Source organism: Pseudoflavonifractor intestinihominis, from assembly GCF_040096055.1.
GTDB classification, from domain to species: Bacteria; Bacillota; Clostridia; order Oscillospirales; family Oscillospiraceae; genus Pseudoflavonifractor; species Pseudoflavonifractor intestinihominis.
The window spans coordinates 57,672-115,342 of the sequence record NZ_JBBMFK010000011.1; the positions used below are offsets into that span (position 1 = coordinate 57,672).

General features: G+C 64.2%; 44 protein-coding genes and 1 other annotated feature (1 of these 45 only partly in view). Of the genes, 32 read left to right on the plus strand and 12 right to left on the minus strand.

Annotated elements, in window-relative coordinates; all coding sequences use genetic code 11:
- The 6 genes from WMO64_RS08145 to WMO64_RS08170 all read left to right on the plus strand — a co-directional run.
- Nucleotides 1-848 carry the 3' portion of a gluconeogenesis factor YvcK family protein gene (locus tag WMO64_RS08145; protein ID WP_294517806.1) on the plus strand. It extends 172 nt beyond the left edge of the window, so 848 of the gene's 1,020 nt are visible here — the last part of the coding sequence; the start codon falls outside the window, past its left edge; its stop codon occupies nt 846-848.
- Between the two features lie 42 nt (nt 849-890).
- Nucleotides 891-1,799, plus strand: coding sequence for a DNA-binding protein WhiA (whiA, locus tag WMO64_RS08150; protein WP_349231659.1), 909 nt, complete (start codon nt 891-893; stop codon nt 1,797-1,799).
- 83 nt (nt 1,800-1,882) lie between these two features.
- Nucleotides 1,883-2,500 carry a hypothetical protein gene (locus WMO64_RS08155; RefSeq protein WP_349231660.1) on the plus strand — a complete coding sequence of 206 codons (618 nt, stop codon included), beginning with the start codon at nt 1,883-1,885 and terminating at the stop codon, nt 2,498-2,500.
- A 21-nt stretch (nt 2,501-2,521) separates the two neighbouring features.
- Nucleotides 2,522-6,034 carry a DNA polymerase III subunit alpha gene (locus WMO64_RS08160; RefSeq protein ID WP_294517800.1) on the plus strand — a complete coding sequence of 1,171 codons (3,513 nt, stop codon included), beginning with the start codon at nt 2,522-2,524 and terminating at the stop codon, nt 6,032-6,034.
- A 27-nt stretch (nt 6,035-6,061) separates the two neighbouring features.
- Complete coding sequence (cls, locus tag WMO64_RS08165) at nt 6,062-7,600, plus strand: cardiolipin synthase (protein WP_435412060.1); 1,539 nt, start codon at nt 6,062-6,064, stop codon at nt 7,598-7,600.
- A 71-nt stretch (nt 7,601-7,671) separates the two neighbouring features.
- Nucleotides 7,672-9,114: an aldehyde dehydrogenase family protein gene (locus WMO64_RS08170; protein ID WP_294517798.1), complete on the plus strand. Its 1,443-nt coding sequence runs from the start codon at nt 7,672-7,674 to the stop codon at nt 9,112-9,114.
- Nucleotides 9,115-9,172: 58 nt separating this feature from the next.
- On the opposite strand, the gene WMO64_RS08175 is transcribed toward WMO64_RS08170, so the two are convergent.
- Nucleotides 9,173-10,498, minus strand: coding sequence for a sodium-dependent transporter (locus WMO64_RS08175; protein ID WP_349231661.1), 1,326 nt, complete (start codon nt 10,496-10,498; stop codon nt 9,173-9,175).
- 297 nt (nt 10,499-10,795) lie between these two features.
- Between WMO64_RS08175 and WMO64_RS08180 the strand changes: the two genes are divergently transcribed.
- On the plus strand, nt 10,796-12,025 hold the full coding sequence (locus WMO64_RS08180) for a helix-turn-helix transcriptional regulator (protein WP_349231662.1): 1,230 nt from the start codon (nt 10,796-10,798) through the stop codon (nt 12,023-12,025).
- 120 nt (nt 12,026-12,145) lie between these two features.
- Nucleotides 12,146-14,599 (plus strand): ATP-dependent helicase, encoded by a 2,454-nt coding sequence (locus tag WMO64_RS08185; protein WP_349231663.1) that lies wholly within the window; start codon nt 12,146-12,148, stop codon nt 14,597-14,599.
- A gap of 86 nt (nt 14,600-14,685) precedes the next feature.
- Here WMO64_RS08185 and WMO64_RS08190 read toward each other — a convergent pair whose 3' ends face one another.
- Nucleotides 14,686-15,315, minus strand: coding sequence for an HAD family hydrolase (locus tag WMO64_RS08190; protein ID WP_294517787.1), 630 nt, complete (start codon nt 15,313-15,315; stop codon nt 14,686-14,688).
- Nucleotides 15,316-15,374: 59 nt separating this feature from the next.
- Between WMO64_RS08190 and WMO64_RS08195 the strand changes: the two genes are divergently transcribed.
- The 4 genes from WMO64_RS08195 to WMO64_RS08210 all read left to right on the plus strand — a co-directional run bounded on the left by WMO64_RS08195 (nt 15,375) and on the right by WMO64_RS08210 (nt 19,619).
- Nucleotides 15,375-16,298 carry a DMT family transporter gene (locus WMO64_RS08195; RefSeq protein ID WP_294517785.1) on the plus strand — a complete coding sequence of 308 codons (924 nt, stop codon included), beginning with the start codon at nt 15,375-15,377 and terminating at the stop codon, nt 16,296-16,298.
- Nucleotides 16,299-16,799: 501 nt separating this feature from the next.
- Nucleotides 16,800-17,831: an ABC transporter substrate-binding protein gene (locus WMO64_RS08200; protein ID WP_294517783.1), complete on the plus strand. Its 1,032-nt coding sequence runs from the start codon at nt 16,800-16,802 to the stop codon at nt 17,829-17,831.
- A gap of 41 nt (nt 17,832-17,872) precedes the next feature.
- Nucleotides 17,873-18,817: an ABC transporter permease gene (locus WMO64_RS08205; protein ID WP_294517781.1), complete on the plus strand. Its 945-nt coding sequence runs from the start codon at nt 17,873-17,875 to the stop codon at nt 18,815-18,817.
- Between the two features lies 1 nt (nt 18,818).
- Nucleotides 18,819-19,619: an ABC transporter ATP-binding protein gene (locus WMO64_RS08210; protein WP_349231664.1), complete on the plus strand. Its 801-nt coding sequence runs from the start codon at nt 18,819-18,821 to the stop codon at nt 19,617-19,619.
- Nucleotides 19,620-19,683: 64 nt separating this feature from the next.
- On the opposite strand, the gene WMO64_RS08215 is transcribed toward WMO64_RS08210, so the two are convergent.
- The 3 genes from WMO64_RS08215 to WMO64_RS08225 all read right to left on the minus strand — a co-directional run bounded on the left by WMO64_RS08215 (nt 19,684) and on the right by WMO64_RS08225 (nt 21,681).
- Entirely contained in the window at nt 19,684-20,799 is a 1,116-nt protein-coding gene (locus WMO64_RS08215; RefSeq protein ID WP_294517777.1) for an SLC13 family permease, read from the minus strand.
- Between the two features lie 78 nt (nt 20,800-20,877).
- Entirely contained in the window at nt 20,878-21,126 is a 249-nt protein-coding gene (locus WMO64_RS08220) for a TIGR03905 family TSCPD domain-containing protein (protein WP_349231665.1), read from the minus strand.
- Nucleotides 21,127-21,249: 123 nt separating this feature from the next.
- On the minus strand, nt 21,250-21,681 hold the full coding sequence (locus tag WMO64_RS08225) for a hypothetical protein (protein ID WP_349231666.1): 432 nt from the start codon (nt 21,679-21,681) through the stop codon (nt 21,250-21,252).
- 152 nt (nt 21,682-21,833) lie between these two features.
- Nucleotides 21,834-22,048: a binding site (T-box leader), on the plus strand.
- Between the two features lie 68 nt (nt 22,049-22,116).
- Here WMO64_RS08225 and WMO64_RS08230 point away from each other — a divergent pair.
- The 5 genes from WMO64_RS08230 (at nt 22,117) to WMO64_RS08250 (ending at nt 27,981) form a co-directional block, all read left to right on the plus strand.
- Nucleotides 22,117-24,750, plus strand: a complete 2,634-nt coding sequence (locus tag WMO64_RS08230) for a valine--tRNA ligase (protein ID WP_349231667.1) — start codon at nt 22,117-22,119, stop codon at nt 24,748-24,750.
- 323 nt (nt 24,751-25,073) lie between these two features.
- Nucleotides 25,074-26,324 (plus strand): hypothetical protein, encoded by a 1,251-nt coding sequence (locus tag WMO64_RS08235; RefSeq protein WP_349231668.1) that lies wholly within the window; start codon nt 25,074-25,076, stop codon nt 26,322-26,324.
- A gap of 127 nt (nt 26,325-26,451) precedes the next feature.
- Nucleotides 26,452-26,757, plus strand: coding sequence for an STAS domain-containing protein (locus WMO64_RS08240; protein WP_294517767.1), 306 nt, complete (start codon nt 26,452-26,454; stop codon nt 26,755-26,757).
- 70 nt (nt 26,758-26,827) lie between these two features.
- Nucleotides 26,828-27,274, plus strand: coding sequence for an anti-sigma F factor (spoIIAB, locus tag WMO64_RS08245; protein WP_294517765.1), 447 nt, complete (start codon nt 26,828-26,830; stop codon nt 27,272-27,274).
- Complete coding sequence (locus tag WMO64_RS08250; protein ID WP_349231669.1) at nt 27,274-27,981, plus strand: sigma-70 family RNA polymerase sigma factor; 708 nt, start codon at nt 27,274-27,276, stop codon at nt 27,979-27,981. The genes spoIIAB and WMO64_RS08250 overlap by 1 nt, the downstream gene beginning before the upstream one ends.
- Nucleotides 27,982-27,985: 4 nt before the next feature.
- Here the strand turns inward: WMO64_RS08250 and WMO64_RS08255 are convergent, their stop codons facing one another.
- On the minus strand, nt 27,986-28,258 hold the full coding sequence (locus WMO64_RS08255) for a DUF6809 family protein (protein WP_294517760.1): 273 nt from the start codon (nt 28,256-28,258) through the stop codon (nt 27,986-27,988).
- A gap of 109 nt (nt 28,259-28,367) precedes the next feature.
- Between WMO64_RS08255 and WMO64_RS08260 the strand changes: the two genes are divergently transcribed.
- The 7 genes from WMO64_RS08260 to WMO64_RS08290 all read left to right on the plus strand — a co-directional run bounded on the left by WMO64_RS08260 (nt 28,368) and on the right by WMO64_RS08290 (nt 38,870).
- Nucleotides 28,368-28,580 carry a helix-turn-helix domain-containing protein gene (locus tag WMO64_RS08260; protein ID WP_349231670.1) on the plus strand — a complete coding sequence of 71 codons (213 nt, stop codon included), beginning with the start codon at nt 28,368-28,370 and terminating at the stop codon, nt 28,578-28,580.
- A complete protein-coding gene (locus WMO64_RS08265) occupies nt 28,573-29,535 on the plus strand; it encodes a glycosyltransferase family 2 protein (RefSeq protein WP_294517753.1) in 963 nt (320 codons plus the stop codon). The genes WMO64_RS08260 and WMO64_RS08265 overlap by 8 nt, the downstream gene beginning before the upstream one ends.
- Before the next feature lie 87 nt (nt 29,536-29,622).
- A complete protein-coding gene (locus WMO64_RS08270) occupies nt 29,623-30,339 on the plus strand; it encodes a LytR/AlgR family response regulator transcription factor (protein WP_294517751.1) in 717 nt (238 codons plus the stop codon).
- A 2-nt stretch (nt 30,340-30,341) separates the two neighbouring features.
- Complete coding sequence (locus tag WMO64_RS08275) at nt 30,342-31,706, plus strand: ATP-binding protein (RefSeq protein ID WP_349231671.1); 1,365 nt, start codon at nt 30,342-30,344, stop codon at nt 31,704-31,706.
- A gap of 166 nt (nt 31,707-31,872) precedes the next feature.
- Nucleotides 31,873-32,769 (plus strand): glycoside hydrolase family 16 protein, encoded by an 897-nt coding sequence (locus tag WMO64_RS08280; RefSeq protein WP_294517747.1) that lies wholly within the window; start codon nt 31,873-31,875, stop codon nt 32,767-32,769.
- A gap of 111 nt (nt 32,770-32,880) precedes the next feature.
- Entirely contained in the window at nt 32,881-35,976 is a 3,096-nt protein-coding gene (locus tag WMO64_RS08285) for a beta-glucosidase (protein ID WP_294517745.1), read from the plus strand.
- A gap of 203 nt (nt 35,977-36,179) precedes the next feature.
- The gene (locus tag WMO64_RS08290; protein ID WP_349231672.1) at nt 36,180-38,870 is read left to right on the plus strand and encodes an NYN domain-containing protein; all 2,691 of its coding nucleotides are present in this window, start codon (nt 36,180-36,182) and stop codon (nt 38,868-38,870) included.
- A gap of 144 nt (nt 38,871-39,014) precedes the next feature.
- On the opposite strand, the gene WMO64_RS08295 is transcribed toward WMO64_RS08290, so the two are convergent.
- Nucleotides 39,015-39,674: a hypothetical protein gene (locus WMO64_RS08295; RefSeq protein WP_349231673.1), complete on the minus strand. Its 660-nt coding sequence runs from the start codon at nt 39,672-39,674 to the stop codon at nt 39,015-39,017.
- A 271-nt stretch (nt 39,675-39,945) separates the two neighbouring features.
- Here WMO64_RS08295 and WMO64_RS08300 point away from each other — a divergent pair, with 271 nt between their 5' ends.
- Nucleotides 39,946-40,314, plus strand: a complete 369-nt coding sequence (locus WMO64_RS08300; RefSeq protein WP_294517742.1) for a serine proteinase — start codon at nt 39,946-39,948, stop codon at nt 40,312-40,314.
- An 81-nt stretch (nt 40,315-40,395) separates the two neighbouring features.
- Here WMO64_RS08300 and WMO64_RS08305 read toward each other — a convergent pair whose 3' ends face one another.
- Together WMO64_RS08305 and WMO64_RS08310 are read right to left on the minus strand one after the other, a co-directional pair.
- On the minus strand, nt 40,396-41,307 hold the full coding sequence (locus WMO64_RS08305) for a C40 family peptidase (protein ID WP_349231674.1): 912 nt from the start codon (nt 41,305-41,307) through the stop codon (nt 40,396-40,398).
- Nucleotides 41,308-41,386: 79 nt separating this feature from the next.
- The gene (locus WMO64_RS08310) at nt 41,387-41,677 is read right to left on the minus strand and encodes a hypothetical protein (protein WP_294517737.1); all 291 of its coding nucleotides are present in this window, start codon (nt 41,675-41,677) and stop codon (nt 41,387-41,389) included.
- A gap of 223 nt (nt 41,678-41,900) precedes the next feature.
- On the opposite strand from WMO64_RS08310, the gene WMO64_RS08315 reads away from it, so the two are divergent.
- Nucleotides 41,901-42,335 carry a DUF3842 family protein gene (locus WMO64_RS08315; RefSeq protein ID WP_294517735.1) on the plus strand — a complete coding sequence of 145 codons (435 nt, stop codon included), beginning with the start codon at nt 41,901-41,903 and terminating at the stop codon, nt 42,333-42,335.
- A 3-nt stretch (nt 42,336-42,338) separates the two neighbouring features.
- Here WMO64_RS08315 and WMO64_RS08320 read toward each other — a convergent pair whose 3' ends face one another.
- The 3 genes from WMO64_RS08320 to WMO64_RS08330 all read right to left on the minus strand — a co-directional run bounded on the left by WMO64_RS08320 (nt 42,339) and on the right by WMO64_RS08330 (nt 45,780).
- Nucleotides 42,339-43,721 carry a putative hexosyltransferase gene (locus WMO64_RS08320; protein ID WP_349231675.1) on the minus strand — a complete coding sequence of 461 codons (1,383 nt, stop codon included), beginning with the start codon at nt 43,719-43,721 and terminating at the stop codon, nt 42,339-42,341.
- A 140-nt stretch (nt 43,722-43,861) separates the two neighbouring features.
- Nucleotides 43,862-45,259, minus strand: coding sequence for a hypothetical protein (locus WMO64_RS08325; protein WP_349231676.1), 1,398 nt, complete (start codon nt 45,257-45,259; stop codon nt 43,862-43,864).
- Nucleotides 45,256-45,780, minus strand: a complete 525-nt coding sequence (locus tag WMO64_RS08330; RefSeq protein ID WP_349231677.1) for an RNA polymerase sigma factor — start codon at nt 45,778-45,780, stop codon at nt 45,256-45,258. The genes WMO64_RS08325 and WMO64_RS08330 overlap by 4 nt, the downstream gene beginning before the upstream one ends.
- A gap of 466 nt (nt 45,781-46,246) precedes the next feature.
- Here WMO64_RS08330 and rpoB point away from each other — a divergent pair, with 466 nt between their 5' ends.
- The 6 genes from rpoB to fusA all read left to right on the plus strand — a co-directional run bounded on the left by rpoB (nt 46,247) and on the right by fusA (nt 57,586).
- Nucleotides 46,247-49,963 (plus strand): DNA-directed RNA polymerase subunit beta, encoded by a 3,717-nt coding sequence (gene rpoB, locus WMO64_RS08335; protein WP_349231682.1) that lies wholly within the window; start codon nt 46,247-46,249, stop codon nt 49,961-49,963.
- Between the two features lie 21 nt (nt 49,964-49,984).
- Nucleotides 49,985-53,734: a DNA-directed RNA polymerase subunit beta' gene (rpoC, locus tag WMO64_RS08340; protein ID WP_294517725.1), complete on the plus strand. Its 3,750-nt coding sequence runs from the start codon at nt 49,985-49,987 to the stop codon at nt 53,732-53,734.
- 310 nt (nt 53,735-54,044) lie between these two features.
- Nucleotides 54,045-54,287 carry a ribosomal L7Ae/L30e/S12e/Gadd45 family protein gene (locus tag WMO64_RS08345; RefSeq protein WP_277215823.1) on the plus strand — a complete coding sequence of 81 codons (243 nt, stop codon included), beginning with the start codon at nt 54,045-54,047 and terminating at the stop codon, nt 54,285-54,287.
- A gap of 71 nt (nt 54,288-54,358) precedes the next feature.
- Nucleotides 54,359-54,793, plus strand: a complete 435-nt coding sequence (rpsL, locus tag WMO64_RS08350) for a 30S ribosomal protein S12 (protein ID WP_294548340.1) — start codon at nt 54,359-54,361, stop codon at nt 54,791-54,793.
- 201 nt (nt 54,794-54,994) lie between these two features.
- Nucleotides 54,995-55,465, plus strand: coding sequence for a 30S ribosomal protein S7 (gene rpsG, locus WMO64_RS08355; RefSeq protein ID WP_294517717.1), 471 nt, complete (start codon nt 54,995-54,997; stop codon nt 55,463-55,465).
- A 12-nt stretch (nt 55,466-55,477) separates the two neighbouring features.
- Nucleotides 55,478-57,586, plus strand: coding sequence for an elongation factor G (fusA, locus tag WMO64_RS08360; RefSeq protein ID WP_294517715.1), 2,109 nt, complete (start codon nt 55,478-55,480; stop codon nt 57,584-57,586).
- Nucleotides 57,587-57,671: the final 85 nt, after the last annotated feature.

Below are 57,671 nucleotides of genomic sequence, written 5' to 3' on the forward strand. Positions count from 1 at the left end.
AGGACCTGGGCATGCCCCCGCCGGGGGATATCCGCCACTGCATGGAGGCCCTGGCCAACGTGGAGCCCGTGATGGGGGAGCTGCTGTCCTACCGCTTCCCCAAGGACTCGGGCAGCCTGGCGGGCCAGTCCTTCGGCAACCTGATCCTGGCCGCCCTCAACGGCATCTCCGGGTCCTTCGACCAGGCCGTGGCCCGGATGAGCCAGGTCCTGGCCATCACCGGCCGGGTGCTGCCCGTGACCAACGCCGACGTGCAGCTGGAGGCCACCTTTGAAAACGGCACCGCCGTGGTGGGGGAGTCCAAGATCAGCGCCTTCAAGAAGGAGCAGGACTGCCGCATCAAGCAGGTACGGCTGCTGCCCGAGCGGCCCGCCGCCCTGCCCGAGAGCCTGAAGGCCATCGGCGAGGCGGACATGATCCTGCTGGGCCCGGGCAGCCTGTACACCAGCGTCATCCCCAACCTGCTGGTGGAGGGCATTGCCGACGCGGTGTGCCGGTCCAAGGCCCTGAAGATGTATATCTGCAACATCATGACCCAGGACGGCGAGACCGAGGGCATGACGGCCTCCGACCACGTGAAGGCCCTGCTGGCCCACTCGGGCCCGGGGCTCATCGACCTGTGCCTGTGCAACTCTGCGCCCGTGCGGCCCCGCCTGGTGGAGCGGTACAAGGAGGAGGACGCGGCCCCCATCGTGGTGGACGCCCCCGCTATCGAGGCCATGGGGATCGAGGTCATCACCCGGCCCCTGGCCTCCGAGACCTCCAACTACGCCCGCCACTCCATCGCCCGGCTGGCCGCCGCCGTCATGGAGATCTACGAGGACCGGGCCCAGACCAAAGTGTTCTGAGCCGACGGGACGGATATCAAACAACAAGCGAGGGATTCTTTCATGTCCTTTTCCAGCCAGACCAAGGAGGAGCTGTGCCGCGCCCCCCTGGCCCGGAAGTGCTGCGCCCAGGCCGAGGCCTACGGTGTGCTTCTCTTCTGCAACGCCTTCTCCACCCGCGAGGTCCGCGTGATCACCGAGAGCGGCGCCTTTGCCGCCCGGCTGCCCCTGCTGTTCCGGAAAGCCTTTCAGCTGGACTTTGACAGCCTGCCCGAGGGAGAAGGGGGCAAGCGGGTGTTTTCCATCACCAATGGGGACAAGCTCCGGCGGATCTTCACCGCCTTCGGCTTTGACCCGGCGGACAGCCTGGCCCACCACATCAACTTCGCCGTCCTGGAGGAGGACCACTGCCGGACCGCCTTCTTCCGGGGCGCGTTTCTGGCGGGCGGCTCGGTTACCGACCCGGCCAAGCGCTACCATCTGGAGCTGGTCACCTCCCACTACAGCGTCAGCCGGGAGCTGACCGCCCTGCTGCTGGAGGCGGGGTTCTCCCCCAAGGAGACCACCCGCAAGTCCAACTACATGACATACTTCAAGCAGAGCGAGTACATCGCCGACTTTCTCACCGCCATCGGCGCGCCGGTGGCGGCCATGGAGCTGATGAACGCCAAGCTGGAGAAGAACCTGCGGGGCAGCGTGAACCGCCGGGTGAACTGCGACGCGGCCAACCTGGACAAGGCGGTGGACGCGGCCATGGAGCAGATCGAGGCCATCCGCCGCCTGGAGGAGCGGATGGACCTGACCGAGCTGGGGGACAAGCTGTACGAGACCGCCCGGCTGCGGCTGGAGAACCCGGAGCTGACCCTGTCCCAGCTGGCGGAGCTGTGCGACCCGCCGGTGACCAAGAGCTGCATGAACCACCGGCTGCGCAAGCTGCTGGCCCTGGCCCAGACGGGGGAAGAGGCGCAGTAAACGCCGCATCCGGCCAAAGATCAGGCGGGCGCCGCCTGAACCATCCGCTGTATAAGTACATAGAGCTGGTAGGGGAAATGGGGATGTCACGACTGTTTTGCTTTCACAGTCCCGATTCGCCGGAAGTCCTCAGAGAGAAGCTGGAGGAATGGATTGCCGCGGAGAACTGGAAAGGGACCCGGCAGACCCTCACAGATGGCCGCTGGAGCTGCCGTGTGCACTGGCGCAGGAAGGGACGCTTCATCTTAAAGGAAAAGCACTGGCGGGCTGAAAAGACAGGGGTATACACCTTTTCTGAGCCGCATGGGGGGTATGCTGACGCGCCCATTGAGAAGATACCCAGGCCCCTGGGCGAGCAGCGGGCGCACATAGTGGGCGGGTTCCACCTCGGCACATATGCAGAGGCGTATTTCCCCAGACCATTTTCCGGGCGTATCCTGCCGGACGGAGCGGGTGGAAGTATTCTGTCTGGACGATTTGTGGTATCCGGCTTCGTAAAGGCCGTTTATGCTGTGCTTTTTGCGGTCATTATGCTGTGGATCATCCAGACGAAGCGGTTGGAATTACTGCTGCTCCTGCTCCTTTTGCTTGGAGCGGTATTACGTCTCAAATTTGCGGATTACGGTGCGGAAGGCCGGGACCGGAGTATTCTGGCGCTGCTTCGCGCCCATATGGAGGAAATACAAGAAAATTCCATTTGATTTCTCGCGAGGAGGTTCTATATGTCTTTTGTCCACCTGCATGTCCATACTGAATTCAGCCTGCTGGACGGCGCCTGCCGTATCCCCGCCCTGGCCGCCCGGGTGAAGGAGCTGGGGCAGAGTGCGGTGGCCGTCACCGACCACGGGGTGATGTACGGCGCGGTGGACTTTTACCGGGCCTGCAAGGCCGAGGGGGTCAAGCCCATCATCGGCTGCGAGGTGTACGTGGCGCCCCGGGGCATGACCGACCGGGTCCACGAGCTGGACGCCGAGGCCCGCCACCTGGTGCTCCTGTGCAAGAACGAGACCGGCTACCGCAATCTGTGCTATCTGGTGTCCCGGGCCTTTCTGGACGGGTTCTATATCAAGCCCCGCATCGACAAGGAGCTCCTCTGGCAGCATACAGAGGGGCTCATTGCCATGTCCGCCTGTCTGGCGGGAGAGGTGCCCCGGCTCATCATGGGCAGCAACTACGAGGGGGCCAAGCGGGCCGCCCTGGAGATGAAGGAGCACTTCGGGGAGGACTACTACCTGGAGATCCAGGACCACGGCCTGCCTGTGGACGCCGAGGTGGTGCGGGGCATTGTGCGCATCCACCAGGAGACGGGCATCCCCCTGGTGGCCACCAACGACGCCCACTACACCCGGCGGGAGGACGCCGCCATGCAGGACACCCTCATGTGCATCCAGATGGGCAAGACGGTGGACGACCCGGGCCGCATGAAGTTTGAGACCGACGAGTTCTACATCAAGTCGGAGGAGGAGATGGCCCGGCTCTTCCCCGACTGGCCGGAGGCCATCGAGAACACCGCAAAAGTGGCGGAGAAGTGCAACCTGGAGTTTGAGTTCGGCAAGTACCACCTGCCCGAGTTCAAGCTGCCCGAGGGCTGGACCGACCCTGACGCCTACTTTGAACACCTGTGCTGGGAGGGCTTTGCCCGCCGCTACCCGGAGGGCAGCGAGAAGAACAAGGCCCAGCTGGAGTACGAGATGGGGGTCATCCGGCAGATGGGGTTTGTGGACTACTTCCTCATCGTGTCCGACTTCATCGGCTACGCCAAGGGCCACAATATCCCCGTGGGCCCTGGCCGCGGCTCGGCCGCCGGGTCCATGGTGTCCTACTGCATGGACATCACCGACGTGGACCCGGTGAAGTACGACCTGTTCTTCGAGCGGTTCCTCAACCCGGAGCGGGTCACCATGCCCGATATCGACATCGACTTCTGCATCCGCCGCCGCCAGGAGGTCATCGAGTACGTCCAGCGGAAGTACGGCGAGGACCACGTGGCCCAGATCGTCACCTTCGGCACCATGGCCGCCCGGGGCGCCATCCGGGACGTGGGCCGGGCGCTGAACATCCCCTACGCCGACGTGGACGCGGTGGCCAAGCAGGTGCCCAGCGGCCCCGGCGCGCTGCACATCACCCTGGACGAGTCCCTCAAGCTGTCCAAGCAGCTGCGGGAATCCTACGAGGGGGACGAGCGGATCCACAACCTGATCGACACCGCCAAGGCCATCGAGGGCATGCCCCGCCACGCCTCCACCCACGCCGCCGGCGTGGTCATCACCAAGCGGCCGGTGTACGAGTACGTGCCCCTGGCGAAAAACGACGAGTCCGTGGTGACCCAGTACGTCATGACCACTCTGGAGGAGCTGGGCCTTCTGAAGATGGACTTCCTGGGCCTGCGGAACCTGACCGTGCTGGACGACGCGGTGCAGCTGGTGCGCCGCCGCATCCCGGACTTTGACCTCCACGCCATCCCCGACCACGACCCGGCGGTGTTCAAGATGCTCTCCGACGGCAAGACCTCCGGCGTGTTCCAGATGGAGTCGGCGGGCATGACCGGCGTGTGCGTGGGCCTGAAGCCCCAGAACATCGAGGACATCACCGCCATCATCGCCCTCTACCGCCCCGGCCCCATGGAGTCCATCCCCCGGTTCATCGCCTGCAAGCAGAACCCGGACAAGGTCAAGTACAAGCACCCCCTGCTGGAGCCCATCCTGAAGGTCACCTACGGCTGCATCGTCTACCAGGAGCAGGTTATCCGCATTTTTCAGGAGCTGGGCGGCTACTCCCTGGGCCAGGCCGACATGGTGCGCCGGGCCATCTCCAAAAAGAAGAAGGCCCAGATCGAGAAGGAGCGGCAGACCTTCCTCTACGGCGACAGCGAGCGGGGCATTGAGGGCTGTATCGCCCGGGGCGTGCCCGAGCAGACCGGCATGGACATCTACGACGAGATCTACGACTTCGCCAACTACGCCTTCAACAAGGCCCACGCCGTGTCCTACGCCATCGTGGCCTACCAGACCGCGTATTTTAAGTGCCATTACACGAGAGAATATATGGCAGCTCTCCTCACCTCCGTGCTGGACTCCAGCGAGAAGGTGGCGGAGTACATCGCCGAGTGCAAGGAGTGCGGCATCGCCCTGCTGCCCCCGGACATCAACGAGTCGGGGGCCAGCTTCACCGTCACCGGGGAGAACATCCGCTTCGGCCTGGCGGCGGTGAAGGGGGTGGGCTGGGGCTTTATCCAGTCCGTCCTGGACGAGCGGGAGCGGGGCGGGAATTTCCGGTCCCTGTCCGACTTCTGCGCCCGCATGATGGACGCGGACCTGAACAAGCGGGTGCTGGAGAGCCTCATCAAGTGCGGCGCCTTTGACAGCACCGGCGCCCGCCGTTCCCAGCTGCTGAAGGTGTTCCCCCAGGTGGTGGACTCCATCGCCCAGACCAGGCGGAAGAACCTGGAGGGCCAGTTCGACCTGTTCGGCGGCGGCGGGGACCAGCCCCAGACCGCCCCGGAGGTGGCCCTGCCCGACATCCCCGAGTTCTCCCGCCGGGAGCTGATGACCATGGAGAAGGAGACCACCGGCCTCTACCTCACCGGCCACCCCATGGACGAGTACCGGGAGACCGCCCGGCGGTACCACGCCGCCCCCATCGGGGCCATTCTGTCCGACTTCGCCCAGGAGGAGGGCAATACCGACTTCCAGGACGGGCAGAAGGTGAACATCGCCGGCGTTATCTCCGCCGTCAAGACCAAGACCACCCGGAGCAACTCCCTCATGGCCTACGTCACCCTGGAGGACGACACCGGCTCCATGGAGCTGCTGGTGTTCTCCCGGGTGCTGGGGGAGAGCGGCAGCTATCTCAAGGAGAACATGCCCGTGCTGGCTGCCGGACGCATCTCGGTCCGGGACGAGAAGGCCCCCCAGCTGATGGTGGACTCGGTGCGGCCCCTGCTGCAGGATGGCGGCGAGCCGGCCAAGGAGCCGGAAGCCCCCAAGGGGAGACAGCGGCAGAAGATTTTTGTCCTTCTGCCCAGCGCCCGCGACCCCCGCTGGCGGAAGATCAAGCTGATCCTGGAGCTCTTCCCCGGGGACGAGCCCTTCAAGGCCAAATTCGCGGACACGGAGCAGTGGGCCGCCCCCATACCCTGCGTGGTCCATCCCGCCCTGGTGCGGGAGCTGACCGAGATGCTGGGGGAGGAGAACGTGGTGGTCCGGCAGCAGAAAACAGACAAAAGACAGGCATAGCGAACGGAGGAAAAAACTACGGGATTTCTGAAAAAAGCGGCCTCCATCCTCTTTCACCGCACCGCCCTGGTGGGCGTCCTTCTGGTGCTCCAGGTGGTGATCCTGGCGGTGGTGATGGTGGAGTTTGCCAACTACTTTGTCTACTTCTACTTCTTCTGCACGGCGGTCTCCATCCTGGTGGTGCTGTGGATCATCAACGCCCGCACCGACCCGGGGTATAAGATCGCCTGGATCGTGCCCATTCTTCTGGCACCGCTGTTCGGCGGGCTGGTGTACCTCCTCTCAGGCGGCAACCAGCTCTCTGCCCGGATGCGCCGGAAGATGGAGGGCATGGACCGCCGCCTGACCGAGGTGCTCAGCGACGAGTGCAAGGCGGACGTGCTGGAGGAGCGGTACGGCACGGACGCCGCCAACCAGGCCCGCTATCTGGAGCGGTTTGCCCACTGTCCGCTGTGCGCCAACACGGACGCCGAATACTACCCCCTGGGGGACGACGTGTTTGCCGACATGCTGGAGGCCCTGCGTGGGGCGAAACGGTATATCTTCCTGGAGTATTTCATCATCAGCCGGGGCCTGTTCTGGGACTCTATCCTGGAGATCCTGGAGGAGAAGGCCAGGGCCGGGGTGGACGTGCGGGTCATCTACGACGACGTGGGCTGTCTCTACACCCTGCCCAAGAACTACCCCCGTGAGCTGGAGGCCAGGGGCATCCGCTGCCGGGTGTTCAACCGGTTCATCCCGGTGCTGTCCGTGCGGCTGAACAACCGGGACCACCGGAAGTTCTGCATTGTGGACGGCCATACCGCCTTCACCGGCGGCATCAACCTGGCCGACGAGTATATCAACCAGCGCCGGCGGTACGGCCACTGGAAGGATAGCGCCATCCGGGTCACCGGCGAGGGGGCCTGGAGCATGACGGTCATGTTCCTCACCATGTGGGAGTATATCTGCGGCGGCGAGGAGGACTACAGCGCCTACCGTCCCGCAGCTCTGCCGCCCCTTCCCGCGGACCGGGACCTGGGGTACGTCCAGCCCTACACCGACAGCCCCCTGGACGGGGAGCCGGTGGGGGAGACGGTGTACCTCAACCTGATCAGCAAGGCCAGGCGCTACGTGTATATCACCACGCCCTATCTCATCATCAGCGACAGCGTCAACACCGCCCTGTGCAACGCCGCCAAGTCCGGCGTGGACGTGCGCATCATGACGCCCCATATCCCGGACAAGAAGATCATCTTTGAGGTCACCCGGGCCCACTACGAGCCCCTTCTGGAGGCGGGGGTGCGGATCTTTGAGTACACCCCCGGCTTTGTCCACGGCAAGAACTTCGCCGTGGACGACTGCTACGCCACCGTCGGCTCCATCAACATGGACTACCGCAGTATGTTCCTCCACTTTGAGGACGGCGTGTGGCTGTGCGGCGCGCCCGCCGTGCTGGACGTGAAGCGGGACTTCCTGGACACCCTGGCCGTCTGCCAGGAGATCACCCTGGCCCGGTGCCGGGAGCGGTCCATGCTCCGCCGTCTGCTGCGGGCGGTGCTGCGCGTGTTTGCCCCTCTGATGTAATAACCTGTGCGGGCGGCGGCCCGCTGGTCAAAACACAATGTACGGCGCTTATGCCGGGAAGGGGAGAGACGATGAGAGAATACCTGCTCTATATCGACGGGGCCTGGGTGCCCCAGACTGACGGCGAGGTGATGGAGGACCGGAACCCGGCCGACGGGTCGGTGATGGCCATGGTCCACATGGGCGGCCGTCAGGACGCGGAGAGGGCCCTGGCGGCGGCTTACGCAGCCCGGGGCAAGTGGGCCGCCACAGCCCCCGACGTCCGGGAGCGGCTGCTGCTCCGGGCCGCCGATGAGATGGAGGCCCGGGCCGCCGAGCTGACCGACCTGATGATCGCCGAGAGCGGCTCGGCCCGGTACAAGGCCCGGGGGGAGGTCATGGGCAGCGCGGGCATCCTGCGGGTGGCGGCGGGGGAGTGCCGCCGGCTCCACGGCGAGGTGCTCCAGCCCGGTGGGCCGGGGCAGATGTCCATGGCCGTCCGGTCGCCCCTGGGCGTGGTGCTGGGCATCACCCCCTTCAATTACCCCATGATTCTGGCCATCAAAAAGCTGGCCTACGCCCTGGCCGCCGGGGACACCTTTATCCTCAAGCCGTCCCCCATCACCCCGGCCACCGGCCTGGCCATCGCGGAGGTCTTTGACGCGGCAGGCCTGCCCGCCGGCGTGCTCAACGTGGTGCCCGGCCGCAGCGAGGTCATCGGCGACCTGCTGGTGGACGACCCCAGGGTGCGGATGGTCACCTTCACCGGCTCCAGCGCGGTGGGGCGGTCCATCGCCGTCCGGGCCGCCCGGGACCTGAAGAAGGTGGCCATGGAGCTGGGCGGCAAGAATCCCCTCATCGTCCTGAGGGACTTCGACCCGGTCCAGGCGGCGGACATCGCCGCCTACGGCGCCTTCTGCCACCAGGGACAGGTGTGCATGGCCACCTCCCGCATCATCGTGGAAGGGGAGGGGTATGAGCCCTTCTGCGACGCCCTGGTCCGCCGGGCCGAGGGCCTGAAGGTGGGCGACCCCAGGGAGGAGGACACCATCATCGGCCCCCTCATCCAGCCGGAGAAGTGGAAGTTCATCGACGGGCAGATCGAGGACGCCCTGTCCAAGGGGGCAAAGCTGCTCACCGGCGGCCGCCATGAGGGCCCCTGGTACTGGCCCACGGTGCTCGCCGGCGTGACCCCCGAGATGCGGATCTTCCACGAGGAGAGCTTCGGCCCGGTGACGTCGGTGGTGCGGGCGGGGGACCCGGAGGAGGCCCTGGCGCTGTGCAACGACAACGAGTACGGCCTGTCCGCCGCCCTGCTGACCCACAACCTGGAGCTGGCCTGGTCCCTGGGGCTGCGGATGGAGGCGGGCATGGTACATATCAACGACACCACCTTCCTCAGCGGCACCACCGCCCCCTCCGGCGGCGTGAAGTTCAGCGGCTTCGGCCGGGAGGGCGGCCGGTACTCCATGGAGGACTTCACCGAGCTCAAGTGGCTGACCATGCAGGTGGAACCCAAGAAGATGCCCTTCTGAGTATCAGAACATACAAAACGCGCCCCGCGGGAGTTCCCGCGGGGCGCGTTTTTGGTTGTCAGCCGATGCCGCCGTAAATGATGCCGAAGATGACCACGGCGCCGGAGAGGATGACGTAGACGTATTTTGCGATGAAGTCGAAGGCCTTGCCGATGGGCTTGTCCCGGCCCAGCATGAGCTCCTTTTTGATGGGGTCCAGGCCCAGCACCCAGTAGATGAACACGGCGCCCAGCACCGCGCCGAAGGGGGCCACATAGATGGTGATGAGGTCCAGCCAGCTGCCCATGCCGGACAGGGACTCCAGGAACACGGACACGCCGAACACCACCACGCCTACAATGGTGGTGGACAGCCACCGGGGCAGCTTCAGGTTGGACTCCAGGGCGGCACCGCAGGCCTCCAGCATGTTCATCAGGGAGGTGATGCCGGCGAAGAACACGGACACAAAGAACAGCAGGGCGAAGAGCTGTCCGCCGGGCATCAGCTGGAACACCTTGGGCAGGGTGACGAACATGAGGGAGGGGCCGGAGGCGGGCTCAATGCCGAAGGCGAACACCGCCGGGATGATGGCAAAGCCGGCCAGCAGGGCGGCCAGGGTGTCCAGCAGGGCAGTGACCACCGAGTGGTGGATGATGTCCTCCGACTTCTTCATGTAGCTGCCGTAGATGAGCATGCCCGCGCCGTTGATGGACAGGGAGAAGAAGGCCTGTCCCATGGCCATGATCCAGGTCTCCGGGTCGAGCAGATAGGTCCAGTCCGGCTTGAGCAGGTAGAGGTAGCCGTCCACCGCGCCGGGGAGGAAGGCCACCCGCACGGCGATGACCAGGAACAGGACAAAGAATGCGGGCATCATGAACTTGCTGATCTTCTCGATGCCGGCGGAGACGCCCAGAACCAGGATGAGCACCGTCAGGGCCACGGCGATCAGGTGCCAGGGCACCGAGCCGAAGTCCACCGCCAGGGTGTCGAAGAAGGCGGCGGAGTCCCCGGCCAGGACGGAGCCGGTCACCGACCCGGCGATGTACCGCAGCACCCAGCCCACCACCACCGAGTAGCCGATGGCGATGCCCAGCACGCCCAGCAGGGGCATGATGCCGATGATCTTTCCGCCCCGCCTGCCCCGGGCCTTGAGGGCGTAGTCGAAGGAGCCCATCGTGCCCGTGCCGGTGAGACGGCCCAGGGCGAACTCGCCGGACAGTCCGGCGTAGCTGAACAGAGCCACAAAGATGAAGTAGGGGATGAGAAACGCGCCGCCGCCGTACTGGCCCACCCGGTAGGGGAAGAGCCAGATGTTGCCCATGCCCACGGCGGAGCCAACCGCCGCGAGGATGAAGCCGGCGGAGCTGCGGAATGTTCCGCTGTGAGCGGAATGGTGATGCGCCATGCGTAGTACCTCCAGATAGATATACCGCCGGACAGGCATCTCGGTGGGCCTGCCGCGCCCGGCGGAGACGAATGCTCTTTAAAGTGCAAAAGTCAGCTCTAATAGTATACATGCTTTGGAGCAAAAACACAAGCAGAAGAAAAGAATGGCGCCCGCAGGCCGGGTGTGGTATGCTGGAAGCGGAAATTCCGGCGAAAAACACCGGATGGAAGCTCCGGTTGACAAAAGGGAAGGCATATTTGGTGGACGGCGGGGAAGAAAACCGGGTATGCTGGAGGCGGAAGGAGGGAGCGGACCATGACACTGGGACAGCGGATCGCCGCCCTGAGAAAAGAGAAGGGCCTCTCACAGGAGGGGCTGGGAGAGCTGGTAGGGGTGTCCCGCCAGGCCGTCAGCAAGTGGGAGGCGGACAAGACGGTGCCCGACGTGAACAACTGCATCGCCATGAGCCGGGTCTTCGGCATCTCCCTGGCCGGCCTGCTGGAGGTGGAGGAGCCCCTGGGGGATGGGGCGGAGCAGGCCTCGGGCGAACAGCTCAGCGAGGAACAGCTGGCCATGGTGGAGGCGGTGGTGACCCGCTACCTGGAGCAGCGGAAGCGGCGCATCCGGCCCGGCCCGCTGATTCTGGGCGGCATTCTGGTGCTGGCGCTGGTGGTGCTGCCGGCATGGAACTGGCTCACCCAGCTGGAGCGGCGGATGTCGGGCATGAGCCGGGAGATGGAGGAACTGGAGTGGAAGATCGTCTCCGGCGTGGGGGAGAAGTTCACCGCCACCCTGGAGGCGGAGAGCAGCCTGGTCACCGACTGGAGCTGCATCCTGTCGGCGGTGGATCTGGCGGCCGATACCGCCGCCTATGACATCGCCGTCACCATGAAAGAGGTGGGGGAGGATACGACCGTGTCCTTCCTGGCCCGCAGCGACGGGGAGCAGGTCACAGTCACCGGAGCGAGAGAGGAGCAGGTCTTTACCGCCCAATTGATTTGCCCCCTCAGCGACGACATCCAGATCTATCTGGTGGCAGACACCGCAGGCGTGAGCCGCACCCAGCAGCTCTATACCGCCATGAGGCTGGCGGAGCGCTACTCCGTGGGCCTGGGCGGCACGGTAACCAGCGGCAGTCTGTCGGAGAACGGCCTGACTGAAGACGCGTCGGTGATGGCGGAGGTGACCGTGGACTGCAGCGATCCCTACAACGTGGGCACCAGGCCGGAGGTGGTCCGGCTGGAGGTGGGCGTGCTCGTGGGGGAGAAGCTGGTGAAGACCATACCGGTGGATACGCAGGAAGGCGGGATAGTGGTGGAGCCCAACTGGAGCCTGTCCACCTATGTCAATGTACCCCTGGGAGACGTGTCCGCCCAGGCGGGGGACGCCCTGGCCATCGTGCTGTTCAGCGAGGACAACGTGGGCCGCCGGACCTCCCATATCCTGGGTTACTACCAGATCGGGGAGGAGGGAGCGGCGGAGCCCGATCTGCTGAAGATCAGCGAGCTGGACGACGGCACATGGGGCCTGGATGCATGGGAGTAGTGCGAAAAAAGAGCGCCGTCACGCCTTGACCTGACCGGCATTTTCCGATAAAATAGAACACACAAAACTGCGGAAGCCGTCCACGGTGTGGACGGCTTCCGTATTGCCGAGGAGAAGAACATGCTGAATCGAGAAGAAGAACTGCGGTTCTGCAAGGCCCGCAGAGCCGCGATCGAGCTGGACTATCAGAATCTGAATCCGGAGCAGCGCAAGGCCGTGCTGGCCACCGAGGGCCCCCTGCTGCTGCTGGCAGGCGCGGGCAGCGGCAAGACCACCGTGCTCATCCACCGCATCGCCAACCTGATGAAGTACGGCCGGGGCTCCGACTGCGACGAGGTGCCCGAGTGGGTCACCGGGGAGGACCTGGCCTTCCTGGAGGACTACGCGGCCCATCCCGACCCGGAGAAGAAGGCGGAGCAGGAGCGGCTGTGCCGGGTGGACCCGGCGGTGCCCTGGTCCATCATCGCCATCACCTTCACCAACAAGGCCGCTGGGGAGCTGAAGGAGCGGCTGGAGCGGATGCTGGGCCCCGCGGCCAACGACATCTGGGCCTCCACCTTCCACTCCGCCTGCGTGCGCATCCTGCGGCGGGACATCGACCGGCTGGGCTTCTCCAAGTCCTTCACCATCTACGACACCGCCGACGCCGAGCGGGTCATCAAGGACATCATCAAGGACTTCAACCTGGACGACAAGGCCTTCCCCGCCAAGAGCATCGCCGGGTACATCTCCCGGGCCAAGGACGCCATGAAGCTGGGGGCGGACTACCTGGCCGAGTGCGAGAAGGCGGGGGACTACCGCCTCATCAAGATCGCCAAGGTGTATGTGGAGTACGAGAAGCGGCTGCGGGACGCCAACGCCCTGGACTTTGACGACATCATCCTCCACACCGTCCGCCTGCTCAAGGAGTTTGACGAGGTGCGGGAGTACTACCAGCGGAAGTTCCGCTATGTGCTCATCGACGAGTACCAGGACACCAACAACCTCCAGTACCAGCTCTCCGCCACCCTGGCGGGCGGGTACGAGAACATCTGCGTGGTGGGCGACGACGACCAGTCCATCTACCGCTTCCGGGGCGCCACCATTGAGAACATCCTCTCCTTTGAGAAGCAGTACAAGGGCGCCCGGGTCATCCGCCTGGAGCAGAACTACCGCTCCACCAAGAACATCCTGGAGGCCTCCAACGCGGTCATCCGCAACAACCAGGGCCGCAAGGGCAAGGAGCTGTGGACCGACCACGGCGAGGGCGACAAGGTCCAGTGCTACACCGCCATGAACGAGCACGACGAGGCCCAGTATGTGGCGGCCCAGATCCTGGGCAGCTACTCCTCCGGGCGGCACTGGAAGGACCACGCCGTGCTCTACCGGATGAACGCCCAGTCCAACCAGATCGAGCAGGCCTTCAAGCGCAACGGCGTGCCCTACCGCATCATCGGCGGCATCCGCTTCTTCGACCGGGCCGAGGTCAAGGACATGCTGGCCTACCTGTGCGTCATCAACAACCCCGGCGACGACCTGCGCCTCCAGCGCATCATCAACAACCCGCCCCGGGGCATCGGCGCCACCACCATCGACCGGGCCCAGAACATCGCCGCCCAGGAGGGGCGCTCCCTGTGGGAGGTCATCTCCAACGCCCAGGCCTATCCGGAGCTCCAGAAGGCGGCGGCCAAGCTGGCCGCTTTCACCGACATGATGGCCGAGCTGCGCAAGCTGTCCGGCGAGATGGAGCTGCCCGCCTTCTATGAGGAGCTGGTGGCCCGCACCGGGTACGCCGTCATGCTGGAGCAGAAGAACACCATTGAGGACCGCACCCGGCTGGAGAACGTGCAGGAGCTGCTGACCTCCATCAACGGCTATCTGGAGAACGCCGACGAGCCCAGCCTGTCCGGCTTCCTGGACGAGATCGCCCTGTACACCGACCTGGACAGCCACGACCCCGAGGAGGACTGCGTGGTCATGATGACCATGCACTCGGCCAAGGGCCTGGAGTTCCCGGTGGTCTTTGTGGTGGGCGTGGAAGAGGGCATCTTCCCCGGCATCCGTGCCATCGGCGAGCCGGAGGAGATGGAGGAGGAGCGCCGCCTGTGCTACGTGGCCATGACCCGGGCCAAGGAGAAGCTGTACATGACCTGCGCCTCCCAGCGCATGCTCTTCGGCCGCACCAACAACAACCGGCCCTCCCGCTTCCTGGGGGAGATCCCGGAGGAGTACGTGGAGAAGTCGGGCCGTCTGCCCCGCAGCGAGCGGACCGAGGAGCACCAGGACGGAGAGCCCCCCAAGAAGAAGGCGCCCGCATGGCGCAAGCCCGCCGAGCGGGGGTACTCCCTGGGCGGCGGCTACACCACCTACCCCAAGGGCACGGCGGTGGAGCCCAAGATCGGCGGCGCCGCTTCCGCCGCCAAGCCGGCCGATTTCCACAAGGGCGACATGGTCCAGCACAAGGCCTTCGGCAAGGGCATGGTGGTCAACCTGATGCCCATGGGCGGCGACGCCCTCATCGAGATCGCCTTTGACAACGTGGGCACCAAAAAGCTGATGCTCAAGTCGGCGGCCCAGCACATGACCAAGCTGTAAGCGGCTCAGAGAAAGAAAAACGGCGCACACCCTGTGTAAAGGGTGTGCGCCGTACAGCGGCTGGGGCACAACGGACAGCATGGAAATCAGGCCAGAAGCTCTGTAAAGCTATAAACATAACAGTCGCATAGCCGGCGCATTTTCTCCTCGTGGGCGGCATAGAAGCGGTCGTATACCCCTACCACCGTCAGGCCGGCGGCCTTGGCCGCCTCGCAGGCGCCGGGGGAGTCCTCGTACATGGTGCAGGCGCTGGCCGGCACCCCCAGCTGCTCCAGGGCCAGCTGGAAGGATTTGGGGTTGCGCTTCTCCAGGCCCATCTCCTGGACGTAGATTACCCGGGAAAAGTATTGCTTCAGGCCGTGGCGCTCCAGGGCCGCCCGGCACAGCTCGGGCACGCAGGCGGTGAAGAGGGCCATGGGCGTCCCCTGGGCGGCGCACTGCACCAGGTACTCCGCCGCCCCCGGCTTCAGGGGCACCTGGTGCTCATAGGCGTCCCGGGCCATGGAGAGCCACTCGTCCATGATGGCCTGGGGCTCCAGGTCCAGGTGGTAGTACTCCCGGGTGAACTGGGCGGCAATGGGGAAGATGGAGTGGCCCACCGTCTCGCAGTACTCCCGGGTGGGGGTCAGCCCCCGGCGCTGGAGAAAGCGGACGTCGATCTCCTCCCACACGCCGTTGGAGTCCACCAGCGTGCCGTCAAAATCAAAGAGTTTCATAGAGTCCTCCAAATTGAGATTCCCAACTATTCTATCACAACCAAAGGAGCGGGGCAACCGTGCAGGAACAGAACAGAGACCGGGCGCTGGCCCGGTTGTCAACACCTCTCATCATCCTGGCCACCATCATCTGGGGCAGCTCGTTCGTGGTCATGAAGAGCAGCGTGGACGTGCTGCCCACCTTCTGGCTGCTGGCCATCCGGTTCACGGCCTCCGCCGTGGTGCTGGCGCTGGTCTTCTGGAAGCGGTGGAAGCTGGTGGACAGGCACTACTTCATCGGCGGCGGCATCATGGGCTTCTTCCTTTTCCTGGCCTATGCCTTCCAGACCTTCGGGCTGGAGGGCACCACGCCGGGCAAGAACGCCTTCCTCACCGCCGTCTACTGCGTCATCGTGCCCTTCCTGTACTGGGCGGTGGCCCGGAAGCGGCCCGACCGGTACAACATCGCCGCCGCCGTGCTGTGCATCGCGGGCATCGGGCTGGTGTCGGTCACCGGTGAGAACGCCGCGGCCATCAGCATCGGCGACGGCCTGACCCTGGTGGGCGGTTTCTTCTTCGCGGCCCACATCGTGGCCGTGGCCCGCTTCTCCGAGGGCCGGGACATCTTCCTCCTCACCGCCATCCAGTTCGCCTCCTTTGCCGTCTTCTCCTGGCTGGGGGTGCTGGTGACCCGGCCCGTCCTGCCTGTGGAGGCCATGGACGGCGGCCTGGTCCTCTCCCTGGCCTACCTGGTGATCTTCGCCTCCTGCGGGGCCCTGCTGTTCCAGAACATCGGCCAGAAGTACACCGCCCCCGCCACAGCGGCAGTGCTGTTGTCCCTGGAGGCCCCCTTCGGCGTGGTGTTCTCCATCCTCTTTGCCGACGAGCGGCCCACGCCCCTGATGGTGCTGGGCTTTGTGCTCATCTTTGTGGCGGTCATCTGCTCGGAGACCAAGTTCTCCTTCCTCCACCGGGAGAGAGGGGAGAAGGTCCACGCGGAATGATCCGGCCAGCGCCCCGGCGGAACCCCTCCGCCGGGGCGCTGCTGTGTCCCGGCGAAAAAAGAGGAAACAGGGGGTTGACAAATGTCCCCTTCCTGCGTATAATGCAATACAACAAAGCAATAAAGCAGCGAAACCTATGACGGAGAGAAGTAGCCGTTGCAGCTGATGCAAAGCGATTCCCGGACAGTGTGAGCGGGATCTGAGGCGGGCGCGTGAATGGACTCCGGAGGGCGGCTTGAACGGGGAAACCCAAGTAGATGCCGACGGGCTCCCACCCGTTACCCATCGGGCGCGCATGATGGTGCGCGAAGCGAGCGGACGCGCAAGCGTCAATTTGGGTGGTATCGCAGAAGCAGAAGCTTTTGTCCCATGTGGGGACAAAGGCTTTTTTTGTTTCTCAAATCAAGGCCGCTTGGCAGACGGCCCCTCCATCAACCATCCAAACACATTAAAGTCCGCCGGGGCAGAGGCCGCCGGGGACGAGAATTTGGAGGAACTACCATGAAGAAGCTGAATCTGAAGTCCATCGCCGCCCTGACCGCCGCGGCCGCCATGACCCTGTCCCTCACCGCCTGCACCCAGACCGGCGGCGACACCGGCGGAGCGGGAAACACCGCGCAGCAGTCCGGCGGCAAGACCTATAACGTGGCCGTGGTCAAGCAGATGGACCACGCCTCTCTGGACGAGATCGCCAACGCCATCACCGCCCGGCTGGACGAGATCGCCGCCGAGCAGGGCGTGACCATCCACTATGAGGTGTCCTCCGGCCAGAACGACCAGAGCGTGCTGCGGCAGCTGGGCGACCAGGCCATTGCCGACGGGGTGGACGTGATCATCCCCATCGCCACCACCGCCGCCCAGGTGATGGCCGTGTGCGCCGAGGAGACCAAGACCCCGGTGGTCTTTGCCGCCATCTCCTATCCCGACACCGCCGACCTGACCGGCATCGACTACGTCACCGGCACCAGCGACGCCCTGGACACCAACCTGATCATGGACATGATGCTGGCGCAGAACCCCAACGTGTCCAAGGTGGGGCTGCTCTACTCCCTGTCCGAGCCCAACTCCCAGGTGCCCATCGCCGAGGCCAAGGAATATCTGGACGGCAAGGGCATCGCCTATGAGGAGGCCACCGCCAACACCAACGACGAGGTCATCGCCGCCGCCAGCTCCCTCATCGCCGACGGCGTGGACGCGGTGTTCACCCCCACCGACAATGTGATTATGTCCGCCGAGCTGGCCATCTATGAGGACTTTATCGAGGCGGGCATCCCCCACTACACCGGGGCCGACTCCTTTGTCCGCAACGGCGCCTTCGCCACCTGCGGCGTGAACTACACCGACCTGGGCGCCCAGACCGCCGACCTGGCCTACAAGGCCGTCACCGAGGGCATGGACGCCATGGAGGACTACTACCAGGTGTCCGGCGGCATCATCACCGTCAACTCCGAGACCGCCGACGCCCTGGGCATCGACTACTCGGTGTTCGACAGCATGGGCCAGGTGACCACCGTCACCACCACCGAGGACTGAATCAAATCTCACACAGGCTGTCCCCCGGCTAAGGCCGGGGGATGGCTTGCGTTTTGGAAAGGAGCGGATTTCCCGTGCTCTACGTTGCACAGACGGCCCTGGAGCTGGGCTTCCAGTACGCGCTGGTGGCCATGGCCCTGTTCCTCAGCTACCGGGTGCTGGACATCGCCGATATGACCACCGACGGCTGCTTTGTACTGGGCTGCGCGGTGTCGGTCACCCTCACCGCCGCCGGCCACCCCTTCCTGGCCATCCCCGCCGCCATGCTGGCGGGGGCCTGCGCCGGATTCGTCACCGCCTTCCTCCAGACCAAGCTGGGGGTGCCCTCCATCCTGGCGGGCATCATCACCAACACGGGCCTGTACACCATCAACCTGATGGCCATGGGCTGGAAGGCAAACCAGAGCCTGCTCAAGCAGGACACCATCTTCACCCTCTTCCGCGCCACCGGCATCGGCGGCGACTGGTACGCCATTCTCCTCTCCGGCGGCATCACGATTCTGATGGGCGTGCTGCTGGTGCTCTTCCTGAACACCCGGCTGGGCCTGTCCATCCGGGCCACCGGCGACAACCGGGACATGGTGCGTGCCTCCTCCATCAACCCCACCTTTACCATCACCGTTGGCCTGTGCGTGGCCAACGCCCTCACCGGCCTGTCCGGCGCGGTGGTGGGCCAGGCCCAGAAGACCGCCGACATCAACGGCGGCACCGGCATTGTGGTCATCGGCCTGGCCTGCCTCATCATCGGCGAGACCATCGTGGGCCGGGGCGCCATGTTCCGGGGGGCCGTCGCCGTCATCCTGGGCAGCATCCTCTACCGCGTTGTGTACGCCCTGGTGCTCCGCTCTCCCATCCCCATCGACTGTCTCAAGCTGGTCACCGCCATCGTGGTGGCCCTGGCCATCGCCATGCCCACCCTGAAGCAGTGGGCCGCCCTGCAGAACAAAAAGCGCCGGGCCATGGCGGCCAGAAAGGGGGCGCGCTGACATGCTGGAGCTGAACAACCTGTCCAAGACCTTCAATCCGGGCACCGTCAACGAGAAGAAGGCCCTGAACCATCTGTCCCTGAAGCTGGAGCCGGGGGACTTTGCGGCCATCGTGGGCTCCAACGGCGCGGGCAAGTCCACCATGTTCAACGCCATCGCCGGCGACTTCTTCCCCGACGAGGGGTACATCACCCTGGACGGAAAGGACATCACCTACCTGCCCGGCTACCGCCGCAGCCGGGAACTGGGCCGCCTGTTCCAGGACCCCATGCGGGGCACCGCGCCCCACATGACCATTGAGGAGAACATGGCCCTGGCCTACCTGCGGGCGGGCAGGAGCCAGCGGGCCTATTTCAGCCGGGTGAGCCGGAAGGACAAGGAGCTGTTCCGGGAGCAGCTCTCCCGGCTGGACATGGGGCTGGAGGACCGGATGAAGCAGCCGGTGGGCCTGCTCTCGGGCGGCCAGCGCCAGGCCCTCACCCTGCTGATGGCCACCATGGTGCCCCCCAAGCTGCTGCTGCTGGACGAGCACACCGCCGCCCTTGACCCGGCCACGGCGGAGAAGGTGCTCCGCCTGACCCGGGAGATCGTGGAGCGGGACCACCTGACCTGCCTGATGATCACCCACAACATGCACCAGGCCCTGGAGCTGGGCAACCGGACCCTGATGATGGACTCGGGCCGCATCGTGCTGGACGTGAAGGGGGAGGAGCGCAGGGGCATGACCGTGGACGACCTGCTCCGCCGCTTCCGGGAGAACGTGGGCAAGGGCCTGGACAACGACCGCATCCTGCTCTCCTGAACAAGTACATAAAAAAGAGGCTCGCACCTGGGTGCGAACCTCTTTTATGTCAGCGGAACCTATCTTACAGCAGAAAGAGCATGGACACGGCGATCAGAATTACCAGCCCCACCAGATTGGCCAGGGTGAACACGCCCAGGTACCGCAGGGGCTTGGCGCCGGGGGACTTGAGGTACAGCCGGAAGGAGATCAGGCTGGCCAGGGAGGCGATGAGGGTGCCCAGGCCGCCCACGTCGGTGCCCAGCAGCAGGCCCTTCCAGTCCTCCGTGAAGCCGGAGAGGAGCACCGCCGCGGGCACGTTGCTGATGACCTGGCTGGCGCACAGGGAGGTAATAAAGGTGTTCTCTGCCATGACGGCGGAGAGGAAGTCCTTCACCGCCGGGATGTTGCCGATGTTGCCCGCGAAGATGAAAAAGCAGACAAAGGTGAAGAGCAGTCCGTAGTCCACCCGGGGGAAGAGGTGCCGGGCGAAGAGGAGCAGGCACACCGCCACGATGGCCAGCAGCACGGCGTAGTGGAGCACGTGGAACACGGACAGCAGGCACAGCAGGAAGAGCACCGCCATCAGCCACAGCTGACGGGGCCGCCGGATGGTCTGCTTCTCGGGGAAGCGGACCTCGATGCCCTCCGGCCTGACGCACAGTGCGGCCACGGACAGGCCCACCAGGCTCACCAGGGTCAGGGGGACCATGACGGCGAAGAACGCCCCGGCGGGGATGCCGAAGGCGGAGTAGAGGTACAGGTTCTGGGGGTTGCCCACCGGGGTGGCCATGCTGCCTAGATTGGCCGCCAGGGTCTGGAGCACCACCAGGTACAGGGCCCGCTCCAGCCGCCCCACCAGCCCCAGCACCAGCAGGGTGAAGGGGACAAAGGTGATGAGGGACACGTCGTTGGTGATGAGCATGGAGGTGAAGAAGGGGAGGAGCACCAGCACCAGGGAGATGAAGCGCATCCGCTTCTTGCCGGTGAGCAGCTTCTGGGCCAGCACGGCGAAGAGGCCGCAGTCCTGGAGTCCGGCCACCACCGCCATCAGGCAGAAGAGCAGGGAGAGCACCCGGAAGTCGATGTACCCCAGGTAGGCCGCCGAGGGCGGGACAAAAATCATGGAGACCAGGGCGCACAGCAGGGCGATGCAGCCCACGGCCTCCCGCTTGACGAACGAAAGAATGGACGAAGCCATGGATGATCTCTCCTCACGGAAAGCGGCCCCACCGGCGCCAGGGCCGTTGGGACCGCTCTCTCTTTGGTATGGACCGGGTCAGGCCTGGACCGCCTGCTTGAGGGCCTGGGCCAGCTGGTCGGGGCAGGAGGTGGACTTGCCGCCGCAGTGGATGCCCTCCAGCTTGGAGATGGCGTCGGTGACCTTCATGCCCTCCACCAGCCGGGAGATGCCCTGGAGGTTGCCGTCGCAGCCGTTGAAGATCTTCACGGACTGGACCGTGTCGCCCTCCACGTCGATCACCATCCGGGTGGAGCAGACGCCTCTGGTTCTGTAATCAATGGTCATAGAAAATTGCCTCCGCATACAGCCCCGAAAGACAGGGGCAAAAATATCGGAAAATATTATACAGGACCAAGCGGAAAAACGCAACGGGTCAATGGAACTTTTTGGGGAAGAGCGTCGGGGGGATCATTCGCCGTACACGATCAGGCAGGTGACGCCGCTGCCGTTGAGATACACGTCCTGACAGCCCCCGGCCATCCCCGCCGTAAAGAAGCAGACGTCCCACATGTCGGCCGCGCTGTCGTAGCGGCAGGTGACGGAGTCGTAGGAAATAGTACACTCCGCCGCGGCCCGCTGGACGGCCTCCTCCGCGCTGCCGATTGGGAGGGGAGAGGTGTTTTGAAAGCCGTCCAGCAGAACGCCCGGCGCGTTTTCCCCGCAGGTATCCTGTACCTCGGCGTAGGAGAAGGAGAGAATTTCGGCAGACGGCGGGGCGGTATCCTGCGCCTCCGCATGGGTGGGAGAAAGTTCAGTGGACGGCAGGACGGCGTCCTGTCCGCAGCCGGCCGGCAGCAGGGTCAGCGCCAGAGCCAGACCCAACAGAGCAGATCGTTTCATCCTGTCAGCCTCCGTTTCTGTGGTGTTGTGTACTTTTTAGACGCACAGACGCCGGAGAAGTTCCGGGTATTTCCGGTGGCGAAAAAGCGGGGAAACCATTTGTTCTCCTTGACAATGTTCCGGGAAATGCATATACTAAAGAGCGTTCACAGTGAAAAGCCGCGAAGGGAAGGAGTACGCATTTTCCAGGGTGCAGAGAGGAGCCGGCCGGTGCAAGGCTCTCCGTTGGGAATGCGGAAGGTGGTCCCGGAGCTCCGCCCCTGAAGCAAGTAGGGGGTGGCGGGTTCTCCCGTTACCGAGACAATGAGTGTTCTCCCGCGGGAGAAAATTCAGGTGGTACCACGGACTGCATCAGTTCGTCCTGAGCAAAAGGCTTGGGGCGGACTTTTTTGTTGCGCATAAAGTTTTTTGCCCCGAAAAGGAGTGTTAAAAAGAATGAACAAAGAACTTCCCAAGGTCTATGAACCCCAGGAGGTGGAGGGCCGCATCTACGAGATGTGGGAGAAGAACGGCTGCTTTGTGGGCCACCGTGACCCGGACAAGAAGCCCTTCACCATCGTCATGCCGCCCCCCAACGTCACCGGCCAGCTCCACATGGGCCACGCCATGGACTCCACCCTCCAGGACATCCTGATCCGCTTCAAGCGGATGGAGGGCTACGCCGCCCTGTGGGTGCCCGGCACCGACCACGCCGGCATCGCCACCCAGATCAAGGTGGAGGAGGAGCTGCGCAAGAACGAGGGCCTGACCCGCTACGACCTGGGCCGGGACAAGTTCCTGGAGCGGGTGTGGGACTGGAAGAACAAGTACGGGGGCCGCATCGTGGAGCAGCAGAAGAAGCTGGGCGCCTCCTGCGACTGGTCCCGCTCCCGGTTCACCATGGACGAGGGCCTGAGCAAGGCCGTGCGCCACGTGTTCGTCTCCCTGTATAAGAAGGGCCTCATCTACAAGGGCAGCCGCATCATCAACTGGTGCCCCCACTGCGTCACCGCCCTGTCCGACGCCGAGGTGGAGTACCAGGACAAGCCCGGCTACTTCTGGCACATCCGCTACCCCATCCAGGGCGAGGAGGGCCGCTATGTCATCGTGGCCACCACCCGGCCCGAGACCATGCTGGGCGACACCGGCGTGGCCGTCAACCCCAACGACGACCGGTACAAGGACATCGTGGGCAAGAAGTGCATCCTGCCCCTGGTGGGCCGTGAGATGCCCATCGTGGCCGACGACTACGTGGACATGGAGTTCGGCACCGGCTGCGTGAAGATGACCCCCGCCCACGACCCCAACGACTTCGAGGTGGGCCTGCGGCAGAACCTGGAGACCATCCGGGTGCTGGACGACAACGGCCGCGTGGTGGAGGGGTACGGCAAGTACTCCGGCATGGACCGCTACGAGGCCCGGAAGGCCATTGTGGCCGACCTGGAGGAGCAGGGCTACCTGGTGAAGGTGGAGCCCCACCAGCACAACGTGGGCACCTGCTACCGCTGCCACAGCGACGTGGAGCCCCTGATCTCCGCCCAGTGGTTCGTGAAGATGGCCCCCCTGGCCGAGGAGGCCCTGCGGGTGGTCAACGACGGGGAGGTCAAGTTCGTCCCCGACCGGTTCTCCAAGACCTATGTCAACTGGATGGAGAACGTCCACGACTGGTGCATCTCCCGCCAGCTCTGGTGGGGCCACCAGATCCCCGCCTGGACCTGCCAGGACTGCGGCCACATCACCGTGTCCGAGGAGGACCCCACCGAGTGCGAGCACTGCCACTCCAAGAACATCAAGCAGGAGGAGGACGTGCTGGACACCTGGTTCTCCTCCGCCCTGTGGCCCTTCTCCACCCTGGGCTGGCCCGAGGAGACCGAGGACTACAAGTACTTCTATCCCACCGACGTGCTGGTCACCGGCTACGACATCATCTTCTTCTGGGTGGCCCGGATGATCTTCTCCGCCTGCGAGCACACCGGCAAGCCCCCCTTCCACACCGTGTTCATCCACGGCCTGGTGCGGGATGACAAGGGCCGCAAGATGTCCAAGAGCCTGGGCAACGGCATCGACCCCCTGGAGATCGCCGAGAAGTACGGCGCCGACGCCCTGCGGTTCAATCTGGTCACCGGCAACTCCCCCGGAAACGACATGCGTTTCTACACCGAGCGGTGCGAGGCCATGCGCAATTTCGCCAACAAGATCTGGAACGCCAGCCGCTTCCTGATGATGAACCTGACCATCGACAAGTGCGAGCTGCCCGAGAAGCTGGAGATGGAGGACCGCTGGATCCTCTCCAAGCTCAACGCCCTGATCCCCGAGATGACGGAGAACATGGACAAGTACGAGCTGGGCGTGGCGGCACAGAAGATCTACGACTTCATCTGGGACTCCTACTGCGACTGGTATATCGAGCTGACCAAGGCCCGCCTCCAGGGCGACGACGAGGCCGCCAAGGTCAACGCCCAGAAGGTGCTCTGCTACGTGCTCACCCAGATCCTCAAGCTGCTCCACCCCTTCATGCCCTTCATCACCGAGGAGATCTGGCAGGCCCTGCCCCACGAGGGGGATTACCTGATGCTCCAGAAGTGGCCGGAGCACAGCGTGGCCCTGGACTTCCCCGACGAGGAGCGGGCCATGGAGATGATCATGGACGCCATCAGCGCCATCCGTACCCGCCGCTCCGAGATGAACGTGCCGCCCTCCAAGAAGGCCCACGTCACCGTGTCCACCCTGCAGCGGGACGTGTTTGAGGCCGGCATCCCCTTCCTCAAGCGGCTGGGCTACGCCAGCGACGTGACCATCACCGGCGTCACCGACGCCGACCAGGACACCAAGGGCATGGTCACCGTCATCACCCACGCCGCCCGCATCTCCATCCCTCTGGCCGAGCTGGTGGACATGGAGAAGGAGAAGGCCCGCATGGAGAAGGAGCTCAAGAAGAACCGTGCCGAGCTGGACAAGCTGGAGACCAAGCTGAACAACCCCGGCTTTGTGAACAAGGCCCCCGCCAACGTGGTGGAGGCCGAGCGGGAGCGGTCCGTCAAGCTCAAGGAGCTGGTGGCCAAGCTGGAGGAAGAGCTCTCCAATATGTAACGCCAACCCCATAGCCTCTTCTGCCGCCGGAGACGATGCGCCGTCTCCGGCGGCATTTTTTTCATCTGTATGCAAAGAAATGTTTATTTTGTTCCAAACGGGCGAAAAAGAGAGGATGAGGGACTTCCGTGGGGCAGAATAAGCTTTTCTGCGGCACACGCCCAAAAAAGTTTACAAATTAGCGTTGATAGGAGCGGAGAAAAAAGGTATTATTACATACCATATAGCGGTGGATACAGTTTTCCGCTCCGGCCGGGCAGCAAAGGGGCTGCGGATGGGTATACTGTAACCGGAGAATCAATTTACCGTTGGGAGGGTTCGGCATGAGAAAGCAAGCCGCTGTGCTGGCCATACTGCTTCTTCTGCTTCTCGCAGGATGCCGGACGCAGCCGGCGGGGGAGACGGGGCAGCCCATGCCCTCAGACAGCGCAAAACCCACTGATACGCCGGAGCAGACGGTTACTCCCACGCCCATGGAGGAGTTGGAGGTGAGTCCTGCGCCGGAGGGGACGGTCTCTCCCGCGCCCACGGACAGCCAGCCGCCCCAGACCACCGGCGCGCCAGACTGCCGGGCGCTGGCGGAGGAGCTGTGGGAGAAGTACCCGGACAGCCTGTCCAACAGCCAGTGGTACGCCCTGGACCGGGCCTACTGGTTTGCCGACTACGTGCCCGGCACGTCGGTGGACGACCGGGGAGAGGGGACGGACAGCTCGCCCCTGTCCCAGCCCGACGTGTATTTCTACGAGGACACCACAGGGGACATGGCCCCTGAGGACGTGGCGGCCGAGCTGGTGAACGTGATGCTCCGGTCCGCCGACCCGGAGGGGGGCTGGGAGATCGCGTCCCAGTCCCTGCTGGACCGGGACGGGCTGCTGGACCTGTGCGCGGAGTATCTGGCGTCCTACACCGGCGGCTGGGAGGACCAGAACCGGCTGAAGAGCTGGTTTGACACCTGGGCCGCGGGGATCCCCGGCATCGGGGAGGACATGTGGGTCCTCCACCCCAGCTACACCGGCGGCACTGTGACCCAGGAGAGCGGCGGCTGGTTCGTCATCATGCGCAGCGGCAGCGTGTACCGCATGCAGCGGGATGACGCCTTCGGCGTGTACGTCCAGCAGCCCCAGGTGCAGGCCCGCGTCCAGTTTACCAGAGCCCTGGAGGCCTGGGGCTGGTTCCAGGGCGCGCCCCTGACCGTGGATGCCGGAGCCAAGACGGCCGCGGACGGCAGGGAGTGGTACCCGGTGACGGACAGCCGGTTCTCCACGGTGCTGGACCTGCGGATGTATCTGAAGGGCATCTTCTCCGACGAGATCGCGGAGGAGCTGCTGAGCATGGACCTGTACCGGGACGTGGACGGCGTGCTCTGCTGCGCCCAGAGCGCCAGGACCGCCCCCGACCTGGCAGATGCCGCCGTCCAGGTGGAGCAGGAGAGCGATACCAGGCTGGTCTGCCGCCTGGAGGGCACCCTGACCTGGTCCGACGGCTCCCGTCCGGCCCAGGCGGTTTCCGTCTCCTTCCCCTACGAAAAGGTGGGGGACAAGTGGCTGTTTACGGAATTCTCGTGGCCCCAATAGGGAATTCGACCAAAAGCGCGGCCCATATGCATTATAATCGCCATATACCAGAAAATGGTATATGGCGATTTTTTTCTGCCCAGAACTTGGGACAGACAGGTATTTCAACGCACAGGAGGGACAAGCTATGTCAGTGACCTGTACCGGGGAGGACCGGAATCTGCGGCTGACGGTGTCGGGGGAGGTGGACCACCACGGCGCCCGGGCCATCATGCAGGAGCTGGACCGCCAGGTGGACGCGGGGCTGCCCCGGCGGCTCACCCTGGACCTGAGCGGCGTGACCTTTATGGACAGCTCGGGCATCGCGGTGCTGCTGCGGGCCTACCGCCGGATGGCGGAGCTGGGGGGCGCTCTGACGGTGGCCAATGTGCCGCCCCAGGCCCTCAAGGTGCTGCGGGCGGCGGGGCTGGAGCGGATCATCCGCTTTGAATAGGGAAACAGACCGCCGGGGCGCGGCAGGCGCTCCGGCGGCGGGGAACCCAATACGGAAGGAGTCTTTACATATGAAACCGATCAACGAGGCGGCCATTTCCTTTCTCAGCCGCTCCGCCAACGAGGGCTTTGCCCGCACCGCGGCGGCCTGCTTTGCCGCTCAGCTGGACCCCACCCTGGACGAGGTCAACGACATCAAGACCGCCGTCAGCGAGGCGGTGACCAACGCCATCGTCCACGCCTATCCGGACCGGCTGGGCAAGGTGGCCCTGCGGCTGCGGCTGTTTGAGGACGGGGTGCTGGAGATCGTGGTGAAGGACTGGGGCGTGGGCATCGAGGACGTGGAGAAGGCCCGCCAGCCCCTGTACACCACCGGCAACGAGGAGCGCTCCGGCATGGGCTTTACCATCATGGAGAGCTTCATGGACGCCCTGCGGGTGCGCTCTACCCCGGGGAAGGGCACAACCGTCACCATGCGGCGCCGGATCTCCCGCCGGTACAGCGGCGGCGGGCACTGATGGCGGCGGATACCCAGTCCCTGCTGGAGGCGGCCCGCCAGGGGGACAACGACGCCTGCGCCAAGATGATGGAGGAGAACAGCGGCCTCATCTGGAGCATCGTCCGCCGGTACTACGGCCGGGGCGTGGACCCGGAGGACCTGTACCAGCTGGGGTGCATGGGCTTTCTCAAGGCGGTGCGGGGCTTTGACCCGGCCTTCGGGTGCCAGTTTTCCACCTATGCCGTGCCCAAGATCGCCGGGGAGATCCGCCGTTTTCTCCGGGACGACGGCGCGGTGAAGGTGAGCCGGGGGCTGAAGGAGCGGGCGGGGAGCATCCGCAGCGCCCGGGACCGGCTGCGGGCCGACCTGGGCCGGGAGCCCACCCTCAGCGAGCTGGCCGGGGAGACCGGCCTGGAGCCGGAGGAGATCGCCGCCGCCGAGGAGGCCAACGCCCCGGTGGCCTCCCTCCAGATGGAGACGGGGGACGGCTTCACCCTGGAGAGCGTGCTGGGCACCGAGGGCATGGAGGAGAGCATCGTGGAGCGGGAGGCCCTGCGCTCGGCGGTGAGCAGCCTGCCCGACCGGGAGCGGCAGGTCATCGTCCTGCGGTACTTCCGAGGCCTGACCCAGGACAGGACGGCCAGGATCATGGGGGTCAGCCAGGTCCAGATCTCCCGGGTGGAGAAGAAGGCCATGGAGTATCTCCGCCGCAAGCTGGAGGAGTAGCGGTTCAGTCCCCGGGCAGGCAGTCCAGGCCGCCCAGCTCCAGACCCATCTGGAGCCCCGTCAGAAAGAGCTGCTCTCCCTCCATGTCGGAGACAGCCAGACAGGCATCCAGAATTTGCAGCACCCGGGCGCACAGCGCGTCCGGGTGCTCTTTTCGGAATCGGGCCCGGAGGGTCTCCGCTTCCTCCCGCAGAGCCCGGTACTCCGGCTCGCCGGACAGCGCCCGGCGGCACAGGGTCCGGGCTGTATTCTGCATCAGTTCCACGGTGGGGGTCATAAAATCACCTCACCACGGTTATAACATACAGCAATATGCAAGTCAAGAAAAACTATTGCTATATGTTATAGTTTACGGATATAGCTTTCAGCTATATAATACCAATGAGGTGAGGATTTTGCAGGACTATCGAAAAATCATCCGGGAAAAGCGGGAAAAAAAGGGATTGAGTCAGAGCGCACTGGCCAAGCTGGTGGGCGTCTCACAGCCTGCCATCAATCAGATCGAGTCCGGCGCGCGCACGCCCAGCCTTGCACTCCTCATGAAAATCTGTGACGCACTGGAAATTTCAATGTTTGGTGAGGACAAAGAAGATGAATGACACCCTTTATATCGTCGTCCCATGCTATAACGAGGAAGAAGTGCTCCCTGAGACCTCCAAGCGGCTCAAGGCCAAGGTGGAGGCCCTGAAGGGGGCGGGGAAGATCGGCCCGGACAGCCGCATCCTCTTCGTCAACGACGGCTCCAGGGACCGGACGTGGGAGATTATCTCCGCCCTCCACAGGGCCGACCCGGTGTTCTCCGGGGTGGACCTGTCCCGCAACCGGGGCCACCAGAACGCCCTGCTGGCCGGGCTCATGACCGCCAAGGACCGCTGCGACATGGCCATCTCCATGGACGCCGACCTCCAGGACGACATCGACGCCGTGGACGCCATGGTGGACAAGTTCCATGAAGGCTGCGACATCGTCTACGGCGTCCGCTCCTCCCGGAAAAAGGACACCTTTTTCAAGCGCTTCACCGCCGAGGGCTTCTACCGCCTGATGAACTTCCTGGGGGCGGAGACCGTGTTCAACCACGCCGACTACCGGCTCCTCTCCCGCCGGGCCCTGGAGGGCCTGGAGCAGTTCCGGGAGGTCAATCTGTTCCTGCGGGGCATCGTGCCCATGATCGGCTACACCTCCGCCACCGTGGAGTATGAGCGGGGGGAGCGCTTTGCCGGCGAGAGCAAGTACCCCCTGAAAAAGATGCTCTCCTTCGCCATGGAGGGCATCACCAGCCTGTCCGTCAAGCCCATCCGGTACATCACCGGCCTGGGCTTCCTGGTGTTCCTGGTGTCCATCCTCATGCTGATCTACAGCATCATCCGCTGGGCCATGGGGGAGACCATCCTGGGCTGGGCCAGCCTGATCTGCTCCGTCTGGGCCATCGGCGGCCTGATCCTGCTGTCCCTGGGAGTCATCGGCGAGTATATCGGCAAAATCTACCTGGAGACCAAGGAGCGCCCCCGGTTCCTCATCCGTGAGGTGCTGGACGGCGAGGACAAGAAGGACTGAGAGAGAAAGCAAAGACCCCCTTTTTTCAACCGGAGCGTGTGAGGCCCGGCGTGTGTGTCTGCTGCTGATGTAAGGGGAGGAGAAGAAGTGAGAAACATTGCCATTGTGGAGGACCAGGACGCCGCTGCCCAGCGGCTGACGGGGTATATCGAAAAGTACGCCGCCGAGACCGGGCAGGAATTCCATGTGACCCGGTTTTGCAATGGAGAGGAGTTCCTCAAGGACTATAAAGGCATCTTCGCCGTGGTGTTCATGGACATCCAGATGCCCAAAAAGGACGGCATGGAGGCGGCGGTGGAGCTGCGCAGACTGGACAAGAACGTGTCCCTTATTTTCATCACCAACCTGGTCCAGTACGCCCTCAAGGGCTACGAGGTGGACGCGGTCAGCTTTCTGGTCAAGCCGGTGAGCTACTACGATTTTTCCCTGAAATTCAAAAAGGCCCTGGACATCTACATCATGAACGAGGACCGGAGCTTTACGGTGAACGCCCCCGGCGGCCTGTGCCGCATCTCCACCGACAAGCTGATGTACGTGGAGATCTCCAACCACCGCCTGTGCTACCACCTCATCGACGACGTGATCGAGATGACCGGTGTGCTCTCCGGCGTGGAGCAGGAGCTGCGGGGGTTCGGCTTCCTGCGCTGCAACAAGTGCTACCTGGTCAACCCCAAGTTCGTGGTGCGGGTCAAGGGGTGCACCGTGCAGGTGGGGGACTCCGAGCTCCAGATCAGCCGGCCCAGGCGGGCGGCCTTTCTGGCGGAGCTGTCCAACTGGTACGCCGGCTCCGGGGGAGGGCAGTGAAGATGGGCGAGGTCCTCCTGATTTACAGAAATATCATCCTGGAGTTCCTCTTTGAGCTCTATGTGTTCTATGTGCTCACCACCTGGAAGCTGAACCGGGCGCCCCGGTTCTGGCTGAAAGCCGCCGGCGGCCTGTGCGCGGTGCTGGCCGTGGCCCTTGGGGCCGCCGGGTTTTACCGGCTGTGGGGGGATACGGTGGCGGGGCGGAGCGCGGTGTACCTCTTTTTGTTCGCGGTGACCATCGCCCACGTGAAGCTGTGCTTCACGGAGTATTTCCCCGCCGTCCTGTTCTGCTGCAGCGTGGCCTACGCCGCCCAGAACCTGTGCTACAAGCTGTACCTGCTGGTGTGGTGCGGCTGGCTGGTGAATGTGAGCGACAGCTGGGGCCTGCATTTTGACCTGTACTACCGCCTGACCTACTATCTTATCTTCGCGGCGGCCGTGGCGGCGGTGTACGTGTTTTTCATCCGCCGGGTGGTCTGGCCCGTGAACAGCTGGCAGCTGGACCAGCAGCTGCTGGCCATCTCCCTGCTCATTCTGGTCATTACCGCCATTTTGTGCTCGGTGGAGGACATCTACTTTGCCCGCCTGAGCGTGGGGCGGGAAAACCAGTTCGACATGGTGGAGTACTTTGTCCTGCGGCAGTCGGGCAACCTGATCTCCGTCATGTGCTGCATGATCGTGCTGCTGCTGGCCTCCCGCACCGTGGAGCAGCGGGAGCTCAAGCAGGAGGTGGCCTATCTCCAGCACGCCGTCCGCCAGAGCCAGCGGCAGTATGAGATCTCCCGGGACACCATCGAGCTCATCAACGTCAAGTGCCACGACATCCGGTACCGGCTCTCCTCGCTGGCCGCCCAGGGGGGACAGGTCTCCCCCGGAGCGGTGGAGGACATCCGGAAGAGCGTGGCCATCTACGACGCCAAGATCGAGACGGGCAACCGGCTGCTGGACGTGCTGCTGACGGAGAAGAGCCTCTACTGCGAGCAGAACGGCATCAAGCTCTCCTGCATGGCGGACGGGGAGAAGCTCTCCTTTATGGAGGACAGCGACCTCTACTGCCTCTTCGGCAACGTGCTGGACAACGCCCTGGAGGCGGTGAAGAATCTGGAGCAGCGGGAGCGGCGGGTGATCGACCTGTCGGTGAAGGCCAGGGGCGGCATGCTCATCATCCAGGAGGAGAACTACTTCGACGGCGACCTGGCCTTTCAGGACGGCCTGCCCATGACCACCAAGGCGGACAAGGACTACCACGGCTTCGGCATGCGCAGCATCCGTATGATCGTCCACAAGTACAAGGGAGAGCTGAACACCTATACCAGCGGCGGTATATTTCATCTAAATATTCTCTTCAGTACCGGCGATTTTTAGGGCAGCAAATACAGATTACGAAAAAATATGATAGTTTAAGGAACACCCATTACCAACGGGTGTTCCTTTTGCTATATTATGGTCAGCAAGCCGGGGGCGTGAATCACCATGGTCCGTGCTCGAACACACACGCCGCGGCCACATATTTGAGAAGGAGAGAGAACCCATGAAAAAGAACGTTCCTGCACTGGTCCTGTCCGTCGCGCTGACCCTGTCTCTGACCGCCTGTAGCGAAACCCCTTCTGCCGGCGGTGCTCCGTCGGATGATGTGTCTCCCGCCGTGACCACCCCCGCTGTCTCCCCCTCCGCGTCCGCTCCTGCCGCGTCTCCCTCTGTTCCCGCCGCCGAGCCTCTGGGCGGCGACATGCTGGCCGACTTCTCCAACGGCGCCGTGGAGGCCATGTTCCCCTCTGACGGCTGGTCCAACGGCAGTGTGTTCAATGTGTGGTGGGCCGGCAGCAACGTCACCTACAACGACGGTCAGATGCAGCTGAACATCAGCCCCGCCGGGGACGATGTGGAGCAGGACTACTACGGCGGCGAGATGCGCACCGGCCTCTACTACGGCTACGGCGACTACTCCGTCAGCATGAAGCCCTCCAAGGACGAGGGCACCGCCAGCACCTTCTTCACCTGTACCGGCCCCTACGACATCAACGCCGACGGCGAGCCCAACCCCTGGGACGAGATCGACATCGAGTTCCTGGGCAAGGACACCACGGGCGTGCAGTTCAACTACTATGTGGACGGCCAGGGCGGCCACGAGTACTGGTATGAGCTGGGCTTTGACGCCTCCGAGGAGTTCCACGAGTACGGCTTCCGCTGGGAGGAGGACTCCATCACCTGGTTTGTGGACGGCGAGGCCGTCTACAGCGTGAACACCGAGGACAACGGCCCCATGCCCTCCACCCCCGGCCGCATCCTGATGAACTTCTGGTGCGGCACCGCCGACGCCGAGGGCTGGATGGGCGCTTACAGCGCTGAGACCAGCCAGGCGGACTACCAGTGGGTCAAGACCTCCGCCCAGGGCGAGGAGCTGGTGCCCACGGCTGAGGCCGAGTGATCTCCCTCTTCTTCCGACCGTGCCCGTCCTCCTCTCCCGCGGAACAGGCGGGAGGGGAGGCGGCCATTGACCTGAGTATCTTGTAAACCACAGCTTATGGAGGGAATTTTCGTGGCAAAGGAAAAGAAAAACAAGAAAAAGCTGAGCGCCAAGACGTTTACCGCCATTGTTACCCCGCTGCTGGCCGTGCTGCTGGCCTTCTCCGTGGTGCTCTCGGTGGTGACCACGTCCTCGTTTGACCTGGTGCTCCGGGACATTTTTGGCGAGACCCAGCTCAAGACGGGCGGCGCGCCCGAGGGCGTGGACGCGGAGTACTACACCCGGGACATCACCGACTCCGACGAGCTCCAGGCCGCCGAGCAGGCCTACACCCGCAAGGCGGGCGCCGAGGGCTTCGTGCTCCTCTACAACAACACGGAGAGCGGCAAGGGCCTGCCCGTGGCGGCGGGCTCCAAGCTGAGCCTGTTCTCCGCGTCCTCCGTGGACCTGCTGGCCGGCGGCACCGGCTCGGGCGTGAGCACCATCTCCAGCGACATGCGCACCGCCCTCACCGAGCAGGGCTTCTCGGTCAACGAGTCCCTGTGGAAGTTCTACAGCGACAACCACAGCACCTACACCCGTGGCGGCGGCGCCATCATGTACGGCGGCGCCGAGGACTGGTCCATCAACGAGGCCCCCATCTCCGCCATCCCCCAGGAGGCCAAGGATGAGGCTGTGGGCACCACGCCCGTCTTCTTTATCGCCCGCACCGGCGGCGAGGGCCGCGACCTGGGCCGGTACATGGGCGACTGGACCGACATCGCCGAGGACAAGGACAAGCACTACCTGGAGCCCGACTCCGTGGAGCTGGGCGTGATCCAGTACCTCAACGACAACTTCGACAACGTGATCCTGGTGGTCAACACCAACAACGCCTTTGAGCTGGGCTGGGTCAAGGACTACGAGAACATCTCCGCCGTCCTGTGGGCCCCCGGCGCCGGCGGCGACACCTGCCGCTCCATCGCCGACGTGCTCAGCGGCAACGTCACCCCCTCCGGCCACCTGGTGGACACCTTCGCCTACGACGCCTTCTCCTCTCCCGCCATGCAGAACATGGGCGACATGATGCTGGTGAACAACGGCCAGGACGTGGAGGCCGGCGTGTTCTACGACGAGGGCATCTATGTGGGCTACAAGTACTACGAGACCCGCTATTTTGACAAGATGCTGGAGCAGGGCAACGCCGGGGACTACGACTACGGCCAGGTGGTGCAGTACCCCTTCGGCTACGGCCTGTCCTACACCACCTTTGAGTGGTCCGACTTCACCATGAGCGACATGGACGACAACGGCGACATCCAGATCCAGGTCACCGTCACCAACACCGGCGACGTGACCGGCCGGGACGTGGTGCAGGTCTACCTCAACGCCCCCTACACCGAGTACGACAAGGCCAACCACATTGAAAAGGCCTCCGTGGCCCTGGTGGGCTTCGAGAAGACCGGCGACCTGGAGCCCGGCGCATCCGAGACCGTGACCATCACCGTAAACCAGAAGGACTTCATCTCTTACGACGATGTGAACGCCAAGACCTACATCCTGGAGGCGGGCGACTACCTGCTGACCGCCGCCCCCAACGCCCACGCCGCCAACAACAACTTCCTGGCCTATGCCGGCCATGAGACCGACGGCCTCTTCGGAACGCCCGACCCGGATTTTGTGGGCAAGTGGACCTATACCTACCTGGACAACAACGGCGTGGACAACAAGACCTACTCCGTCTCCCTGACGGGCGTGACGGTGACCAACCAGTTTGACCACGCCAGCTACGACGAGCTGACCCCCAGAGACCAGTACCTGACCCGCCAGGACTGGGTGGGCACCTTCCCCACCACCCACGGCGACCAGGACAGCCAGAGAAAGAGCCAGTACAGCGAGAAGAACGGCTACACCTGGGAGGTGGAGGTGTCCGACACCATCCGGGACGCCCTCAAGGCCAAGGGAGCCAGCGCCTCCCTCAACCCCATGACCGAGGAGGAGGCCGCCTCCATGGCCGGTGTGTACGGCCAGGACGGGGACCTGGAGCTCATCGACTTCCGGGGCAGAGACTTTGACGAGGTGGAGGCCGAGGGCGGCTGGGACGCCCTCATCAATCAGATGGACGTCAGCGAGCTGGAGACCATCATCCGCAACGGCGGCTATCAGACCCTGATGTCCGTCAACATGGGCAAGCCCAGAGCCATCGACTACGACGGCCCCTCCGGCCTGAATGAGGGCGGCATCACCCACGAGCCCTACTCCATCACCTATCCCTGCGCCACCAACCTGGCCGCCAGCTGGGACCGGGAGAACTCCTATCTCCACGGCTACTATGTGGGCGAGGACGCCCTGGCCGCCGACGGCAACTGGGGCAACCACACCTACATCGGCATCATCTCCGGCTGGTACGCCCCTGCCATGAACATCCACCGCACCCCCTTTGCCGGCCGCAACTTTGAGTACTACTCCGAGGACGGCTTCATGTCCGGCGAGCTGGCCCTCCAGGCCGCCAGCGCCTGCGCCGAGAAGGGCGTGTACGCCTACATCAAGCACTTCGCCCTCAACGACCAGGAGGACCACCGCAGCCACGTGGCCACCTTTGCCAACGAGCAGGCCATCCGGGAGATCTACCTCAAGCCCTTCCAGACCTGCATCGAGGAGCGGCCCATGACCACCATCATGGTCCAGCAGTACGACGAGGACACCGGCTCCTTCACCCAGACCGAGGCGGAGATCCCCTGCGTCATGGCGGTCATGTCCTCCTTCAACCGGGTGGGCTGCACCTGGTCGGGCGGCGACTACAACCTGCTCACCGGCGTGCTGCGCAACGAGTGGGGCTTTGACGGAACGGTCATCACCGACTACGACGGCGGCGGCGTCATGGACACCGAGCAGTGCATCCGGGCCGGCGGCGACCTGAAGCTGACCGGCTTCGAGGTGGACGCGCCCATGGATCCGACCAATCCCGCCACCCAGTACTTCGCCCGCCAGGCCATCAAGCACATCCTCTACACCACCGTCAACTCCAACGCCATGAACGGCATTGTCCACGGCGTGGCCGTGGAGGCGCTGCCCTTCGCCAATTACTACATCATCCTCATCGTGGAGAACGTGGTGGCCGCGGCCCTTATCATCTGGGGCGTGGTAGCCATCGTGCGCCGCTGGAAGAAGGAGAAGAAGGCCGCCTGAGGGCTGCCCGAGTAAATCGAATCTTCCGCAGCAGAACACCCGGAGCCGGAATTTCCCGGCTCCGGGTGTTCTGTCCATGGAAGCGGAAAAGCGCGTCTCGACTGGGGGCGGCGCTTGTGCTATAATGGTGCGTGCCGGGCAGTCCCTGCCCGGCCATATTCTGAAAACAACGGAGACAGTGTCTCCGTGAGAGGCGGTTTTTTATGGGCCGACAGGCGGAAGAATCAAAAGGGAAGAGAAGGCTCTGTACAGGCCTGTTTGCCCACGTGGACGCGGGCAAGACCACCCTGTCCGAGGGGCTGCTCTACACCTGCGGCTGTCTGAAGCGCTTGGGGCGGGTGGACCACAAGGACGCCTTCCTGGACACCTACGCCCTGGAGCGGGAGCGGGGCATCACCATCTTCTCCAAGCAGGCGGTGCTGCCTCTGGAGGACATGGCCATCACCCTGCTGGACACCCCGGGACACGTGGACTTCTCCGCCGAGATGGAGCGCACCCTCCAGGTGCTGGACTGCGCCATCCTGGTCATCAGCGGCACCGACGGCGTCCAGGGCCACACCATGACCCTCTGGCGGCTGCTGGAGCGGTACGGCGTGCCGGTGTTCCTCTTTGTCAACAAGATGGACCTGGCGGGGGCTGACAGAGACACCCTGCTCTCCGGGCTGAAGGCCCGGCTGGACGAGGGCTGTGTGGACTTCGGGCCCGGACAGGACAGGGACAGCTGGCTGGAGAACGTGGCCGTGTGCGGCGAGGACGTGCTGGAGCGCTACCTGGAGACCGGAGAGGTGGCGGAGGAGGACATCGCCGCCCTTATCCGGGCGCGGAAGCTGTTCCCCTGCTACTTCGGCTCCGCCCTGCGGCTGGAGGGGGTGGAGGAGCTGCTCTCCGGCCTGAGCAAATACGGCACCAGCCCGGACTATCCCCGCGAGTTCGGCGCCCGGGTCTATAAGATCGCCCGGGACCCTCAGGGCAACCGGCTGACCTATCTGAAGGTGACGGGGGGCAGCCTGAAGGTGAAGGCCCTGCTCACCAACCGCCGGGCCGCCCTGGCGGAGGAGAAGGTGTGGGAGGAGAAGGCGGACCAGATCCGCATCTACTCCGGCGCCAAATTCACCACCGTGGACGAGGCCCCGGCGGGGACGGTGTGCGCCGTCACCGGCCTGAGCCGTACCGTGCCCGGCGAGGGCCTGGGCTGGGAGGCGGAGGGGGAGACGCCGGTGCTGGAGCCGGTGCTCACCTACCGGGTGGTGCTGCCCGAGGGCTGCGACCCCCACACCGCCCTCCTCAAGCTGGGGGAGCTGGCCGAGGAGGACCCCCAGCTCCACATCGTCTGGAACGAGCAGCTGCGGGAGATCCACATCCAGCTCATGGGGGAGGTCCAGCTGGAGGTGCTCCGGCGGCTCATTGGGGAGCGGTTCGGGCTGGACGTCACCTTTGACGCGGGCAGCATCGTCTACCGGGAGACCATCGCCGAGCCGGTGGAGGGGGTGGGGCACTTCGAGCCCCTGCGGCACTACGCGGAGGTCCACCTCCTGCTGGAGCCGGGGGAGCGGGGCAGCGGCCTCCACTTCGCCTCTGCCTGCGGGGAGGACATGCTGGACCGGAACTGGCAGCGGCTCATCCTCACCCATCTGGAGGAAAAGCAGCACCTGGGCGTGCTCACCGGCTCGCCCATCACCGACATGCGCATCACTCTGGTGGCGGGCCGGGCCCACGTCAAGCACACCGAGGGCGGCGACTTCCGCCAGGCCACCTACCGGGCCGTGCGGCAGGGCCTGATGCAGGCCAAGAGCATCCTGCTGGAGCCCTGGTACAGCTTCCGGCTGGAGATCCCCCCCGAGTGCGTGGGCCGTGCCATGACCGATTTGCAGCGGATGGGCGGCGAGACGGACACCCCGGAGACCCTGGGGGAGGAGACGGTGCTCACCGGTTCTGCGCCGGTGGCGGGCCTGCGGGATTACGCCGCCGAGGTCATGTCCTACACCAAGGGCCGGGGGCGGCTCTTCTGCACCCTGAAGGGCTACCAGCCCTGCCACAACCAGGACGAGGTGGTGGCGGCCATCGGCTACCAGTGCGAGCGGGACACGGAGAACCCGGCGGACTCGGTGTTCTGTTCCCACGGCGCGGGGGTGGTGGTCAAGTGGAACGAGGTGCGGGAGCACATGCACGTGGACAGCGGCCTGCGCCTTGGCGGCCAGGAGGAGGAGCCGGAGGAGGAAACGCCGGTGTACCGTCCCGGCACCTCCTATTCCGACGGCGTGGCCCAGGACAAGGAGCTCCAGGCCATCTTTGAGCGGACCTACGGCCCCATCAAGCGGCGGGATTTTCTTCCCCAGGAGCCTGTCCGCAAGAAGCACGCCGAGCTGCCCGAGCGGCGGGAGGTGGCGCTGCGGGACTCCGGCCCGGAGTACCTGCTGGTGGACGGGTACAACATCATCTTCGCCTGGGACGAGCTGAAGGCGGTGGCCCGCACCAGCCTGGACGCCGCCCGACAGCTGCTGATGGACATCCTGAGCAACTACCAGGGGTTCCGCAAGTGCGTGGTGATTCTGGTCTTTGACGCCTACAAGGTGCCCCGCAACACGGGGGATGTGAGCAAATACCACAACATCTACGTGGTCTACACCAAGGAGGCGGAGACTGCCGACGCCTACATCGAGCGGGCCACCTATGAGCTGGGCAAGCACCACCACGTGCGGGTGGCCACCTCGGACAGCGCCGAGCAGCTCATCATCCTGGGCCACGGCGCCCTCCGGGTCTCCGCCCGCATCTTCAAGGCGGAGGTGGAGCAGGCGGAGGGCCAGATCTCCGACATCCTGTCCCGGAACAACCGGCAGGAGAAGTCCAAACCGGTCCGCGCCGCCATGGAGAGGGCAAAGAGACAGAAAAATTGAACATGATGAGAATAGCGGAGCGCCCCGGGCAGAAGTGCCCCGGGGCGCTCCCGGTATCGCGATTAGGTGTCGGAGAGGAGGCCGGCGGCCTGCAGGGAGGACAGCAAGCTGTTGTAGGACTGAATCAGGGTGGCAAGGTCGGCGTCACTGGATACACTGGGCACAGCCGCAGCGGCAGTTACGCTTGCCTTGGGCCCGGTAGGCCCAGTAGGACCGGTTGCGCCGGAAGGCCCGGTGGGACCAGTGGGGCCGGTCGCGCCGGAAGGCCCGGTGGGACCAGTGGGGCCGGTCGCGCCGGAAGGCCCGGTAGGACCAGTGGGGCCGGTCGCGCCGGAAGGCCCGGTAGGACCAGTGGGGCCAGTCGCGCCGGAAGGGCCGGTAGGACCAGTGGGACCGGTCACGCCGGAAGGTCCGGTGGGTCCAGTGGGACCGGTCGCACCGGAAGGGCCGGTAGGACCAGTGGGGCCGGTCGCGCCGGAAGGTCCGGTGGGTCCAGTAGGACCGGTTGCGCCGGAAGGCCCGGTGGGCCCAGTGGGACCAGTTGCGCCGGAAGGCCCGGTGGGACCAGAGGGACCGGTTGCGCCGGAAGGCCCGGTGGGTCCAGTGGGGCCGGTCGCGCCGGAAGGCCCGGTGAGTCCAGTGGGGCCGGTAGGGCCGGTTGTACCGGTGGGGCCCTGCGTCCCCATGGGACCCATGGGCCCCGTGGCGCCGGTCATGCCGGCGGGGCCAGTGGCGCCGGTGGGTCCGGGAATGGGACAGATCCGTACAGTCTGGCAGGGAGGAGGACAGGAGGGACAGGGACAATCGGGATACAGCGCCTCGGCGGGAATGGAGCCGCCCGCGCCGCAGAAACCTTTCTGATGATACATAAGCATAACCTCCATTCCCAGGATATGCGGTCACCGGGCGGGCGGTGCGGCAGAATGGTTTCTGAATGGGGGATTAAAAAAGCCTTAAATCATATTATGAGCTATTGCGCGGGCGGAGAAAAGAGGTTAAAATAAGTCCAGATTCCGAAGAAGCGTCCTGTTGAATCGGATGAAGACGTTGGAAAGACATAAGGAGGTCGTTTCCTATGGCATTTTTTGATGAACTGAGGGATAAAGCGATGGATCTGGGCCGGGCGGGCGTGGCCAAGTCCCGGCAGCTGGCCGAGATCGCCAAGCTGAACCTGGCCAACTCCGCCGAGGAGGACGCGATCAAAAAGGCCTACATTGAGATCGGCAAGCTGTACTACGCCGAGCGCGGCATGGCCCCTGAGGCGGCCTATGTGGCGCTGTGCGAGAAGATCACTGCCTCCAAGGTGACCATTGAGGAGAACAAGAGCCGCATCGCCGAGCTGAAGGCGGAGGGCAACCTGGAGGACACGGAGGAGCCGCCCATGTACACCAATATCCCCCCTGAGGAGCCCTTTGGCGGGGACGGCCAGGACGAAACACGCTAAAGACAGGAAAAAGCGCCGCTGTCCGGTCAGGACAGCGGCGCTCTTTTGTTCTGTTATGTATGGAGGTCTGAAAAGCGGGGCTCAGATGATGTGGCGGCCGTAGACATACACGCGGGAGTAGTAGCCGCTGGACAGGTCGTCGATCTGGACCATGTAGGCGTTGGTGGAGGCGTGGATGAACTTGCCGTTGCCGATGTAGATACCCACGTGGGACACGGGCTTGGAGGTGTAGCCGCTGTTGAAGAACACCAGGTCGCCGGGCTGGAGCTGGTCCTTGGTCACGGCCACGCCGTTGGCCAGCTGGTCGGTGGCAGTGCGGTTCAGGGTGTAGCCGAAGTGGGCGTATACATACTTGGTGAAGCCGGAGCAGTCAAAGGAGGTGGGGCCGTTGCCGCCCCACACATAGGCGCAGCCCAGGAAGTTCTGGGCGTAGTCGACGATCTGCTGGCCCAGGCTGGAGGTGGAGGCGACGGAAGTGCCGTCGCCGCGGGAACCGGCGGAGTCCTTCACGGTAACCATGTAGTCGCTGCTGACATAGCCGGTGGTGCCGTTATATGTAACCTTATACCAGCCGTTGTCGATGCCCACGATGTCCACCACAGTGCCGTCGTTGAGGGTGGCCACCCGGTCGTAGCCGGTGCCGGGACCGCTGCGCATGTTCAGCGTGGAGCCGCCGGCGGACACCTTGCCGTAGCCGATCTTCACATCGGCAGTTGCCTGCACGTTGAGATATTCCCCGGACATATAGCCCTCGATGGAGTTGTAGTCCACCTTGTACCAGCCGTTGCCCGCGTCGGCCAGGACGACGACGGTGTCGCCGCTGGGAGCGGTGGCCAGGATGGTGGAGTCGGTGCTGGCGCTCTCGCGAAGGCGGAGGGCGTCGGCGGTGACGGTGCCCACACCCACGCTGGCGGCGGAAGCGCCGGCGACGGTGATGGCGGAGAGGGCTGCGCCGAGAACTGCGACGCGCAGGAACTTTCCGGCAGGTATCATTGGTATCATCCTCCATAACAGATTCGGTCCGGCTTTCGCCGGAGGTTTTTCTTTCGTACGGTTGCGGGGACAGCGCCTCTTACTTGGAAGAGAGGCTGCGCTCCAGCCAGACGGAAGCCACGTCCATGGCGTTGTACAGGCTGTCTTTCTCGGTCTTCTTCACCACCCGGTCCCGGCTCTTCAGGTCGGGGTCGGTGAGCTGCAGCTGCACGGACACGCGGGAGGCCACGTCCAGGTCGTCCACCTTCTTGGTGTCCAGAATCTGCATCATGATGATGTATTTATCCGCCATGCTGCCGTAGTAGATCAGGTTGTCCTTGCGGCGGAGCGGGTGACCTTTATAAACCAGAGGAATCTTTTCTTCAGCCATGAGGCCCTCCTTGTAACAAGTAAAATCAAACTGTAACCAAATTGTAACACATTGTAGTCGCTGTGTCAAACTTTTTCCGGCAGAAAATCCTGCCAGGAGAATTATTATGTCAATCAAAATGACGAAGGGATTTTTTCGTAAAAATTGTTTGCAATTCCGGAAGCTCTGCGCTAAAATGGCGGAGATGTGTTGAAAAAGAGATAACGAACGGAGTTGGTAGGAATTGAGACGGGAAGATATTATTGTAGCCGTAGTGGACGGGCTGGGGGGCGGAATCGGGAAGAGCCTGGTGGAGAAGCTGAAGAAGAGCTGGCCCTGGCTCCATGTCCGCGCCCTGGGGACCAATTCCGGGGCGACTGCCCGCATGCTGAAGGCAGGGGCCGACGACGGCGCCACCGGTGAGAACGCCATCGTGGTCAACGCGGGCAAGGCCCAGATGATCCTGGGGGTGGTCACCGTGCTGGCGGCCAACGGCCTGCTGGGGGAGATCACCCCGGCCATGGCCCTGGCCATCGGGGAGAGCGAGGCGGTGAAGATCCTCGTCCCCATGGAGCGCTGCCACATCCGGGTGGCGGCGGAGCCCGGCACGGTGACCCAGTGCCTGGACCGGGCCATGGAGCTGGTGGGCGAGGAGCTGGACCGGCTGACCCGGGAGTAAGCATCATCTGGCGCGCCCCTGTCTGCTGTGCAGGCGGGGGCGTTTTTGTATTTCCCGGGCGATGTCTGCCGGGGGGCGCAGGGACCGGAACAGCCCCCAGACAGCGCCCAGCAGGGCGGCGAGCATCAGGAGAGCGCCCAGAGCCATGGGAAAGGCGTACTCCAGCTTCAGGTAGGCGTAGTAGGCCCCCAGAGAGGCGATCTGCACCAGGGCCGCAAGGGGGATGCGCCGTCTGTCGGTGCAGGCCCAGAGCAGGGTGAGGACGTCGGCCAGGAAGAAGTACCGGTCGTGCATGTGGGGGAGGAGAAAGGGGATCCCGATGGCCAGCACAACGCCGGCCGCCAGCAGGGCCCGGCCGGTGACCCGCTGCCGGCGGAGAAAGAGGGCCAACAGCACCCCGGCCGTCAGCAGCCCGGCGGCGGCGATGCCCGGAAGGGACGCGCCCGCCGGAAGATTTCCCGGCAGCAGGGCGTAGACCGAGGGGGCGTTGAGGGCGAGGGCGGAATAGGCCTTCGTCTGGCCCACATAGACCATTAGGATGTCGGGCAGGGGCTTTCCCGCCAGCAGGGCGGGGAGGGCGGCGGCCAGAAAGGCGGCGGGGAAGAGGGGCAGGTCTCTGGTCCTGACCCGGCCGGTGAACCAGAGGGCCGCCCACAGGGGCAGGAGGAAAATGGTCTGGAGCTTGACGGAGAAGGCCAGTCCCGCCAGCACCAGGGAGGGGGCGCTCCGCCGCTCCAGGCCGCAGGCCAGGGCGTGGAGGATGAGGGCGGCGTAGATGGAATCGCACTGGGACCAGCAGGCGCCGTTGAGCACCACGGTGGGCAGCAGCAGGAGCAGGCAGAAGGCGGCGGCGGGCCGGGGGCTGTCGTCCGGGCAGAACAGGCGGCACAGCCGGAAGCCGCCCCAGGAGAGCGCCACATCGAAGAGCACGGAGAAGAGCTTGATGAGGTAGAAGTCGGGCACATTGAAATAGGAGAGGGCGGCGAGAAAATAGAGGTAGGGGACGTTGTAGTCCCCTATGTTGTCCTTCAGGGCGGCGAAGCCGCCGTTATCGCGGAAATAGGCCGCCCAGGGGCCCAGGAAGTCGTAGTAGTCGTAGGAGCAGTAGTCCAGGCACAGCACCCGGTAGAAGAGGGCGGCTCCCACGGGCAGCAGGCAGAGCAGGCACAGCTGCCAGCCGCAGCCCTCCCACGCCAGCAGGGCCAGCGCCAGGGCGGCCAGCAGAAGGATCAGCAGAAAGACCAGCCCTCGCCCTGCGGCGCCGGTGTATTGCAGCCCTGTGACCTTGGCCAGGGCCAGTATCAGCAGGGCGGCCCCCGCCGCCCCGCAGGGGATCGCCAGCCAGGCGCCGCAGGTGCGGGGCGCGGGCCGGAGCGTGTCAGACATAAAACCCCTTCTTTCAGGAAGAATCTTCCATAAGCTTACCATCGGAAGGGGAGAAAATCTCGGGAAACCGGGCGAAGGGGGCGGCAGGGCAAAAAAACGCCTCTCCCGGAGCGGGAGAGGCGCAAACGCAGGAAATGGGGTCAGGGCGCGGTCCAGACGGTCTGTCCGGCCAGGGAGACGGAGGCGATATCCGCCGTGTCCGGGAAAATGCGGTTTCCGTCGTCGCCCACGGGCTGGAAGTGGGCGGAGGAGGGACCGTTTGCTGCGCCGGAGCCGCCCTGCCACGCGGTGGAAATCCGGCTGCCGTCCGCCATGGTGAGCACCGGGGCCACGCCCCGGTCCAGGAGCAGGCTCAGCGCGTCGGTGCCGTTGTCCATGGTGAAGGAGATATCCAGGGCGGAGAGCCGCAGTTCGGTCAGGCTGAGGGACATGCCGTCCAGGTCCACAGATGTCTGGATGTCCAGGGCCAGGGCGCTGCTCTGGTCGGCGGTAAAGGCGAGGGAGAAGGGGGCGCCGGACAGGATCTTGTCCACCTGATAGGACACCTCCAGCTCCAGCCAGGGCAGGTCGGCGGCGGTGAGGGGGCAGTCCCGGAAGGTGTAGAGCATGCCGCTGGTACCGTCGGACAGGGTGACGCTGTCGCCGCCGGAGAGGGAATAGGCTTGGCCGGTCCGGGTGTCCACCAGAGCCTCCGGGAGGACGCCGCCGCACACCAGGTCGCCGCTTTGGGCCGTGCCGCCGCTGAGCAGGATGCCCAGCCCGTTTTCCGTGACCGCACCGCCCAGAATCCGGTACTGGGGGAATTTATCGTCCAGCGGCAGCGGGATGGAGGTATGCGCCAGGTCGGCGGCGGCCTGTCCGGCGTCGTATTCCGGGATATCCAGCTCTGCCAGGGGCGCCAGGGATACAGCCTCCTCCGGCTGATAGCCCAGGGCGTTGTCGGAGTAGAGCGGAATGGCCACGCCGTCTGCCGTAAAGGTGAGCTGCTTGCCGGACAGCGTCTCTCCGGCGAAGAGCCGGTGGTCCTCCAGCTGACAGCAGAAGAAGAGGGCGGTTCCGTCCTCTGAGAGGACGGGGTTGTCCATGCCGCCTCCGCCGAAGGACTGTCCGTCGGCCAGAAGGGAAGCGTGCACGGTGTGGCCGCTGAGCCGGGCGTCCGGATCGATGGGCCCGCCGTCGGCCCGGGAGAGGGACAGCAGCAGGATGATGCCGCTGTCGTCGGCCATCACGTCCTCCAGGGTGAGGGTGTAGTCTCCGGCGGTCTGGCTGACGCCGGGGGAGGTGACCGCGCGATATGGGATGTCAGCGCCGGGCCAGAAGTGCTGCCACAGGCCGGATACACCGGCGGCTGCTGCGCCGATTATAAGAAAGAGGGCCAGGGCGGCGGCCAGCAGGAGGGTGCGCCGGGGGAGGGCCCTGGGCCTGCGGTCCCCCTCTGCGGCCAGCCGCAGGCGGACGGCGGGCTCGATCTCGCAGGGAGGGGTGACCACCTGGGAGAGCGCATCATAAATCAGCTGTTCATCAGCGGTTCGGTTCATAGACAATCCTCCTTTGCGCAGGGCGGATGGGATGGAGCCAGGGCCTTGGCCAGCTTCTTTCTGGCCCGCTGGTAGCGCTGCCGCGCGGTGGCGGCGGACACGCCGTGCCGCTGTGCCAGGACCTCAAAGGGCTGCTCCTCCATGACCCGGCCAAAGACCAGGGCCCGCTCCTCCGGCCGGAGGGTGAGCAGAGCCCGGCGCAGATCCTCGCCGATATAGTCCGGATCGGACCGGGAGGTGGGCGGAGGCGCGAAGAGCTGCCGCTTCCGCCGCCGGAGCTGGTCCATGCAGGCGGTGTAGGCCAGGCGGTACAGCCAGGGCTGGAGGGGCGCGGCTTTGAGCCGTTCCCGGTAGCGCCAGGCTTTGAAAAAGGTGTCCTGCACCGCGTCCTGGGCCTCGTGGTAGTCGCAGAGGATGTGGTGGCAGTAGCGGAGCAGCGGCTGCCCGTACCGGTCGATGGCGGCGGAGAGGGCGGCCTCGTCTCCGGCGGAAAAGGCGGCCTGAAGCTGCTGTTCGTCCATGGTGTCCCTCCTTTCACTGTGTCATGCTGAAGACCGGCTTCACCCATGATAACGGCGGAAAAGGCGGTTTTGTGACAGCGGGGCGAAAAAAGAAAACGGCCCGCCCGGATGGGGGCGAACCGTTCAGAACTGGCGGGAAGGCAAAATAAAAATCTGGATTTCTCCAGATTTCGCCTGCAAAGGGGATTGACTCGTACAGATATCCATGGTATACTTAAATGCTCTTATTTCCGGGAAAGGTCTGTTCCGATTCTCTCCCAGCTTGGATACAGTTTACCACGGAGATGAGAAAAGCGCAATAGGAAACCTAAATATCGCTTCAACGCATGCGGGCGTATCAAAGTGCCTGCGGCGTATCCCTTTGTAGGATTTGACGAAGAAGAGGACAGAGAAAGCGGTTTTTGGCCTGCGGAAACAGGCGAAAAATCGCGGCAGTATCAGAAAACGAGGTGTTATTTCTACGATGATGGTCAAGGACGTGTACTACGGCAAGACCCTGCGCAAGAGCTACGCCCGTCACGAGGAAATCCTGAGCATGCCCAACCTGCTGGAGGTTCAGAAGAACTCCTACCAGTGGTTCCTGGACAAGGGTCTCCGCGAGGTGTTCAAGGACGTGGCCTCCATCACCGACTACGCGGGCAACCTGGAGCTCTCCTTTATTGATTACTCCATGGACGAGCCGCCCAAGTACAACATCGAGGAGTGCAAGGCGCGGGACGCCACGTACGCCGCCCCCATCAAGGTGCGGGTCCGCCTGCGCAACAAGGAGACCGAGGAGATCAAGGAACAGGAGATCTTCATGGGCGACTTCCCCCTGATGACCGACTCCGGTTCCTTTGTCATCAACGGCGCTGAGCGCGTGATCGTCTCCCAGATCGTCCGTTCCCCCGGCGTGTACTACGCCCGCACCGAGGACAAGGCCGGCAACGTGACCTACGCCACCACCGTGATCCCCTACCGGGGCGCCTGGCTGGAGTATGAGACCGACCTGAGCGACGTGTTCTATGTCCGCATCGACAAGAACCGCAAGCTGCCCATCACCTGCTTCATCCGGGCGGTGGGCCCCCGGACCGACGCGGAGATCATCGACATGTTCGGCGAGGACCCCCGCATCGTGGCCACCCTGGAGAAGGACGCCTGCAAGACCTACGAGGACGCCCTGCTGGAGGTGTACCGCAAGCTCCGTCCCGGCGAGCCCCCCACGGTGGACTCCGCCGAGAGCCTGCTCAACGCCCTGTTCTTTGACCCCCGCCGGTACGACCTGTCCTCCGTGGGCCGCTACAAGTTCAACAAGAAGCTGGCCCTGTGGCACCGGCTGGTGGGCCAGAAGCTGGCTCTGCCCATCGCCGACCCCCTGACCGGCGAGCTGCTGGCCGAGGCCGGCGAGGTGGTCAGCCGGGAGAAGGCCCACGAGCTGGACGATCACGGCGTCAACGAGGCCGTCATCCAGCTGGAGAACGGCACCCTGGTGAAGATGTTCTCCAACAACATGGTGGACATGTCCAAGTTCGTGGACTTCGATCCCGCTGAGTGCGGCATCACCGAGCGGGTGCGGTTCTCCGTGCTCCAGGAGCTGATGAACCAGTACTCCGGCGAGGAGCTGAAGGAGGCCGTGACGGAGCACGCCGACGACCTGGTGCCCAAGCACATCATCGTGGACGACATGATGGCCTCCATCAACTACCTCAACTGCCTGGCCAACGGCGCCGGCACTGCCGACGACATCGACCACCTGGGCAACCGCCGCCTGCGCTGCGTGGGCGAGCTGCTGCAGAACCAGTTCCGCATCGGCTTCAGCCGTATGGAGCGGGTCATCCGGGAGCGCATGACCATCCAGGACCTGGACATCGTCACCCCCCAGAGCCTGATCAACATCCGCCCCGTCACCGCCGCCATCAAGGAGTTCTTCGGCTCCTCCCCCCTGAGCCAGTTCATGGACCAGACCAACCCTCTGGCCGAGCTGACCCACAAGCGCCGTATGTCCGCTCTGGGCCCCGGCGGCCTGTCCCGTGACCGGGCCTCCTTCGACGTGCGAGACGTCCACTACTCCCACTACGGCCGCCTGTGCCCCATCGAGACCCCCGAAGGTCCCAACATCGGCCTGATCTCCTACCTGGCCGCCTACGCCCGCATCAACCGGTACGGCTTCATCGAGGCCCCCTACCGCAAGGTGGACAAGGCCACCGGCTGCCTCACCGACCAGGTGGAGTACATGACCGCCGACATTGAGGACCAGTTCATCATCGCCCAGGCCACCGAGCCCGTGGACGAGAACAAGCGCCTGCTCAACGACCGTATCACCTGCCGCCACCGCAACGAGATCATCGAGGTGGACCGGGACCAGGTGGACTATATCGACGTCTCTCCCCAGATGATGTTCTCCATCGCTACCGCCCAGATCCCCTTCCTGGAGAACGACGACGCCAACCGTGCTCTGATGGGCGCCAACATGCAGCGTCAGGCCGTGCCTCTGCTGCGTCCCGAGGCCCCCATCGTGGCCACCGGCCAGGAGCACAAGAACTGCATCGACTCCGGCGTGGCCATTCTGGCCGAGGAGGACGGCGAGATCCTGAAGGTCTCCGCCCAGTACATCACCGTCCGCTATGACAGCGGCCGGGTGGTGGACTACAAGCTGACCAAGTTCATGCGCTCCAACCACACCACCTGCATCAACCAGCGCCCTATCGTCAACGCGGGCCAGCGGGTGGAGAAGGGGGAGGTCATCGCCGACGGCCCCTCCACCTCCAACGGCGAGATCGCCCTGGGCAAGAACATCCTCATGGGCTTCATGACCTGGGAAGGCTACAACTACGAGGACGCCATCCTGCTCAACGAGCGCATGGTGAAGGACGACGTCTTTACCTCTATTCATATTGAGGAGTACGAGACCGAGAGCCGGGACACCAAGCTGGGCCCCGAGGAGATTACTCGGGACATCCCCAACGTGGGCGAGGACGCCCTGAAGGATCTGGACGAGCGCGGCATCATCCGCGTGGGCGCCGAGGTCCGCTCCGGCGACATCCTGGTGGGCAAGGTCACCCCCAAGGGCGAGACCGACCTGACCGCCGAGGAGCGTCTGCTCCGGGCCATCTTCGGCGAGAAGGCCCGCGAGGTCCGCGACACCTCCCTGAAGGTGCCCCACGGCGAGAGCGGCATCATCGTGGACGTGAAGGTGTTCACCCGCGAGGGCGGCGACGAGCTGTCCCCCGGCGTCAACCAGGTGGTCCGCGTGTATATCGCCCAGAAGCGTAAGATCTCCGTGGGCGACAAGATGGCCGGCCGTCACGGCAACAAGGGTGTCGTGTCCCGCATCCTGCCCCAGGAGGATATGCCCTTCCTGCCCGACGGCACCCCCCTGGACATCGTGCTGAACCCCCTGGGCGTGCCTTCCCGTATGAACATCGGACAGGTGCTGGAGGTCCACCTTGGCTACGCCGCCAAGACCCTGGGCTGGAAGGTGGCCACCCCCATCTTCAACGGCGCCGATGAGAAGGACATCGCCGAGACCCTTCAGCTGGCCGGCCTGAGCCCCGACGGCAAGAGCTGGCTGTACGACGGCCGTACCGGCGAGCGGTTCGACAACCGGGTCACCGTGGGCTACGTCTACTTCCTCAAGCTGCACCACCTGGTGGACGATAAGATCCACGCCCGTTCCACCGGCCCCTACTCCCTGGTCACCCAGCAGCCTCTGGGCGGCAAGGCCCAGTTCGGCGGCCAGCGCTTCGGCGAGATGGAGGTGTGGGCTCTGGAGGCCTACGGCGCCGCCTACACCCTCCAGGAGATCCTCACCGTCAAGTCCGACGATACCACCGGCCGTGTCCGCACCTACGAGGCCATTGTCAAGGGCCACAACGTGCCCAAGCCCGGTGTGCCCGAGTCCTTCAAGGTTCTGGTCAAGGAGCTGCAGGCCCTGTGCCTGGACATCAAGGTCCTGGACGCCGAGGGCCAGGAGATCGAGCTCAAGGACGACGACGAGGACAACTACACCCCCGACCACAGCCACGACGACGACTTCGGCTTTGGCTACGACCAGGGCGGCGAGGCCGAGTTCCAGGCTGCTGGCTACACCCTCAAGGAGGGCAGCGACGACGACGATCTGGCCGTTGCTGACGCCGACGAGGACGATGATTTTTCCGACGGCGGCGACGTGGACTTCCTGTCCGATGACGGCGACGAGGAATAAGAAAGGGAGGACGACAGAGTTATGAGTTACGCTGAGTTTGACGCCATCCGCATTGGCATCGCCTCCCCGGAGCAGATCCGCGAGTGGTCCTACGGCGAGGTCAAGAAGCCGGAGACCATCAACTACCGCACGCTCAAGCCCGAGCGGGACGGCCTGTTCTGCGAGCGCATCTTTGGCCCCACCAAGGACTGGGAGTGCCACTGCGGCAAGTACAAGAAGATCCGCTACAAGGGCAAGATCTGCGACCGCTGCGGCGTGGAGGTCACCCGGGCCAAGGTGCGCCGTGAGCGCATGGGCCACATCGAGCTGGCCGCCCCTGTGTCCCACATCTGGTACTTCAAGGGCATTCCCTCCCGGATGGGCCTGCTGCTGGACATCAGCCCCCGTATCCTGGAGAAGGTGCTCTACTTCGCCAGCTATATCGTCACCGACCCCGGCTTCTCCCCTCTGGCCAAGAACCAGATCCTCTCCGAGAAGGAGTACCGCGACATGCGGGAGAAGTACGAGGACGACTTTGAGGCCGGCATGGGCGCCGAGGCCGTGAAGAAGCTGCTCCAGGACATCAACCTGGAGGAGCTGTCCGAGCAGCTGCGCGCCGAGCTGAAGGACGCCTCCGGCCAGAAGAAGGCCCGCATCGTCAAGCGCCTGGAGGTGGTGGACGCCTTCCGCCTCTCCGGCAACAAGCCCGAGTGGATGATCATCGACGTGCTGCCCGTCATTCCCCCCGAGCTGCGCCCCATGGTGCAGCTGGACGGCGGCCGCTTCGCCACCTCCGACCTGAACGACCTGTACCGCCGGGTCATCAACCGCAACAACCGCCTCAAGCGCCTCATCCAGCTCAACGCGCCCGACATCATCGTGCGCAACGAGAAGCGGATGCTCCAGGAGGCGGTGGACGCCCTCATCGACAACGGCCGCCGGGGCCGCGCCGTCACCGGCGCCAACAACCGGGCGCTCAAGTCCCTGAGCGACATGCTCAAGGGCAAGCAGGGCCGTTTCCGTCAGAACCTGCTGGGCAAGCGTGTTGACTACTCCGGCCGTTCCGTTATCGTGGTTGGCCCCGAGCTGAAGATCTACCAGTGCGGCCTGCCCAAGGAGATGGCCATCGAGCTGTTCCGCCCCTTCGTCATGAAGAAGCTGGTGGAGGACGGCCTGGCCAACAACATCAAGTCCGCCAAGAAGATGGTGGACAAGGGCAAGGCCGAGGTGTGGGACGCCCTGGAGTTCGTCATCAAGGAGCACCCCGTCATGCTCAACCGTGCGCCTACGCTGCACCGTCTGGGCATCCAGGCCTTTGAGCCCGTGCTGGTGGAGGGCCGCGCCATCAAGCTGCACCCCCTGGTGTGTACCGCCTTCAACGCCGACTTCGACGGCGACCAGATGGCCGTCCACGTGCCTCTGTCTTCCGAGGCCCAGACCGAGGCCCGGCTGCTGATGCTCTCCGCCAACAACCTGCTCCGTCCCCAGGACGGCGGCCCCGTCACCGTGCCCACTCAGGATATGGTGCTGGGTTCCTACTACCTGACCTACGAGAAGTACCCCGAGCACACCGCCGGCGAGACCTATGAGGATGTGGCCGCCGTCAAGGCCGCCCTGGCCGAGGGCGCCATCCAGGCCGACGACTCTGTCTGGGTCAAGAACCCCGGCAAGCTGGACGACATCCCCACCTATGCCGGCATCTGCGCCGAGACCCCCGACGGTGAGCTGCCCCGTGAGGTGCTCCACGCCTTCGGCAGCGACATCGAGGCCCGCCTGGCCTACGACGAGGGCGAGCTGGAGCTCCACGTGCCCATCCTGGTCCGCCGCAGCCGCGAGGTGGACGGCGAGACCAAGACCAAGCTGGTCCGCACCACCGTGGGCCGCCTGATCTTCAACGAGGGCATCCCCCAGGACCTGGGCTTCGTGGACCGCACCGATCCCGAGACCATGTTCGACCCGGAGATCAACTTCGTCACCGGCAAGAAGCAGCTGGGCAAGATCATCGACAAGTGCATCACCAAGTACGGCTTCAACTACTCCGCCGGCGTGCTGGACACCATCAAGGCCCGGGGCTACAAGTTCTCCACCCGCGGCGCCCTGACCGTCTCCATCTACGACATGACCCTGCCCGAGGAGAAGCAGGGCCTCATCGCCGCCACCGAGAAGGAGATCGTGAAGATCGATCGCCAGTACAAGCGCGGCTTCCTGACCAACGACGAGCGGTACCGCCTGGTGGTGGAGGCCTGGGAGAAGACCACCAAGGACGTGACCGACGCCCTGATGGCCTGTCTGGACCGGTACAACCCCATCTGGATGATGGCCGACTCCGGCGCCCGTGGTAGCTCCGCCCAGATCCGTCAGCTGGCCGGCATGCGCGGCCTGATGGCCGACACCTCCGGCCGCACCATCGAGATCCCCATCAAGTCCAACTTCCGTGAAGGCCTGTCCGTCCTGGAGTACTTCATCTCCTCCAGAGGCGCCCGAAAGGGTATGGCCGATACCGCTCTGCGTACCGCCGACTCGGGTTACCTGACCCGCCGTCTGGTGGACGTGTCCCAGGAGGTCATCATCCGCGAGGAGGACTGCGGCACCCACGACGGCATCATCGTCTCCGAGATCTCGGAGAACGGCCAGGTCATCGAGACCTTCGGCGAGCGCCTGAAGGGCCGCTATCCCGTGGAGGACATCTGCGATCCCGTCACCGGTGAGGTGCTCATCGACCACCACACCATGATGACCGCCGACCACGCCAAGCTGCTGGAGGCCCACGGCATCCACCAGGCCAAGATCCGCTCCGTCCTCACCTGCGAGGCCCGCAGCGGCGTGTGCTCCAAGTGCTACGGCATCAACCTGGCCATCGGCGAGCCTGTGGGCGCCGGCGAGGCGGTGGGTATCATCGCCGCCCAGTCCATCGGCGAGCCCGGCACCCAGCTGACCATGCGTACCTTCCACACCGGCGGCGTTGCCGGCGGCGATATCACCCAGGGTCTTCCCCGTGTTGAGGAGCTGTTCGAGGCCCGCCGTCCCAAGAAGATGGCCCAGCTGGCCGAGATCTCCGGCCGGGTGTCCATCGAGGAGGCCAAGCGCGCCACTCTGCTCAACGTCACCATCACCGCCGACGACGGCGAGGTGGTCACCTACGCCATCCCCAACTCCGCGGGCATCCGCGTGAAGGACGGCGACACCGTGAAGAAGGGCGACGCCCTCACCGACGGCGCCCTCTATCCCCAGGACGTCATCCGCATCCGGGGCATCCACGCGGTGTACGACTACCTCATCCAGGAAGTGCAGAAGCCCTACCGCCAGCAGGGCGTTGATATCAACGACAAGCACATCGAGGTCATCTGCCGCCAGATGATGCGCAAGGTCCGTGTGGAGGACGCCGGCGACTCCGACCTGCTGTCCGGCTCCACCGTGGACATCATCGAGTTCAAGGACGCCTACAAGGCGGTCCAGGACCGCATCACCGCCGGCGAGACCAACGACGGCATGGAGCTGCGCCTGCCCACCTGCACCCGTCTGCTGATGGGTATCACCAAGGCCTCTCTGGCCACCGAGTCCTTCTTGTCCGCCGCCTCCTTCCAGGAGACCACCAAGGTCCTGACCGAGGCCGCCATCAAGGGCAAGGTGGACCACCTGCTGGGCCTGAAGGAGAACGTCATCATCGGTAAGCTGATCCCCGCCGGTTCCGGCCTGGCCGCTTACCGCAAGTACGACAAGCAGGAGGAGGCTCAGGCCGAGTCCGCCTCCGCGGTCCACGCCACCCAGGAGCTCATGCGCTCCAGCTACTAAGCAAATCCGGCAGAAATACAGCCCTCCGCCGCCTCCCAGAGGCGGCGGAGGGCTTTTTCTGTCCCTGCCGGGCAGGGGAGGGGAGCTCTGCTGTGCGTTTTCAACAGAAGAAGCGGCAGCTTTTTACCACAAAATTGTTATCAGTGCCCGAAAGGGAAGAAAACCGCAAAAATACTGTGTTTTCCGGTATTTTTGTGCTTGACTATCCAATGCACCTATGCTATAATCTCAAATTGCGCAGGTATGTCTGCGCCAAGCGTGTCAATGCGCTGTTTTTTGCGCGGAAAAACGGGAAGAAGGAGGCGTACAGATGCTCTCGGAGCTGAAAAATGGCCCCAAGGTGGCCGGCGTCAAGCAGACAAAGCGGGCAATTGGGGACGGGAGAGCGGTGCGCGTCTTTCTGGCAGAGGATGCCGACCCCCGCGTGACCGAACCGGTAGAGGAGCTCTGCCGGGAGAAGGGGATTGCCGTGGAGCATGTCCCCGCCATGAAGGAGCTGGGCGCCGCCTGCGGCATCGCCGTGGGGAGCGCTGTGGCGGCTCTGGTCCATTGATTTTAGCGGAATAATCTCACGGTTATTCTGTTAAAATATATTCTATCATCGTCTAAGAAAGGAGGAAAACCATGCCTACGTTTAACCAGCTCGTCCGTAAGGGCCGCGAGAAGGTGACCTACAAGTCCACTTCTCCCGCTATGCAGCATGGCCTGAACACCCTGACCAACCGCGAGACCGACCTGCCTTCTCCTCAGAAGCGCGGCGTGTGCACCGCAGTGCGTACCTCCACCCCCAAGAAGCCTAACTCGGCTCTTCGTAAGATCGCCCGTGTGAAGCTGACCAACGGTTACGAGGTCACCGCCTATATCCCCGGTGTGGGCCACAACCTGCAGGAGCACTCTGTGGTCATGATCCGCGGCGGCCGTGTCAAGGACCTGCCCGGCGTTCGTTACCACATCATCCGCGGCACTCTGGACACCCAGGGCGTCAATGGCCGTATGCAGGGCCGTTCCAAGTACGGCGCCAAGCGGCCCAAGGCCGGCAAGGGCGGCGCGAAGAAGTAATTCACGCACCGCAACTTACCCCAGCAACACTGAAATGACACAATGCGCACAGAGCGCAAGGCAGTTGTCCTTGCAGAAGCGCTTCCTTATATATAGGGGCGTTTCCCGCAGGGCACTGGACAAGCAGGCACTTGTCTTACACGGGGGCGTATGAGCGCCTTCGAGTACCTATGAAATCATACTATGAAGGAGGGAAGCAAAGTGCCCAGAAGAGGAAACGTACCCAAGCGGGAGGTTCTGCCCGACCCGCTGTATAACTCCGTACTGGTTACCAAGCTGGTCAACAGCATCATGCTGGACGGCAAGAAGGGCGTGGCCCAGAAGGTGGTCTACGGGGCGTTTGACATCATCAAGGAGAAGACCGGCAAGGAGCCCCTGGATGTGTTCACCGCCGCTATCGAGAACATCATGCCTTCCCTGGAGGTCAAGGCCCGCCGTGTGGGCGGCGCCACCTACCAGGTGCCCATCGAGGTCCGTCCCGAGCGCCGTCAGACCCTGGGTCTGCGTTGGCTCACCACTTACTCCCGCGCCCGCAGCGAGAAGACCATGAAGGAGCGTCTGGCCGGCGAGATCATGGACGCCGCCAACAACCTGGGTTCCGCCGTCAAGAAGCGCGAGGATACCCACAAGATGGCCGAGTCCAACAAGGCGTTCGCTCACTACCGCTGGTAAAGGAGTTAAAGTATGCCTAGAAAAGTTAGCCTGGAGAATACCCGGAACATTGGTATCATGGCCCACATCGACGCGGGCAAGACTACCACCACCGAGCGTATCCTCTACTATACCGGCGTCAACTACAAGATCGGCGAGACCCACGACGGTACCGCCACCATGGACTGGATGGCTCAGGAGCAGGAGCGCGGCATCACCATCACCTCCGCCGCCACCACCTGCTACTGGAAGGGAACCAAGAACCAGTTCCCCCAGACCCGTATCAACATCATTGATACCCCGGGCCACGTGGACTTCACCGTCGAGGTGGAGCGCTCCCTGCGCGTGCTGGACGGCTCTGTGACCGTCATGTGCGCCAAGGGCGGCGTCGAGCCCCAGTCCGAGACCGTTTGGCGCCAGGCGGACCACTACAAGGTCCCCCGCATGATCTACGTCAACAAGATGGACATCATGGGCGCCGATTTCTACAACGTGCTGCACATGATCCACGACCGCCTCAAGTGCAACGCCGTGCCCATTCAGCTCCCCATCGGCAGCGAGGATACCTTCAAGGGCATCATCGATCTGGTGGAGATGGACGCTGACATCTACTACGATGAGATGGGCAAGGACATGCGCGTGGAGCCCATTCCCGAGGACATGATGGAGCTGGCCCAGGAGTACCGCACCAAGCTGATCGACGCCTGCGCGGACCTGAGCGACGAGATCATGGAGCTGGCTCTGGAGGAGCAGCCCATTCCTCAGGACCTGATCCGCAAGGTGCTCCGTCAGGGCACCATCGACAACAAGGTCGTGCCCGTCACCTGCGGTACCTCTTACCGTAACAAGGGCGTGCAGAAGCTGCTGGACGCCATCGTGGACTACATGCCCTCTCCTGTGGATATCCCCGCTATCAAGGGCATCAATCCCGAAACCGACGAGGAGGAGGACCGTCACTCCACCGACGACGGCCCCTTCGCCGCTCTGGCCTTCAAGATTGCCACCGATCCCTTTGTGGGCCGTCTGTCCTTCATCCGTGTCTACTCCGGCACCCTGAACACCGGTACCGCGGTGCTCAACTCCACCAAGAAGCAGAAGGAGCGCATCGGCCGTATCCTGCAGATGCACGCCAATCACCGTGAGGACATCGAGACCGTGTACTCCGGCGACATCGCCGCCGTCATCGGCCTGAAGAACACCACCACCGGTGATACCCTCTGCGACGAGAAGGCTCCCATCATTCTGGAGTCCATGGAGTTCCCCGACCCCGTTATCCGCGTGGCCATCGAGCCCAAGACCAAGGCTGGCCAGGAGAAGATGGGCATCGCCCTCGCCAAGCTGGCTGAGGAGGACCCCACCTTCAAGACCTACACCGACGAGGAGACTGGTCAGACCATCATCGCCGGCATGGGCGAGCTCCACCTGGAAATCATCGTGGACCGTCTGCTCCGCGAGTACAAGGTGGAGGCCAACGTGGGCGCGCCCCAGGTCGCCTACAAGGAGACCATCCGCAAGGCTGTGGATCAGGACACCAAGTATGCCCGTCAGTCCGGCGGTAAGGGCCAGTACGGCCACGTCAAGATCCACGTGGAGCCCAACGAGTCCGGCAAGGGCTACGAGTTCGTCAACGCCATCGTGGGCGGCGCCATCCCCAAGGAGTATATCCCTGCGGTTGACGCCGGTATCCAGGGCGCCATGCAGGCCGGTGTTCTGGCCGGCTACCCCGTTGAGGACGTGAAGGTCACCCTGTACGACGGCTCCTATCACGAGGTCGACTCCTCCGAGATGGCCTTTAAGATTGCCGGCTCCATGGCCTTCAAGGAGGCCTGCCGCAAGGCCAACCCCGTGCTCCTCGAGCCCATCATGAAGGTGGACGTCATTGTCCCCGAGGACTATATGGGCGACGTTATCGGCGACCTGAACTCCCGCCGCGGCCAGATCCAGGGCATGGAAGCCCGTCCCGGCGCTCAGGCCATCGACGCTCTGGTGCCCCTGAGCGAGATGTTCGGCTACGCCACTGACCTGCGTTCCCGCACTCAGGGCCGCGGCCAGTACTCCATGGAGCCTCACAGCTACGTGGAGATCCCCAAGAACATCGCCGAGAAGATCATCGCCGAGCGCGGCCGGAACAACGCCGACTAAGCAGCGAAACAGCCCAAGGGCCCCTCTCCGGAGGGGCCTGCGGGATGAGTTTTTGCGGATGCGGAAGAAAGTATTGCAATTTCTC

Bases quoted from the DNA above. Each gene is read 5' to 3' on its own strand.
- whiA (WP_349231659.1), top strand. From the start codon at position 891: ATGTCCTTTTCCAGCCAGACCAAGGAGGAGCTGTGCCGCGCCCCCCTG.
- WMO64_RS08155 (WP_349231660.1), top strand. From the start codon at position 1,883: ATGTCACGACTGTTTTGCTTTCACAGTCCCGATTCGCCGGAAGTCCTC.
- WMO64_RS08160 (WP_294517800.1), top strand. From the start codon at position 2,522: ATGTCTTTTGTCCACCTGCATGTCCATACTGAATTCAGCCTGCTGGAC.
- WMO64_RS08170 (WP_294517798.1), top strand. From the start codon at position 7,672: ATGAGAGAATACCTGCTCTATATCGACGGGGCCTGGGTGCCCCAGACT.
- WMO64_RS08175 (WP_349231661.1), bottom strand. From the start codon at position 10,498: ATGGCGCATCACCATTCCGCTCACAGCGGAACATTCCGCAGCTCCGCC.
- WMO64_RS08180 (WP_349231662.1), top strand. From the start codon at position 10,796: ATGACACTGGGACAGCGGATCGCCGCCCTGAGAAAAGAGAAGGGCCTC.
- WMO64_RS08185 (WP_349231663.1), top strand. From the start codon at position 12,146: ATGCTGAATCGAGAAGAAGAACTGCGGTTCTGCAAGGCCCGCAGAGCC.
- WMO64_RS08190 (WP_294517787.1), bottom strand. From the start codon at position 15,315: ATGAAACTCTTTGATTTTGACGGCACGCTGGTGGACTCCAACGGCGTG.
- WMO64_RS08200 (WP_294517783.1), top strand. From the start codon at position 16,800: ATGAAGAAGCTGAATCTGAAGTCCATCGCCGCCCTGACCGCCGCGGCC.
- WMO64_RS08205 (WP_294517781.1), top strand. From the start codon at position 17,873: ATGGCTTGCGTTTTGGAAAGGAGCGGATTTCCCGTGCTCTACGTTGCA.
- WMO64_RS08210 (WP_349231664.1), top strand. From the start codon at position 18,819: ATGCTGGAGCTGAACAACCTGTCCAAGACCTTCAATCCGGGCACCGTC.
- WMO64_RS08215 (WP_294517777.1), bottom strand. From the start codon at position 20,799: ATGGCTTCGTCCATTCTTTCGTTCGTCAAGCGGGAGGCCGTGGGCTGC.
- WMO64_RS08220 (WP_349231665.1), bottom strand. From the start codon at position 21,126: ATGACCATTGATTACAGAACCAGAGGCGTCTGCTCCACCCGGATGGTG.
- WMO64_RS08225 (WP_349231666.1), bottom strand. From the start codon at position 21,681: ATGAAACGATCTGCTCTGTTGGGTCTGGCTCTGGCGCTGACCCTGCTG.
- WMO64_RS08230 (WP_349231667.1), top strand. From the start codon at position 22,117: ATGAACAAAGAACTTCCCAAGGTCTATGAACCCCAGGAGGTGGAGGGC.
- WMO64_RS08235 (WP_349231668.1), top strand. From the start codon at position 25,074: ATGAGAAAGCAAGCCGCTGTGCTGGCCATACTGCTTCTTCTGCTTCTC.
- WMO64_RS08240 (WP_294517767.1), top strand. From the start codon at position 26,452: ATGTCAGTGACCTGTACCGGGGAGGACCGGAATCTGCGGCTGACGGTG.
- spoIIAB (WP_294517765.1), top strand. From the start codon at position 26,828: ATGAAACCGATCAACGAGGCGGCCATTTCCTTTCTCAGCCGCTCCGCC.
- WMO64_RS08250 (WP_349231669.1), top strand. From the start codon at position 27,274: ATGGCGGCGGATACCCAGTCCCTGCTGGAGGCGGCCCGCCAGGGGGAC.
- WMO64_RS08255 (WP_294517760.1), bottom strand. From the start codon at position 28,258: ATGACCCCCACCGTGGAACTGATGCAGAATACAGCCCGGACCCTGTGC.
- WMO64_RS08265 (WP_294517753.1), top strand. From the start codon at position 28,573: ATGAATGACACCCTTTATATCGTCGTCCCATGCTATAACGAGGAAGAA.
- WMO64_RS08275 (WP_349231671.1), top strand. From the start codon at position 30,342: ATGGGCGAGGTCCTCCTGATTTACAGAAATATCATCCTGGAGTTCCTC.
- WMO64_RS08280 (WP_294517747.1), top strand. From the start codon at position 31,873: ATGAAAAAGAACGTTCCTGCACTGGTCCTGTCCGTCGCGCTGACCCTG.
- WMO64_RS08290 (WP_349231672.1), top strand. From the start codon at position 36,180: ATGGGCCGACAGGCGGAAGAATCAAAAGGGAAGAGAAGGCTCTGTACA.
- WMO64_RS08300 (WP_294517742.1), top strand. From the start codon at position 39,946: ATGGCATTTTTTGATGAACTGAGGGATAAAGCGATGGATCTGGGCCGG.
- WMO64_RS08305 (WP_349231674.1), bottom strand. From the start codon at position 41,307: ATGATACCTGCCGGAAAGTTCCTGCGCGTCGCAGTTCTCGGCGCAGCC.
- WMO64_RS08310 (WP_294517737.1), bottom strand. From the start codon at position 41,677: ATGGCTGAAGAAAAGATTCCTCTGGTTTATAAAGGTCACCCGCTCCGC.
- WMO64_RS08320 (WP_349231675.1), bottom strand. From the start codon at position 43,721: ATGTCTGACACGCTCCGGCCCGCGCCCCGCACCTGCGGCGCCTGGCTG.
- WMO64_RS08325 (WP_349231676.1), bottom strand. From the start codon at position 45,259: ATGAACCGAACCGCTGATGAACAGCTGATTTATGATGCGCTCTCCCAG.
- WMO64_RS08330 (WP_349231677.1), bottom strand. From the start codon at position 45,780: ATGGACGAACAGCAGCTTCAGGCCGCCTTTTCCGCCGGAGACGAGGCC.
- rpoB (WP_349231682.1), top strand. From the start codon at position 46,247: ATGGTCAAGGACGTGTACTACGGCAAGACCCTGCGCAAGAGCTACGCC.
- rpoC (WP_294517725.1), top strand. From the start codon at position 49,985: ATGAGTTACGCTGAGTTTGACGCCATCCGCATTGGCATCGCCTCCCCG.
- WMO64_RS08345 (WP_277215823.1), top strand. From the start codon at position 54,045: ATGCTCTCGGAGCTGAAAAATGGCCCCAAGGTGGCCGGCGTCAAGCAG.
- rpsL (WP_294548340.1), top strand. From the start codon at position 54,359: ATGCCTACGTTTAACCAGCTCGTCCGTAAGGGCCGCGAGAAGGTGACC.
- fusA (WP_294517715.1), top strand. From the start codon at position 55,478: ATGCCTAGAAAAGTTAGCCTGGAGAATACCCGGAACATTGGTATCATG.